The 54,832-nt window shown below is 64.1% G+C and carries 59 protein-coding genes (1 of these 59 cut by a window edge); 26 read left to right on the top strand and 33 right to left on the bottom strand.

The window, feature by feature from the left end:
- The 3 genes from icd to clpA form a co-directional block, all read left to right on the top strand.
- Positions 1 to 585, top strand: partial view of an NADP-dependent isocitrate dehydrogenase gene (gene icd / locus NH448_RS02940; RefSeq protein ID WP_045992911.1) — the 3' end only. 672 nt of this gene lie to the left of the window's left edge; 585 of the gene's 1,257 nt are visible here — the last part of the coding sequence; its start codon lies beyond the left edge, outside the window; the stop codon is at positions 583 to 585.
- A gap of 303 nt (positions 586 to 888) precedes the next feature.
- Positions 889 to 1,221: an ATP-dependent Clp protease adapter ClpS gene (gene clpS, locus NH448_RS02935; RefSeq protein WP_045992910.1), complete on the top strand. Its 333-nt coding sequence runs from the start codon at positions 889 to 891 to the stop codon at positions 1,219 to 1,221.
- Between the two features lie 204 nt (positions 1,222 to 1,425).
- On the top strand, positions 1,426 to 3,702 hold the full coding sequence (gene clpA, locus NH448_RS02930; RefSeq protein WP_045992909.1) for an ATP-dependent Clp protease ATP-binding subunit ClpA: 2,277 nt from the start codon (positions 1,426 to 1,428) through the stop codon (positions 3,700 to 3,702).
- 380 nt (positions 3,703 to 4,082) lie between these two features.
- Here the strand turns inward: clpA and infA are convergent, their stop codons facing one another.
- The 3 genes from infA to aat all read right to left on the bottom strand — a co-directional run bounded on the left by infA (position 4,083) and on the right by aat (position 6,064).
- A complete protein-coding gene (gene infA / locus NH448_RS02925; RefSeq protein WP_013332816.1) occupies positions 4,083 to 4,301 on the bottom strand; it encodes a translation initiation factor IF-1 in 219 nt (72 codons plus the stop codon).
- Between the two features lie 201 nt (positions 4,302 to 4,502).
- Positions 4,503 to 5,249 (bottom strand): arginyltransferase, encoded by a 747-nt coding sequence (locus NH448_RS02920; protein WP_045992908.1) that lies wholly within the window; start codon positions 5,247 to 5,249, stop codon positions 4,503 to 4,505.
- 98 nt (positions 5,250 to 5,347) lie between these two features.
- A complete protein-coding gene (gene aat, locus NH448_RS02915) occupies positions 5,348 to 6,064 on the bottom strand; it encodes a leucyl/phenylalanyl-tRNA--protein transferase (RefSeq protein WP_045992907.1) in 717 nt (238 codons plus the stop codon).
- 181 nt (positions 6,065 to 6,245) lie between these two features.
- Between aat and NH448_RS02910 the strand changes: the two genes are divergently transcribed.
- The 6 genes from NH448_RS02910 to NH448_RS02885 all read left to right on the top strand — a co-directional run bounded on the left by NH448_RS02910 (position 6,246) and on the right by NH448_RS02885 (position 16,182).
- Positions 6,246 to 9,692, top strand: coding sequence for a DNA translocase FtsK (locus tag NH448_RS02910; RefSeq protein ID WP_045992992.1), 3,447 nt, complete (start codon positions 6,246 to 6,248; stop codon positions 9,690 to 9,692).
- A gap of 188 nt (positions 9,693 to 9,880) precedes the next feature.
- Positions 9,881 to 10,519: an outer membrane lipoprotein chaperone LolA gene (gene lolA / locus NH448_RS02905; RefSeq protein WP_045992906.1), complete on the top strand. Its 639-nt coding sequence runs from the start codon at positions 9,881 to 9,883 to the stop codon at positions 10,517 to 10,519.
- A gap of 212 nt (positions 10,520 to 10,731) precedes the next feature.
- On the top strand, positions 10,732 to 12,519 hold the full coding sequence (locus NH448_RS02900; RefSeq protein ID WP_045992905.1) for an acyl-CoA dehydrogenase: 1,788 nt from the start codon (positions 10,732 to 10,734) through the stop codon (positions 12,517 to 12,519).
- 124 nt (positions 12,520 to 12,643) lie between these two features.
- A complete protein-coding gene (locus NH448_RS02895; RefSeq protein WP_045992904.1) occupies positions 12,644 to 14,272 on the top strand; it encodes an acyl-CoA synthetase in 1,629 nt (542 codons plus the stop codon).
- A gap of 143 nt (positions 14,273 to 14,415) precedes the next feature.
- Positions 14,416 to 15,267 (top strand): 3-hydroxybutyryl-CoA dehydrogenase, encoded by an 852-nt coding sequence (locus tag NH448_RS02890; protein ID WP_045992903.1) that lies wholly within the window; start codon positions 14,416 to 14,418, stop codon positions 15,265 to 15,267.
- A 141-nt stretch (positions 15,268 to 15,408) separates the two neighbouring features.
- Entirely contained in the window at positions 15,409 to 16,182 is a 774-nt protein-coding gene (locus tag NH448_RS02885; RefSeq protein ID WP_045992902.1) for an enoyl-CoA hydratase-related protein, read from the top strand.
- Between the two features lie 91 nt (positions 16,183 to 16,273).
- On the opposite strand, the gene NH448_RS02880 is transcribed toward NH448_RS02885, so the two are convergent.
- Positions 16,274 to 17,170 carry a DMT family transporter gene (locus NH448_RS02880; protein WP_045992901.1) on the bottom strand — a complete coding sequence of 299 codons (897 nt, stop codon included), beginning with the start codon at positions 17,168 to 17,170 and terminating at the stop codon, positions 16,274 to 16,276.
- Between the two features lie 189 nt (positions 17,171 to 17,359).
- On the opposite strand from NH448_RS02880, the gene NH448_RS02875 reads away from it, so the two are divergent.
- Positions 17,360 to 18,049, top strand: a complete 690-nt coding sequence (locus NH448_RS02875; protein WP_045992900.1) for an aspartate/glutamate racemase family protein — start codon at positions 17,360 to 17,362, stop codon at positions 18,047 to 18,049.
- A gap of 69 nt (positions 18,050 to 18,118) precedes the next feature.
- Positions 18,119 to 19,006: an MOSC N-terminal beta barrel domain-containing protein gene (locus NH448_RS02870; RefSeq protein ID WP_045992899.1), complete on the top strand. Its 888-nt coding sequence runs from the start codon at positions 18,119 to 18,121 to the stop codon at positions 19,004 to 19,006.
- Positions 19,007 to 19,085: 79 nt separating this feature from the next.
- Here the strand turns inward: NH448_RS02870 and NH448_RS02865 are convergent, their stop codons facing one another.
- Positions 19,086 to 19,559: a nucleoside deaminase gene (locus NH448_RS02865; protein ID WP_045992898.1), complete on the bottom strand. Its 474-nt coding sequence runs from the start codon at positions 19,557 to 19,559 to the stop codon at positions 19,086 to 19,088.
- Between the two features lie 269 nt (positions 19,560 to 19,828).
- On the opposite strand from NH448_RS02865, the gene NH448_RS02860 reads away from it, so the two are divergent.
- Entirely contained in the window at positions 19,829 to 20,386 is a 558-nt protein-coding gene (locus NH448_RS02860) for a DUF6624 domain-containing protein (protein WP_124804119.1), read from the top strand.
- An 83-nt stretch (positions 20,387 to 20,469) separates the two neighbouring features.
- Here the strand turns inward: NH448_RS02860 and NH448_RS02855 are convergent, their stop codons facing one another.
- The 4 genes from NH448_RS02855 to NH448_RS02840 form a co-directional block, all read right to left on the bottom strand.
- Positions 20,470 to 21,141, bottom strand: coding sequence for a response regulator (locus tag NH448_RS02855; RefSeq protein WP_045992896.1), 672 nt, complete (start codon positions 21,139 to 21,141; stop codon positions 20,470 to 20,472).
- 193 nt (positions 21,142 to 21,334) lie between these two features.
- Positions 21,335 to 22,969 carry a PAS domain S-box protein gene (locus NH448_RS02850; protein ID WP_157033053.1) on the bottom strand — a complete coding sequence of 545 codons (1,635 nt, stop codon included), beginning with the start codon at positions 22,967 to 22,969 and terminating at the stop codon, positions 21,335 to 21,337.
- Positions 22,970 to 22,981: 12 nt separating this feature from the next.
- Positions 22,982 to 23,641, bottom strand: coding sequence for a 2OG-Fe(II) oxygenase (locus tag NH448_RS02845; protein WP_045992895.1), 660 nt, complete (start codon positions 23,639 to 23,641; stop codon positions 22,982 to 22,984).
- Positions 23,642 to 23,681: 40 nt separating this feature from the next.
- Complete coding sequence (locus NH448_RS02840; RefSeq protein WP_052704359.1) at positions 23,682 to 24,314, bottom strand: CoA pyrophosphatase; 633 nt, start codon at positions 24,312 to 24,314, stop codon at positions 23,682 to 23,684.
- Positions 24,315 to 24,415: 101 nt separating this feature from the next.
- Here NH448_RS02840 and NH448_RS02835 point away from each other — a divergent pair, with 101 nt between their 5' ends.
- Positions 24,416 to 24,973, top strand: coding sequence for an NUDIX hydrolase (locus tag NH448_RS02835; RefSeq protein ID WP_045992893.1), 558 nt, complete (start codon positions 24,416 to 24,418; stop codon positions 24,971 to 24,973).
- Positions 24,974 to 25,075: 102 nt separating this feature from the next.
- Here NH448_RS02835 and NH448_RS02830 read toward each other — a convergent pair whose 3' ends face one another.
- Entirely contained in the window at positions 25,076 to 25,387 is a 312-nt protein-coding gene (locus tag NH448_RS02830; protein ID WP_045992892.1) for a YqfO family protein, read from the bottom strand.
- 122 nt (positions 25,388 to 25,509) lie between these two features.
- Here NH448_RS02830 and NH448_RS02825 point away from each other — a divergent pair, with 122 nt between their 5' ends.
- The gene (locus tag NH448_RS02825) at positions 25,510 to 26,355 is read left to right on the top strand and encodes a fructosamine kinase family protein (protein WP_045992891.1); all 846 of its coding nucleotides are present in this window, start codon (positions 25,510 to 25,512) and stop codon (positions 26,353 to 26,355) included.
- A 12-nt stretch (positions 26,356 to 26,367) separates the two neighbouring features.
- On the opposite strand, the gene NH448_RS02820 is transcribed toward NH448_RS02825, so the two are convergent.
- On the bottom strand, positions 26,368 to 27,282 hold the full coding sequence (locus NH448_RS02820; protein ID WP_045992890.1) for an alpha/beta hydrolase: 915 nt from the start codon (positions 27,280 to 27,282) through the stop codon (positions 26,368 to 26,370).
- Positions 27,283 to 27,630: 348 nt separating this feature from the next.
- On the opposite strand from NH448_RS02820, the gene NH448_RS02815 reads away from it, so the two are divergent.
- The 4 genes from NH448_RS02815 to NH448_RS02800 all read left to right on the top strand — a co-directional run bounded on the left by NH448_RS02815 (position 27,631) and on the right by NH448_RS02800 (position 34,821).
- Positions 27,631 to 29,094 carry a TolC family outer membrane protein gene (locus tag NH448_RS02815; protein WP_045992889.1) on the top strand — a complete coding sequence of 488 codons (1,464 nt, stop codon included), beginning with the start codon at positions 27,631 to 27,633 and terminating at the stop codon, positions 29,092 to 29,094.
- Positions 29,095 to 29,186: 92 nt separating this feature from the next.
- A complete protein-coding gene (locus NH448_RS02810) occupies positions 29,187 to 30,584 on the top strand; it encodes an efflux RND transporter periplasmic adaptor subunit (protein ID WP_071211120.1) in 1,398 nt (465 codons plus the stop codon).
- Positions 30,581 to 33,775 (top strand): efflux RND transporter permease subunit, encoded by a 3,195-nt coding sequence (locus NH448_RS02805; RefSeq protein ID WP_045992888.1) that lies wholly within the window; start codon positions 30,581 to 30,583, stop codon positions 33,773 to 33,775. The genes NH448_RS02810 and NH448_RS02805 overlap by 4 nt, the downstream gene beginning before the upstream one ends.
- A 305-nt stretch (positions 33,776 to 34,080) precedes the next feature.
- Entirely contained in the window at positions 34,081 to 34,821 is a 741-nt protein-coding gene (locus NH448_RS02800) for a hypothetical protein (protein WP_052704358.1), read from the top strand.
- 51 nt (positions 34,822 to 34,872) lie between these two features.
- On the opposite strand, the gene NH448_RS02795 is transcribed toward NH448_RS02800, so the two are convergent.
- Positions 34,873 to 35,487 (bottom strand): TetR family transcriptional regulator, encoded by a 615-nt coding sequence (locus NH448_RS02795; RefSeq protein ID WP_045992887.1) that lies wholly within the window; start codon positions 35,485 to 35,487, stop codon positions 34,873 to 34,875.
- A gap of 182 nt (positions 35,488 to 35,669) precedes the next feature.
- Between NH448_RS02795 and NH448_RS02790 the strand changes: the two genes are divergently transcribed.
- Complete coding sequence (locus NH448_RS02790; RefSeq protein ID WP_045992886.1) at positions 35,670 to 36,704, top strand: succinylglutamate desuccinylase/aspartoacylase family protein; 1,035 nt, start codon at positions 35,670 to 35,672, stop codon at positions 36,702 to 36,704.
- A 270-nt stretch (positions 36,705 to 36,974) separates the two neighbouring features.
- Here NH448_RS02790 and dusA read toward each other — a convergent pair whose 3' ends face one another.
- A complete protein-coding gene (dusA, locus tag NH448_RS02785) occupies positions 36,975 to 37,979 on the bottom strand; it encodes a tRNA dihydrouridine(20/20a) synthase DusA (RefSeq protein ID WP_290442671.1) in 1,005 nt (334 codons plus the stop codon).
- 261 nt (positions 37,980 to 38,240) lie between these two features.
- Here dusA and NH448_RS02780 point away from each other — a divergent pair, with 261 nt between their 5' ends.
- Positions 38,241 to 39,176 carry a site-specific integrase gene (locus tag NH448_RS02780; protein WP_253028410.1) on the top strand — a complete coding sequence of 312 codons (936 nt, stop codon included), beginning with the start codon at positions 38,241 to 38,243 and terminating at the stop codon, positions 39,174 to 39,176.
- A 50-nt stretch (positions 39,177 to 39,226) separates the two neighbouring features.
- On the opposite strand, the gene NH448_RS02775 is transcribed toward NH448_RS02780, so the two are convergent.
- The 14 genes from NH448_RS02775 to NH448_RS02710 are packed head-to-tail and all read right to left on the bottom strand — an operon-like array spanning position 39,227 to position 45,788.
- Positions 39,227 to 39,484: a pyocin activator PrtN family protein gene (locus NH448_RS02775; RefSeq protein ID WP_253028409.1), complete on the bottom strand. Its 258-nt coding sequence runs from the start codon at positions 39,482 to 39,484 to the stop codon at positions 39,227 to 39,229.
- A complete protein-coding gene (locus NH448_RS02770; RefSeq protein WP_253028408.1) occupies positions 39,481 to 39,774 on the bottom strand; it encodes a hypothetical protein in 294 nt (97 codons plus the stop codon). The genes NH448_RS02775 and NH448_RS02770 overlap by 4 nt, the downstream gene beginning before the upstream one ends.
- Positions 39,771 to 40,109: a hypothetical protein gene (locus tag NH448_RS02765; protein ID WP_253028407.1), complete on the bottom strand. Its 339-nt coding sequence runs from the start codon at positions 40,107 to 40,109 to the stop codon at positions 39,771 to 39,773. Before NH448_RS02765 ends, NH448_RS02770 begins: the two co-directional genes overlap by 4 nt.
- 9 nt (positions 40,110 to 40,118) lie before the next feature.
- A complete protein-coding gene (locus NH448_RS02760; RefSeq protein WP_253028406.1) occupies positions 40,119 to 40,298 on the bottom strand; it encodes a hypothetical protein in 180 nt (59 codons plus the stop codon).
- Positions 40,288 to 40,503, bottom strand: coding sequence for a TraR/DksA family transcriptional regulator (locus tag NH448_RS02755; protein ID WP_253028405.1), 216 nt, complete (start codon positions 40,501 to 40,503; stop codon positions 40,288 to 40,290). The genes NH448_RS02760 and NH448_RS02755 overlap by 11 nt, the downstream gene beginning before the upstream one ends.
- A 3-nt stretch (positions 40,504 to 40,506) precedes the next feature.
- A complete protein-coding gene (locus tag NH448_RS02750) occupies positions 40,507 to 40,896 on the bottom strand; it encodes a hypothetical protein (protein WP_253028404.1) in 390 nt (129 codons plus the stop codon).
- Positions 40,893 to 41,222 (bottom strand): phage antirepressor KilAC domain-containing protein, encoded by a 330-nt coding sequence (locus NH448_RS02745; protein WP_253028403.1) that lies wholly within the window; start codon positions 41,220 to 41,222, stop codon positions 40,893 to 40,895. The genes NH448_RS02750 and NH448_RS02745 overlap by 4 nt, the downstream gene beginning before the upstream one ends.
- A gap of 35 nt (positions 41,223 to 41,257) precedes the next feature.
- Positions 41,258 to 43,924 (bottom strand): toprim domain-containing protein, encoded by a 2,667-nt coding sequence (locus tag NH448_RS02740; protein WP_253028402.1) that lies wholly within the window; start codon positions 43,922 to 43,924, stop codon positions 41,258 to 41,260.
- Between the two features lie 57 nt (positions 43,925 to 43,981).
- Positions 43,982 to 44,371, bottom strand: a complete 390-nt coding sequence (locus NH448_RS02735) for a hypothetical protein (protein ID WP_253028401.1) — start codon at positions 44,369 to 44,371, stop codon at positions 43,982 to 43,984.
- 51 nt (positions 44,372 to 44,422) lie between these two features.
- On the bottom strand, positions 44,423 to 44,689 hold the full coding sequence (locus NH448_RS02730) for an ogr/Delta-like zinc finger family protein (RefSeq protein ID WP_253028400.1): 267 nt from the start codon (positions 44,687 to 44,689) through the stop codon (positions 44,423 to 44,425).
- Positions 44,686 to 44,880, bottom strand: a complete 195-nt coding sequence (locus NH448_RS02725; RefSeq protein ID WP_253028399.1) for a hypothetical protein — start codon at positions 44,878 to 44,880, stop codon at positions 44,686 to 44,688. The genes NH448_RS02730 and NH448_RS02725 overlap by 4 nt, the downstream gene beginning before the upstream one ends.
- Positions 44,881 to 44,917: 37 nt before the next feature.
- A complete protein-coding gene (locus NH448_RS02720; protein ID WP_253028398.1) occupies positions 44,918 to 45,121 on the bottom strand; it encodes a hypothetical protein in 204 nt (67 codons plus the stop codon).
- 40 nt (positions 45,122 to 45,161) lie between these two features.
- Positions 45,162 to 45,377 (bottom strand): hypothetical protein, encoded by a 216-nt coding sequence (locus tag NH448_RS02715; RefSeq protein WP_253028397.1) that lies wholly within the window; start codon positions 45,375 to 45,377, stop codon positions 45,162 to 45,164.
- Positions 45,378 to 45,434: 57 nt separating this feature from the next.
- Positions 45,435 to 45,788 (bottom strand): hypothetical protein, encoded by a 354-nt coding sequence (locus NH448_RS02710; RefSeq protein ID WP_253028396.1) that lies wholly within the window; start codon positions 45,786 to 45,788, stop codon positions 45,435 to 45,437.
- A gap of 94 nt (positions 45,789 to 45,882) precedes the next feature.
- Between NH448_RS02710 and NH448_RS02705 the strand changes: the two genes are divergently transcribed.
- The 4 genes from NH448_RS02705 (at position 45,883) to NH448_RS02690 (ending at position 49,100) form a co-directional block, all read left to right on the top strand.
- Positions 45,883 to 46,545 (top strand): S24 family peptidase, encoded by a 663-nt coding sequence (locus NH448_RS02705; RefSeq protein WP_253028395.1) that lies wholly within the window; start codon positions 45,883 to 45,885, stop codon positions 46,543 to 46,545.
- A 115-nt stretch (positions 46,546 to 46,660) separates the two neighbouring features.
- The gene (locus NH448_RS02700) at positions 46,661 to 47,011 is read left to right on the top strand and encodes a hypothetical protein (RefSeq protein WP_253028394.1); all 351 of its coding nucleotides are present in this window, start codon (positions 46,661 to 46,663) and stop codon (positions 47,009 to 47,011) included.
- Positions 47,012 to 47,097: 86 nt separating this feature from the next.
- Positions 47,098 to 48,084, top strand: coding sequence for a hypothetical protein (locus tag NH448_RS02695; protein ID WP_253028393.1), 987 nt, complete (start codon positions 47,098 to 47,100; stop codon positions 48,082 to 48,084).
- A gap of 41 nt (positions 48,085 to 48,125) precedes the next feature.
- Positions 48,126 to 49,100 carry an HNH endonuclease gene (locus tag NH448_RS02690; RefSeq protein WP_290442668.1) on the top strand — a complete coding sequence of 325 codons (975 nt, stop codon included), beginning with the start codon at positions 48,126 to 48,128 and terminating at the stop codon, positions 49,098 to 49,100.
- Between the two features lie 60 nt (positions 49,101 to 49,160).
- Here NH448_RS02690 and NH448_RS02685 read toward each other — a convergent pair whose 3' ends face one another.
- Entirely contained in the window at positions 49,161 to 50,438 is a 1,278-nt protein-coding gene (locus tag NH448_RS02685; RefSeq protein WP_253028391.1) for a Y-family DNA polymerase, read from the bottom strand.
- The gene (umuD, locus tag NH448_RS02680; protein ID WP_366077398.1) at positions 50,435 to 50,893 is read right to left on the bottom strand and encodes a translesion error-prone DNA polymerase V autoproteolytic subunit; all 459 of its coding nucleotides are present in this window, start codon (positions 50,891 to 50,893) and stop codon (positions 50,435 to 50,437) included. Before umuD ends, NH448_RS02685 begins: the two co-directional genes overlap by 4 nt.
- Before the next feature lie 136 nt (positions 50,894 to 51,029).
- On the opposite strand from umuD, the gene NH448_RS02675 reads away from it, so the two are divergent.
- Positions 51,030 to 51,383, top strand: coding sequence for a S24 family peptidase (locus tag NH448_RS02675; protein ID WP_253028390.1), 354 nt, complete (start codon positions 51,030 to 51,032; stop codon positions 51,381 to 51,383).
- 153 nt (positions 51,384 to 51,536) lie between these two features.
- Here NH448_RS02675 and NH448_RS02670 read toward each other — a convergent pair whose 3' ends face one another.
- The 3 genes from NH448_RS02670 to NH448_RS02660 all read right to left on the bottom strand — a co-directional run bounded on the left by NH448_RS02670 (position 51,537) and on the right by NH448_RS02660 (position 54,173).
- Complete coding sequence (locus NH448_RS02670) at positions 51,537 to 52,625, bottom strand: hypothetical protein (protein WP_253028389.1); 1,089 nt, start codon at positions 52,623 to 52,625, stop codon at positions 51,537 to 51,539.
- A 97-nt stretch (positions 52,626 to 52,722) separates the two neighbouring features.
- The gene (locus tag NH448_RS02665; protein ID WP_253028388.1) at positions 52,723 to 53,751 is read right to left on the bottom strand and encodes a phage late control D family protein; all 1,029 of its coding nucleotides are present in this window, start codon (positions 53,749 to 53,751) and stop codon (positions 52,723 to 52,725) included.
- Positions 53,748 to 54,173, bottom strand: coding sequence for a phage tail protein (locus tag NH448_RS02660; protein ID WP_253028387.1), 426 nt, complete (start codon positions 54,171 to 54,173; stop codon positions 53,748 to 53,750). The genes NH448_RS02665 and NH448_RS02660 overlap by 4 nt, the downstream gene beginning before the upstream one ends.
- A gap of 16 nt (positions 54,174 to 54,189) precedes the next feature.
- Between NH448_RS02660 and NH448_RS02655 the strand changes: the two genes are divergently transcribed.
- On the top strand, positions 54,190 to 54,585 hold the full coding sequence (locus NH448_RS02655) for a hypothetical protein (RefSeq protein WP_253028386.1): 396 nt from the start codon (positions 54,190 to 54,192) through the stop codon (positions 54,583 to 54,585).
- Here the strand turns inward: NH448_RS02655 and NH448_RS02650 are convergent.
- A partial coding sequence (locus NH448_RS02650; protein ID WP_253028385.1) for a hypothetical protein occupies positions 54,582 to 54,832 on the bottom strand: 251 nt, incomplete at its 5' end. The two genes, NH448_RS02655 and NH448_RS02650, sit on opposite strands and share 4 nt — an antisense overlap.

The following is a 54,832-nucleotide window of genomic DNA, read 5'->3' as shown; positions in this document are numbered from 1 at the left end:
GAGTCGCTGACCCTGGTGCACAAGGGCAACATCATGAAGTTCACCGAAGGCTCCTTCAAGGATTGGGGCTACGAGCTGGCCAAGGAAGAGTTCGGCGCCGAACTCCTCGATGGCGGCCCCTGGATGACCTTCAAGAACCCGAAGACCGGCAAGGACATCGTGGTCAAGGACGTCATCGCCGACGCCATGCTGCAGCAGATCCTGCTGCGTCCGGCCGAATACGACGTCATCGCCACCCTGAACCTGAACGGTGACTACCTGTCCGACGCCCTGGCGGCGGAAGTGGGCGGCATCGGCATCGCGCCGGGCGCCAACATCTCCGACACCACCGCCATGTTCGAGGCGACCCACGGCACCGCGCCGAAGTACGCCGGCCAGGACAAGGTCAACCCGGGCTCGCTGATCCTCTCCGCCGAGATGATGCTGCGCCACATGGGTTGGGTCGAGGCCGCCGATCTGGTGCTCAAGGGCGTGGAGAAGGCCATCAGCAAGGGCGAGGTCACCTACGACTTCCATCGCCTGATGGAAAACGCCACGCTGTTCAAGTGCTCCGAGTTCGGTCAGGCCGTCGCCGACAACATGTAAGCGACGTACCGATCGTCCGATGACAGCGTCTGGTGCCGGTGATCGCTATCGCCCGTACCGGCTGTTCATCGCGGCGCTCTGAAAAGGCCCTCGCCCGCTCGGGCGGGGGCTTTTTGCTTTGTACGTTTTTTGCGTGAAAGCGTCCGTCGGATTTCCGATAATGGGAGACGGAACGGAACCCTGCCGCGCCGCCGACGTCCAATGCTCGACGCGGGTGGGCGCAGGCACCCGATTGACAGTGTGAGGCCTATGTTCAACGCAAGAGAGGAGGATCCTGTCTGGATCCGCGCCCCCTTCGCCGGAATGACCCGTCCGCCCAGTGAGCCGGGCGAGCAGGATGACGGTGATCTGGCGACCCAGGAGGCTGACCCCGAGGTGGCCAGGCCACCCATGTATAAGGTTGTCTTGCATAACGACGACTTCACCCCCATGGAGTTTGTGGTGGAGGTGCTGCAGACCTTCTTCCATCTGGACAGCGAGACCGCCGTGCAGATCATGCTGACGGTCCACAGCCACGGAAAGGCAACCTGCGGTGTCTTTACCCATGACATCGCCGAGACCAAGAGCCATCAGGTCAACGAGTATGCGAGAGAGTGCCAGCATCCGCTGTTGAGCGATATCGAGGCAGCGGACTGAGACGGGTCGATATCGGATCGCCCTGACAGTGCTGCCGCTGGCGGCGACGAGTGGTCACAGATCCGCACAAGCCGGCCCCGCGTTAACGAGAGACGGCTGCTGCGTTGACGAAGAACTTGCAACGGCGCCATTTGTACCCGATGTTGATGGTGCCGGACCACAAAAGATCCGATGCAAGCCCTATGCGGCGAGAAGGGGACTGCCATGCTGAGCAAAGAACTTGAACTGACCCTGAACACGGCCTTCACCGTGGCGCGTTCCAAGCGCCATGAGTTCATGACCGTGGAGCACTTGTTGCTGGCGCTTCTGGATAATGCTTCAGCATCAGATGTGCTGCGTGCCTGTGGGGCCAATCTCGACAAGCTGCGGTCCGACCTGCAGGATTTCATCAATTCCACCACCCCGCTGATTCCGGAAGACCAGACCGAGCGCGAGACCCAGCCGACGCTGGGCTTCCAGCGAGTGCTTCAGCGGGCCGTGTTCCACGTGCAGTCTTCTGGCAAGAGCGAAGTGACCGGTGCCAACGTACTGGTTGCGATCTTCTCCGAGCAGGAGAGCCAGGCGGTCTACTTCCTCAAGCAGCAGAACGTGGCACGGGTCGATGCGGTCAACTACATCGCCCACGGGATCTCCAAGGTCACCGGCCACGGCCAGAGCCCGTCTTCGGCGGCTCCCGAGGCCGAGGACGCCGAGGAAGCCGGCAGCGAGGCCGGCGGCAATCCGTTGACCGGTTTTGCCACCAACCTCAACGAGCAGGCCCGCATGGGCAAGATCGACCCCCTGATCGGGCGTGATCATGAGCTCGAGCGGGTGGTGCAGATTCTGGCACGGCGGCGCAAGAACAACCCCTTGCTGGTCGGTGAGGCCGGCGTCGGCAAGACCGCCATCGCCGAGGGCCTGGCCAAGCGCATCGTCGAGGAAGACGTGCCCGATGTGATCGGCGACGCCGTGGTGTACTCGCTGGACATGGGCGCGCTGCTGGCGGGTACCAAGTATCGTGGTGACTTCGAGAAGCGCTTGAAGAGCCTGCTGGCGGAACTGCGCAAGCTGCCCAACGCCATCCTGTTCATCGATGAGATCCATACGGTGATCGGCGCCGGTGCGGCGTCCGGTGGAGTGATGGACGCATCGAACCTGCTCAAGCCGCTGCTGTCCTCCGGCGAGCTGCGCTGTATCGGCTCCACCACCTTCCAGGAATTCCGCGGTATCTTCGAGAAGGATCGTGCCCTGGCACGTCGTTTCCAGAAGGTCGATGTGATGGCCCCCTCGGTCGAGGACTCCATCAAGATCCTCAAGGGGCTGCGTTCACGCTTCGAGGAGCACCACCAGCTCAAGTACACCGACGCCGCGCTGGACAGCGCCGCGCGGCTGGCGGATCGCTACATCAACGACCGCTTCCTGCCGGACAAGGCCATCGATGTCATCGATGAGGCCGGTGCCCACCAGCGCCTGCTGCCGCCTGAGATGCGCGTGGACACCATCGACGTCGATCAGGTCGAGGCGGTGGTCGCTTCCATCGCGCGGATTCCGCCGAAGAGCGTGTCCAGCTCCGATCGCAAGCTGCTCGAGAACCTGGATCGCGATCTCAAGATGCTGGTGTTCGGTCAGGATGAGGCCATCGACAGCCTGGCGGCGGCGATCAAGCTGTCCCGCGCCGGGCTCAAGTCGCCGGACAAGCCGGTCGGCAGCTTCCTGTTCGCCGGCCCCACCGGCGTCGGCAAGACCGAGGTGGCGCGTCAGCTGGCCCATATCATGGGGGTCGAACTGCTGCGCTTCGACATGTCCGAGTACATGGAACGGCACACGGTATCGCGGCTGATCGGCGCACCTCCTGGCTATGTCGGCTATGACCAGGGTGGTCTGCTGACCGAGGCGGTCACCAAGCAGCCCCACTGCGTGCTGCTGCTCGACGAGATCGAGAAGGCGCACCCCGAGGTCTTCAACCTGCTGCTGCAGGTCATGGACCACGGTCGTCTGACCGACAACAACGGGCGCGAGGCGGATTTCCGTCACGTCATTCTGATCATGACCTCCAACGCCGGGGTCGAGATCGCGACGCGTCGCTCGATCGGTTTCCAGACCCAGGACCACTCCACCGATGCCATGGAGGCGATTCGCAAGACCTTCACGCCGGAGTTCCGCAACCGTCTGGATGGCATCATCCAGTTCGCGTCACTGGCCAAGCCTGTCGTACGCAATGTGGTCGACAAGTTCCTGGTGGAACTGCAGGCCCAGCTCGACGAGAAGCGGGTGCAGCTCGAGGTGGACGACGAGGCGCGCGACTGGCTGGCGACCATGGGTTACGACCCGGACATGGGCGCCCGCCCCATGGCTCGACTGATCCAGGAAAAGCTGAAGAAGCCCCTGGCCGAGATGATCCTGTTCGGCGATCTGGCCGAGCACGGTGGTCTGGTGCACGTCAGTCTGGAGGACGGAGAGCTTCACCTGTCCACCGACGTGGAGATGGCCGACGCGCCTTGAGCGTCGAGGCAGGCTTTGTGGGGTGTGGCCAAGCCTGAAGCCTGCCTGTTGGGCCTGCCTGCTGAGACTATCAGCAAGTTGGTTGCTTCGACTGGTCAGGAAGTGAAACTACGCGACGCCCCGTCAACGACGGGGCGTCGTCGTTTGTATCCAGCAGGGTCTGGACGGCAACAGCCGTGCGAGTCCCCGGTAGCGGGTCGTTGCCCGGCTTTTGGACGAGGCGGTGCCGCCCTGCTGCGTCAGGCAAAGCAGGGCTGGTGCTGCACCAGAGTCTTGCTGTCTTGCGAAAGGGGGCTGCGCTTGCCGGTGGGGTGGGGCGCGCCGCTAAGGCGCGTTACCGGCAAGTAGCGTCGGCGCTGAAGCGCTGACGCCGGCCGTTCTCAACGGGAACGGTAGACGATGCGACCCTTGGACAGGTCGTAGGGAGTCAGCTCGACCTTGACCTTGTCACCGGTCAGGATGCGGATGTAGTTCTTGCGCATCTTGCCCGAGATGTGGGCGGTCACCACGTGGCCGTTTTCCAGTTCGACCCGGAACATGGTGTTGGGAAGGGTGTCGACGACCACGCCTTCCATTTCGATATGGTCTTCGCGTGCCATATAGGCGAATCCTCGCTGGTGAAATCGAAAAGATGCCTGACCTTGAGGCGTCACTGCCGTTACTGTGGTCAGGATAGCGCGATATTCTGCCGGATGCAGAAGCAGATGGCAAAGGCAGATGGCTGATCGGCCCTCAAAGTGCGCGATATTCTGCCGCTCTCTAGAGAGCAGAGAACGTGCTTGAGCTATCAGGTTGGGCGGTTACTCGCTGTCGATCGGTACCAGGCGTCGCCAGAGCCGGCCATCCAGGCGCTCGAGGGGCGAGAAGCTGCTCTTGTAGCTCATCTTGCGGCACTCCTCGATCCAGTAGCCCAGATAGACGTGGGGAAGTCCCTTCAGGGATGCCATCTGGATCAGAGCCAGCACCGCCTGGGTGCCAAGAGAACGGCGCTCGAGGCTGTGGTCCGGGTCGAAGAAGGTGTAGATGGCGGACAAGCCGTGGCGCAGCTCGTCGAAGGCCGATACCGCTACCAGCTTTCCGTCCAGGCGCATTTCCAGCAGTCTCGCATAAGGCTGGTCGAGGCTCAGGAAGGTACGGTACTGCTCGTGGCTCGGTGGGAACATGTCGCCGTCATGGTGGCGCGTGCAGATATAGCGAGCGTAGAGGTCGTAGTGGCGGGAGTCGAACTGCGCCGGCACCACCTCGATGGTCAGGTCGGCATTGCGCCGCATCAGGCGTCGCTGGGTGCGATTGGGGCTAAAGTCCGCTACCGGGATTCGCACGGAGATGCAGGCGTGACAGCCTTCACAGTGAGGGCGGTAAAGATGCAGACCGCTGCGACGGAAGCCAAGTAGCGTAAGCGCGTCATATACGCCCTGTCCCGGGGATTCCTTGGGATCCAGGAACAGGGTGGTCGCTTCCTTGCCCGGCAGATAGCTGCAGGCGTGCGGCACAGTAAGAAAGAACCGCAGGTCGCGTACGGGTTGACGCGGTGTATTGCTGCTCAAGGCTGCCGTCTCCCTGTCGGATGGCATCGAGTGATGGATCAGGCGTTGGTATGGGTCGTGTCAATGGTGGTCGTCATACATGGCCTACTGATACCAGGTCATTCACCGATGCCGGTGAATGACCATGCCGGCGTCGTCAGGCTGTCTCGGTCCAGATCATCCAGCCACCTCTCAAGATAGCCGATGAAGGCTGATCGAGCGATACCTCGAGCGCCGAGGCTGGCCAGGTGGGGCGTGTGCATCTGGCAGTCGATCAGACGCCCGCCGCCGGCCGCCATGGCGCGGGCCAGATGCACCAGGGCGATCTTGGAGGCATCGGCCTCGCGGCTGAACATCGATTCGCCGAAAAACACCGGTCCCAGGGCGACACCATAGAGCCCGCCGACCAGCCGGTCGTCACGCCAGATTTCCACCGAGTGAGCGACCCCCTCCCGGTGCAGGTCGCAGTAGGCGTCACGCATTTCATCGGTGATCCAGGTGCCTGACGCATGACCATCGTTGCGCGGTGCAGCACAAGCGTCGATGACGGCGTCGAACGCCTGGTCGGCGGTGGCGCGAAAGCCCCCGTTGCGTAGCCGCTTGGCGAGGCTTCGGCGCACGCGTAGCTCTTCGGGGTGCAACACCATGCGCGGATCGGGGCTCCACCAGAGAATCGGCTGGTCGTCGCTGTACCAGGGGAAGATTCCGCGGCGGTAGGCCTCTATCAGCCATTCGGGAGATAGGCCGCCGCCAGCGGCCAGCAGGCCGTCCGGGTCGTCGAGGGCAATATCGACCGAAGGAAAGGTCACAGGATGTTCGTTGAGCCAGGGCAGCATGGGGCTCCCTTTGCAATACCGGGTGGAAGATGGGGCAGTGTGCCCCCAGCCCGCGCTTCGCTCAAGGTATGCTGGGCCTATTCGCTCACCGGCTGGCTCGGTATCATGACCTCCAGTCAGAAGGATGGAAGACGCCGTTATGGCGCAAGGGGAAGGCCGTTTGAGTGCCAACAAGAAGTCCATGTCGTCGCGCGCGACGGCGGCAGCCGCCAAGGAGACCGCCCGCAAGGTCGGGTTGCGTCTGCATGGCTCTGCCAGGGAAGGTGTGATCATCGTACTGCTGGCTGCCTGCGTATTCCTGCTGCTGGCACTGTTCAGCTTCGAGCCGGCAGACCCCGGCTGGTCGAGCAGTGGCCCCGAGACCGCGGTGGCCAACTGGATGGGCCCCATCGGGGCCTGGCTCGCCGACGTGCTGTATTCGTTGTTTGGCATCAGCGCCCTGTGGTGGCCAGGCATGCTGGCGTTTGCCGCCTGGTATCTGATCCGTTCCCGTCGAGTGGAGTTCGAGTGGGATGCTACCGCCCTGGCCGTGCGCTGCGGCGGGCTGATTCTGCTGCTGCTGGGCTGCACCACCCTGGGGGCGCTCTACTTCCATCAGCCCGACAGCGTGTTGCCATACTCCACCGGTGGCATCCTCGGAGTCGGGCTGGTCGGCGCCCTGCGGCCACTGGTGGGCGTCGGCGGAACAGGTCTGCTCGCCGTTGTCGCTATCCTGGGCGGAATGCCGCTGTTTACCGGGTTGTCCTGGCTCAATGTCATGGACGAGGCGGGCCACCGTTGTCTGTTGCTGGGACGCTGGCTCAAGTCCCGCTTCGCGTCGTCTAAAGACGAGGACGACGCAGGGCAGAGCGCCGACCAGCACAGTGCACCTGAGCCCAGGGCCAAGGCGTCATCGCCGATCGACAGCGAAGATGGCGAGGAAAGCGATACGACGCCCCGGCCGTCCTTGTGGCAGCGCCTGCGCGGCAAGGGGACACCGACCGACCTGGATGAGGCCGCGGGGTCGTCCATGGGCGACGACGGCAACACCGATATTCCCTGGGACGTGGCGGAATCCACGCCGTCGGCCAAGCAGCCTGGCGCTGCCTATACCGAACGCTTTGCCGAGGCCGCGCCTCGCCGCCGCCATGAAGGTAGCGTTCAGGACGGCACCACAACGCCGCGGGACACCCGTCCCACCGAACCTGAGGGCGGGCGGCGAGAGCCGACCCTGGCCCCGGAGCCCACGGCTTCCAGAGAGCGGCGAGAGCCGACCCTGGGCGGCAGTTTTGCGGCAGAGGCACCTTCGGCGGCAAGGGCAGAAGAGCCGATGTCGCTGCGTGCTGAGAGGGATGCGCCGGTGCCTTCGCCTGAACGTGCAAGCAAGCCGAGCACTCGCTCTTCACAGGCGCCCGGGGCCGCGCCAGCCGCGCAGGGCTCTCAACAGGAGCGCTCTCCACAGGCGCCCGGGGCCGCGCCAGCCGCGCCTTCTGCTCAGGCGCGCTCTCCGCAGGCGCCCGAAACTGCGTCCGAGGCCGCGCCAGCCGCGCCTAGCTCTTCTCAGGCGCCCGAATCTGCGCCTTCTGCTCAGGCGCCCGAATCTGCGCCGTCTGCGCCGGCGACTGGCGCTCCACAGGAGCCGCGTCGGGAAGAGCCCGCTCGCGGGGAGGAGCCGTCGAGCCACCAGACGCAGCCTCGTCGAGAGGAGCGTCGTGCCGAGGAAATCCCCGAGCCGGTGCTGCCTGATGATGGTGGCGCCCTGGCTGGCGGCGCCATCGCTGCAGGGGCGGGTGCCGGTCTGTTGGCGGCCACCCATGAGGCGCCGCGTAGTGTCTCGAGCCAGGCCCCCAGTTCTTCTCCCCGTCCGTCTTCTGCTGAGGACGCTGGTCAGGATGCTGGTCAGCGCGTGCAGCAGGAAGCGGAGCGCAGCGACGCCGGCACGCCGGCCGAGCCTCCCCGCGCTGAGCCAGGTCACGACGCCGCGGGCGGGAATGTTGCCGGAGGCCACGACAGCGTGGGCGAAGGACGTGTGGCTACCGCAGAGCAAGCCCGTGAGGCCGCCGACAATGACGGCCCGACGCTGTGGACGGTAGAGCACCTGCAAAGCCAGCGTCCCGGTTTCGATGACCTGCCGGAACCCGACGGCGAGCTGCCAAGCCTCAGGCTATTGACCCCGCCGGAGCCGCATCAGCCCAACTACACCGAGCAGCAACTGGCCGATATGGCGGAGTTGCTCGAGATGCGCCTGCGCGAATACGGCGTCAAGGCCGAGGTTGTCGATACCTGGCCGGGTCCGGTCATCACCCGCTTCGAGATCAAGCCGGCAGCGGGGGTGAAGGTCTCCAAGATCAGCAACCTGGCCAAGGACCTGGCGCGTTCGCTGATGGTCAAGAGCGTACGGGTGGTGGAGGTGATACCCGGGCGTCCCACCGTGGGTATCGAGATCCCCAACCCCAATCGCGCGATGATCCGCCTGCGCGAGGTGATCGACTCGGACCGCTACCAGCACGAGGCCTCTGGTCTCACCATGGCGCTGGGTCAGGACATCGGCGGTGCCGCCGTGGTGGCCAACCTGGGCAAGATGCCCCACGTGCTGGTCGCCGGTACCACCGGCTCGGGCAAGTCGGTCGGGGTCAACGCCATGCTGATCTCGATGCTGCTCAAGGCGACCCCCGACGAGCTTCGGCTGATCATGGTCGATCCCAAGATGCTGGAGCTGTCGGTCTATGACGGTATCCCGCACCTGCTGGCGCCGGTGGTCACCGACATGAAGGAGGCCGCCAACGCCCTGCGCTGGTGCGTGGCCGAGATGGAGCGTCGCTACAAGCTGATGGCCGCCATGGGTGTGCGCAACATCGCCGGCTTCAACAGCAAGCTCGATGAGGCCGAGCGGGCCGGTGCCCAGGTTGCCGATCCGTTATGGGAGCCCCAGCCTTGGGAGATGCACCAGACCCCGCCGGTGCTGGAAAAGCTGCCCTACATCGTGGTGGTGATCGACGAATTTGCCGACATGTTCATGATCGTCGGCAAGAAGGTCGAGGAGCTGATCGCCCGACTGGCGCAGAAGGCCCGCGCCGCCGGTATCCATCTGGTGTTGGCGACCCAGCGTCCCTCGGTGGACGTGGTCACCGGCCTGATCAAGGCCAACATCCCCACCCGCATGGCCTTCCAGGTGTCGTCGCGGGTCGACTCCCGCACCATCCTCGATCAGGGCGGCGCCGAGAACCTGCTGGGCCATGGTGACATGCTCTACTTGCCGGCGGGCTCCGGTCAGCCGACCCGCGTGCACGGCGCCTTCGTCGATGACGATGAGGTGCACCGGGTGGTGGAAGACTGGAAGCGGCGCGGCGAGCCCGAGTACATCGACGAGATCCTCTCCGGTGGTGTTTCCGCCGATGCCCTGACCGGGCTCGAGGCCGAGGGCACCGGCGACGACAGCGACGCCGAGCAGGACGCCCTCTATGACGAGGCCGTGGCCTTCGTCACCGAGACGCGCCGGGCCTCGATCTCGGCGGTCCAGCGGCGCTTCAAGATCGGCTACAACCGTGCCGCACGCCTGGTCGAGGCCATGGAAATGGCCGGGGTGGTATCGTCCATGGGCAGCAACGGCGGGCGAGAGGTGCTGGCACCGCCGCCCACCGCAGGCTAACCCGATCGGCACGACACTGTCTCCATTTGGGGACAGTGTCGCGTCAGGATGTAATCACCATGCAAGAGGGTGTCACGACCGGGTTCAGCGGCAACTTGCCAGGCATACTGGACTCAAACGGACATCCTCCCGGCGCCGGAGCCGCTCCGGCGCGACAAGGATTTCGACGATTTCGACGGAGAGACGCTATGCCCGCACGCCTTACCTTGAGTTCCGGTCTTGCCACGCTGGCCCTGGCGCTGGCGATCCCCGCCACCGCCCTGGCCGACGGCGCTGAGCGCCTGACCCGCATGCTGGAGCCGTTGAACACCTATTCCGCCGACTTCGAGCAGCAGATCCTCGACGGCAGTGGCCAGCGCCTGCAGCAGACCGAAGGGCACATGTGGCTGTCGCGCCCCGGCAAGTTCCGCTGGGAGGTCAAGGCACCTTACGAGCAGATCGTGGTGTCGGACGGCGATGAGGTCACCCTCTATGACCCCGATCTCGAGCAGGCCACCATCCAGCCGCTGGATGAGCGCATCACCCACACCCCGGCTCTGCTGCTGTCCGGCAGCGCCAACGAGCTCACCGACAGCTACGAGGTCAAGAGCTCGCAGCAAGGCACCGCCGAGACCTTCACCCTGGAGCCCAAGGCCTCGGACACCCTGTTCGAAAGCCTGCGCCTGACCTTCTACAGCGAGCAGCTGGCGGCGCTGGAGATGACCGACAGCACCGGTCAGCGTACCGCCATCGCCTTCGATAATGCCGAGCAGAACGGCAACATCGATGACCAGCGCTACCGCTTCGAGGTGCCCGAGGGTACCGACGTGATCCGCCAGACCCGCTGATCACACCGGCCGCCGCCGTTCCCGTTCGGCGGCGGCCTCCCTTCCGCACCTTTTCCACGGCCTCCCATTTTCTGTCCGTTCCCTCCTTACCGTGCGCTATCGAGCACGCCGCTTGTCCCCGATCAACCCTGAAGTCTACTGCGACCTTGGCCCAATAGTGTGAGCCGACTAGGGAAACTACTATCCCGGGTATCGTTTTCACGAGGTGCCCCATGTATCCCTACGCCGCTCCCCTGCGAGACCTGTCCTTCGTGCTGTCGGAAATGCTCGAGCACGAGTCCTTGAACCTGGCCCCCTTTGCCGAGGTTGGCCCCGAGCTGGTCGACGCTGTGCTCGAGGAGGCCGCCAAGCTCGCCTCTGATGTCTGGGCGCCGCTCAATGCCAGTGGTGATCGCCAGGGCTGCAGCCGGCTGGAAGACGGCAGCGTGACACTGCCCGACGGCTTCGCCGAGGCCTACCAGGCCTACGCCGAGGGCGGCTGGAACGGGATCGGTGTGTCCGAGGAGCGTGGCGGCCAGGGGCTGCCCGAGGTGGTGGCCAGCAGCGTGCAGGAGATGCTGCACGGCGCCAACATGGCGCTGGGCCTGTGTCCGATGTTGACCGCGGGTGCCATCGAGGCGCTGGCTCACCATGGCAGCGACGAACTCCAGCAGCGTTACCTGGCGCGTCTGGTGGAAGGCAGCTGGACCGGCACCATGAACCTGACCGAGCCTCAGGCCGGCTCGGACCTGTCCCGGGTGCGCACCCGCGCGGTGCCGGAAGGCGATCACTACCGGCTGTTCGGCCAGAAGATCTTCATCACCTGGGGCGAACACGAGGCCGCCGAGAACATCATCCACCTGGTGCTGGCGCGCACCCCCGACGCCCCCGAGGGCAACAAGGGCATCTCGCTGTTTCTGGTGCCCAAGTTCCTGGTCAATGAGGACGGCTCGCTTGGCGAGCGCAACGACGTGGTGTGCGCCTCCATCGAACACAAGATGGGCATCCACGGCAGTCCCACCTGCACCCTCAGCTTCGGCGAGAAGGACGGCGCCGTCGGCTATCTGGTGGGGGAGGCCGGGCGCGGCCTCAACCACATGTTCACGATGATGAACGAGGCTCGCCACAAGGTCGGTATCCAGGGTATCGGTGTCGCCGAGCGTGCCTGCCAGCACGCCCTGGCCTACGCCAACGATCGCTCCCAGGGACGCACACCTGCGTCCCGCGGAGGCGAGCCATGCACCATCGGCGAGCACCTGGACGTGCGCCGCATGCTGCTGTCGATGCGGGCGCGCACCGACGCCCTGAGGGCGCTGGCGCTGCTGTGCGCTCAGCAACTCGACGTGGCTCGTCACCATGAGGACGAACCGCGCCGTCGCGAGGCCCAGGCGCGGGCCGAGGTGCTGATCCCGGTGGTCAAGGGCTTCTCCACCGACCAGGCGGTGGACATCGCCTCGTTGGGTGTTCAGGTCCACGGCGGCATGGGCTTCATCGAGGAGACCGGCGCCGCGCAACTGTTGCGGGACGTGCGTATCGCACCGATCTACGAGGGCACCAACGGCATCCAGGCGCTCGATCTGGCGGGTCGCAAGCTCCAGCGCGATGGCGGCGCGGCCTTGTCACTGCTGATCGACGAAGTGCAGGCCACCGCCGAAGCGCTGTCAGCCCATTCTTCTCTTGCTCCGCTGGGGGCAGAGCTTGCCGCCGGTGCCGAGGATCTGCGTGCCTGTGCGGCCCTGGTGCTGGAGGCGGGGGCAGACGCCGAACGCGGCGCCGACGCCATCCAGGCCTACGCCACACCGCTTCTGTCGCTGACCGGCCACGTACTGTGCGCCTGGCAGATGGGGCGCGCGGCGATCATCGCCCGGGCCGCGCTGGACGCCGGCAGCGACGACGACTTCTACCGGCGCAAGCTGGCCTGTGCCGACTTCGCCGTGCGCCAGTGGCTCCCCGAGGGGTGCGCCCAGCGTCGCGTCATCGAGGCTGGCTTCGACGAACTGCTTGGCGTATCGCTTGGCTGAACCGATTGGCCGTCGGTGTCCACCGGCGGCTATCTTCTGTTCAGGATCGGCCATCGTCATTTCCCTCGTAGCGAGGCGCAGGCCGCCAGTGGCTACGCATGCGACCTTCAATCAGGAGTGTCTAATGAGCAACATCTACGACCAGGGCATGCCGCGCAACGCGGCCAACCACGTGGCGATCTCGCCGTTGACCTTCATCGAACGCGCGGCCAGCGTCTATCCGGACCTGCCGGCGGTGGTCCACGGCCAGACGCGCCGCGACTGGGCCACCACCTGGCAGCGCTGCCGGCGACTGGCCTCGGCGCTGGAGCGTCGTGGGCTCGGCAAGGGGGATACGGTGTCGGTGATGCTGCCCAATGTGCCGGCGATGTTCGAGGCTCACTTTGGCGTGCCCCTGGCCGGTTGCGTACTCAACACTCTGAATATCCGTCTCGATGCCTCGGCGATTGCCTACATGCTGGAACACGCCGAGACCCGGGCGATCCTGGTGGACCCGGAGTTTGTCGAGGTGGTACGTGAGGCGATCAAGGGCCTCGATAAACCGCCTCTGATCATCGACGTGCTGGATCCCGAGTTCGAGGGCCAGGCCGAGCGCCTGGGCGAGATCGAGTACGAGGACCTGCTGGCCGAAGGTGACGCCGACTACCCCTATCGCCTGCCCGAAGACGAGTGGGACGCCATCTCGCTGAACTACACCTCCGGTACCACCGGTAAGCCCAAGGGCGTGGTCTATCACCATCGCGGCGCCTACCTCAACGCCGTGAGCAACATCCTCGAGTGGGCGATGCCACATCACCCGGTGTACCTGTGGACGCTGCCGATGTTCCACTGCAACGGCTGGTGTTTCCCCTGGACCATCGCCGCCAACGCCGGGGTCAACGTCTGCCTGCGCAAGGTCGACCCGAAGAAGATCATGGAACTGATCGCCGACGAGAAGGTGACCCACTTCAGCGGTGCGCCGATCGTGCTCAACGGACTGGTCAATCTGGACGAGTCCCAGCGTCGCGCCATCGACCACCCGGTCAAGGCCACCACCGCAGGAGCAGCGCCGCCTGCTGCGGTGATCGCCGGGGTGGAGTCACTCGGTATCGATGTGACCCACGTCTATGGTCTGACCGAGGTCTATGGTCCGGTGACGGTGTGCGCCTGGCGCGAGGCCTGGGACGAGCTGCCGCTGGAGGAGCGTGCCCGCATCAAGGCCCGCCAGGGCGTGCGTGGGCACATGCTGGAGGCGCTTTGCGTGGCCGACCCGGTGACCCTGGAGCCATTGCCCAAGGACGGCGAGAGCATCGGCGAGATCATGATGCGTGGCAACAATGTGATGAAGGGCTACCTGAAGAACGAGGCCGCCACCCGGGAAGCGCTGGATGGTGGCTGGTACCACACCGGCGACCTGGCAGTGTGGCACGCCGATGGCTACATCGAGATCAAGGATCGCTCCAAGGACATCATCATCTCCGGCGGCGAGAACATCTCCACCATCGAACTCGAGGATGCGCTCTACGCCCACCCGGCGGTGGAAGAGGCCGCGGTGGTGGCGCAGCCTGACGAGAAGTGGGGCGAAAGCCCCTGCGCCTTCGTCAAGCTCAAGGCCACCAGCGGTGAGGTGACCGAAGAGGACATCATCGAGCACTGTCGGGGCAAGCTTGCGCGCTTCAAGGTGCCCAAGCGCGTCGTCTTCACCGAACTGCCGAAGACCTCGACCGGCAAGATCCAGAAGTTCGTGCTGCGTCAGCAGGCCAAGGAGAGCTGATCGCCGCCTGCCATCCGCTGATGGCAGGGTAAGCCCGCCCGAGACAGGGCGGGGAGCAGATCATCAGACGCCGCCGTCGGGGTGACCGGGGGCGGCGTGGTTGTGTCATGATCGAGGGAAATATCCATCAAGGGAGAAAGCTAGTGAGCGAGACGCGGATCGGTGTGGTCGGTGGTGGAACCATGGGGCAGGGCATCGCCCAGGTGCTGGTGCAAAGCGGCTTCGAGGTGAGCCTTTATGATGTTGCCGAGGCCGCCCTGGAGCGGGCCAGCGCGGCGATCGACAAGGGCCTTGCCAAGCTGGTGGAAAAGCAGCGGCTAAGTGCCGAACAGCGGGACGAGGCCCGCGCGCGCCTGACCACGGTCAACTCGCTTCAGGCCCTGGCCGACTGCGGGGTGATCATCGAGGCGGCGCCGGAAGCGCCGGAGCTCAAGGAACGCCTGTTCCGGGAGCTCGATGAGCTCAACCCCGAGGCGGTGCTGGCCTCCAACACCTCCTCGCTGTCGCTGACCCGTCTGGCGGCGGTGTGCCAGCGGCCAGAACGAGTCGTCGGCATGCACTTCTTCAACCCGGTGCCGGTGCTCAAGCTGGTCGAGGTCATCCGCGCCGAGCAGACCAGCGACGCGACCGTGGCCCGTGTCGAAGCCCTGGCCGAGTCCATGGGCAAGACCGCCGTGGCGATCGGCGACGCCCCAGGCTTCGCGGTCAACCGCCTGCTGGTGCCGATGATCAACGAGGCGGCTTTCCTGGTGCAGGAAGGGGTGGCCAGCGCTGAAGACATCGACACCGCCATGAAGCTTGGCGCCGCCCACCCGATGGGCCCGCTGGCGCTGGCCGACCTGATCGGCCTGGACGTCTGCCTGGCGATCATGAATGTGCTGGCCGATGGCTTCGGCGATCCCAAGTATCGTCCCTGCCCGCTGCTCAAGCGGATGGTCGACGCCGGCTATCTGGGACGCAAGAGTGGCCGCGGCTTTCACGACTACAGCGGTTGAGGCGGTGGCATGCGCCGAAAGGATGGCTTGTGAGCCTACCAAGCGTTCGCTAGGGTTGGGCCAAAGGTGACGAACGCGCCAGGCTCCGCCGACGCCAGGCGGGCCTCGCCGACAACTGACAACTCTGACAAGGAGCATTTCGTGAGCGAACAACTGGTCGAGATGGTCGACAACGATGGCGTGGTACGCCTCACCATCAACCGTCCCAAGGCGTTGAACGCCCTGAATCGCGAGGTCATCGAGGCGCTGGCCGAGATCCTTGATCGGCTCGAAGGTCGCGAGGGCCTGCGCGCGGTGCTGATCACCGGCGCCGGCGAGAAGTCCTTCGTGGCCGGTGCCGACATCACCGCGATGCGCGAGATGAACCCGCTCGAGGCGCGCGACTTCGCTGGTCAGGCGCTTAAGACCATCAAGCGCCTCGAGACGCTGCCGGTGCCGGTGGTGGCGCTGGTCAACGGCTTCTGCCTCGGCGGCGGCTGCGAGCTGGCGCTGGCCTGTGACTGGGCGGTGGCCAGCGACAACGCGGTGTTTGGCCAGCCCGAGGTACTGCTTGGGGTCATTCCCGGCTTCGGTGGCTCCCAGCGTCTGCCACGTCGGGTTGGCCCGGCCATGGCGCTTGACCTTTGCACCACCGGTCGCAAGATCGACGCCCAGGAGGCCCTGCGCATTGGCCTGGTCAACCAGGTGATGTCCCAGGCCGAGCTCGAGGACTACGCCGCCACCCTGACCAAGCAGTTGTCCGGCAATGGCCCCGGCGCGGTGCGCAGTGCCAAGCAGGTGATCCACGACGGCATGGACCAGGATCTGGACAGCGCCCTGGCGCTGGAGACCAGCCTGTTTGCCCTGTGCTTCGCCTCCGACGAGCAGCGCGAGGGCATGAGCGCCTTCGTCGAGAAGCGCAAGCCCAACTTCTGAGTCTCGTTCACAAGCCTTCAGCGAGCATTGAAGCGGCCATGGCGAATGCCATGGCCGCTTTGTCGTTCAGGCGCGAGGATTCTGGGGGCGCCTAGCGGGGCAATGGTCGCGTGGCCTTGTCCCGGCCCGGCGACAGCATGCCGGTGGCCACAGCGGTGCCTGCCAGGGTGATGGCCATGCCCACCAGGGTGCGCAGCCCCAGGGTCTCGTCGAGCAGCACATAGCCCCACAGCAGGGCGCTGACCGGTACCAGAAAGGTCACGGTAGAGGCGGCGGTAGCCCCGGCGCTGGCCAGCAGGCTGAAGAACAGCAGAAAGGCGACAGTGGTGGACAGCACCGCCATGGCCAGGGCGCTGCCCCAGGCCTCGATGCTGACGGCTTGCTGCGGCCACATCAGGAGCCCAGGTACCAGCAGCATCAGCCCGGACATCGAGCAGCTGCCGGCGGCCAGCACGCGTACCGGCAGATGGCCGAGGTGGGTCTTCGAATAGTTGCCGGCGATGCCATAGCAGAAGGTGGCCCCGAGAATCGCCAGGATGTACCAGCCATCGCCGCCCAGCTGGAAGTCCAGCCGATCGGCGGACAGCACGTAGACACCGACGAAGGCCAGCGCCAGACCCAGGTACTGACGTCGGCGAATCGGCGTGGCGAACCAGGCGGCGCCGATAAGCGCGGTGAAGATCGGAGTGGTGGCGTTGATCAGCGAGGTGAAGCCTGCCTCGAGCTGGGTGGTCGCCAGGGCCAGCAGTGAAAACGGCACCACGTGGTTGATGAAGCCGAGCAGCGCCAGGCGTCCGATATTGTCGCGCACCTGGCGCAGGTAGTGCAGTGATGCCAGCAGGGGCAGCAGCAGCAGGGCGCCGACCCCCATGCGGATCATCACCACCGGGACGGCGCCGAACTCCGGCGAGGCCACCCGCATGAAGATGAAGGACAGTCCCCACAGGCTCGACAGCAGGACCAGCTTGAGGGTGTCTGAGGCCGTCATCGAGATTCCTTGTCGTGGGACGGAGGAGGTAGTGGTAGCACTTTTGCTAGCCCGCTAAGAGTATGCGAGATGCGCGAAACAGGAAAGCCGTTGAGGGTGAGGGTGCTGTGAGCCACCGATGACTCTTGTATGCTGAAGTAGACGGTACCGCAACACTGACTGGGCCAGGGAAGTCCTCGGGAGGGCGCTATGAAGACCATCGGGCTGTTGGGCGGCATGAGTTGGGAGTCCACGGTGAGCTACTACCAGGTCATCAATCGGGATGTGAACCGCGCACTTGGTGGACATCATTCGGCCAGGATTGCCTTGATCAGTCTGGACTTCGCCGAGGTCGAGGCCTTTCAGCATCAGGGCCGCTGGGAGGATGCCGCCGGGCTGCTCGCCGACGCCGCCTGGCGCGTTCAGGAGGCGGGCGCGGACCTTATCGTGCTGTGTACCAATACCATGCACAAGGTGGCCCGAGACATCGAAAAGGCGGTGGATATCCCCCTGTTGCACATTGCCGACGCCACCGCCGATGCCCTGATCGCCGACGGGGTCAAGCGGGTGGGGCTGCTCGGCACCTGTTTTACCATGGAGCAGGGCTTCTACAAGGACCGGCTCGAGGCCTACGGTATCGAGGTACAGGTACCCGAGAAGGCTCAGCGCGATCAGGTTCACCGGATCATCTACGATGAACTTTGCCATGGTGAAATCGAGCAGGCGTCACGCCAAGTGATGCTGTCGATCATGGAAGAGCTCAAGGCCGGTGGTGCGGAAGCGGTGATACTGGGCTGCACCGAGATCGCCTTGCTGGTCGCTCAGGCCGACACCGAGATTCCGCTGTATGATACGACGGCCATTCACGCCCGCAGGGCCGTCGAACTGGCGTTAGGCTGACGCTGGCCCGGTACTGGTGCAGTGCCCGTGCCACCAACTTGAGACGATGCCCCTCTGGCAAGGATGCCCATGAAGCTTTCCACTCTCGCCTGTTACCCCGTCAAGTCGCTGCGCGGCATCGCGCTGTCCCGGGCTGAACTCACCGAGCGCGGGCTCGCCTTCGATCGGCGCTGGATGCTGGTCGACGACGACGGGCGTTTCGTCACCCAGCGTGAGATCCTCGCCCTGGCGACCATCGGTGTCGAACTGTCGTCCGACACGCTGCGCCTGGTCCACGACAGGATGGCGCCGCTCGTGCTGTCACTGGACGAACCCCAGGCGGCCATGCGCCAGGTGCGGGTCTGGCAGAGCGAATGCCAGGCGTTGGACGAAGGCGACGGTGCGGCGAATTGGCTGGCAGAAGCGCTGGCAAAGTCCTTGCCAAAGCCCTTGCCAAAGTCCTTGCCAGAACCCCAGCGCGAAGCGGGGCGGTTGCGGCTGGTGCGCCTGCCCCACGAGCAGCGCCGTTGGGTAGAGACCGAGTTTCTGCCGGCGGCGGAGCGCGGTGTGGTGCATACCGCCTTTGCCGATGGCTACCCCCTGCTGATCGCCTCCGAGGCCTCGCTGGCAGCGCTCAACCAGCGGCTGGAAGCCAAGGGGGAGGCGCCGGTGCCGATGGAGCGCTTCCGCCCCAACCTGGTGGTGTCGGGCGGTGATCCCTTCGCCGAACGGGATTGGGCCTCGTTGGCCGGGCCCGGCTATCGCCTCGGCCTGCGCAAGCCATGCAAGCGCTGCAAGATCATCACCCTGGATCAGCGCAGCGGTGAGGCGCCCTCGGCCAAGGAGCCGTTGAAGACCCTGGTGGAAATGGATACCCAGCCCGGTTGGAAGGGCGCCTTCTTTGGCCAGAATGCCGTCGTCGAGCAGGGCGTGGGGGCCATCCTGCGTGTGGGTGACGTGCTCGATAGCCTGAGCTGACGGTTGATCACCGGCGTCGCCGGCCAACGACTCGACGCCGCTGTCCGCCTTCTCGATACCCCAGCTCCCCCTTCCTCCGTCACTTCCGATAGAGCCGCCGGTGCAGCTCGCGAATCTCGTCGGCAAACTCCTCAACCGGCCCCTCCACCTCGGCACTCGGCACGATGGTCTGGATCGGCAGCGGGGCGATCGGGGCAGGTGCCACCTGCCACTCGCCGAGCCAGCCGCCGAGCTGTTCTGAGGAGCTGGCGTAGACGATGCGTCCGAGTCCGACCCAGCCATGCGCCGCGGCGCACATGGGGCAGTGTTCGCCGGAGGTATAGACGGTCGAGTGCGCGCGCTCTTCGACGCTGAGGTGCTCGGCCGCCCAGCGGGCGATGGCGAATTCGGGGTGGCGGGTCGCGTCACCGCCGGCGACGCGGTTGCGATCCTCGAAGCGAACCTGCCCTTGCGGGTCCACCAGCAGCGAGCCGAACGGCTCGTCACCAGCCTCGAGGGCCTCCCTGGCCAGGTCAACGCAGCGGCGCAGGTGCTGACGATCGGTCGAATTCATTCAGTATTCCTCATAAAGATGATCCGCGGGCGGCCTCCTGCCTGGGGAAGGATGCCTCCGGGGAGGGATATCTGTGGCCTTGGCTTGACTCTAGCATGGACCAAAGTTGTCCGATGACGGACAGCCAGATACGTGATTCTTCACTGAAATATGCTTCTGGCGTCGGCATTTTCCTACGCAGCGCCCGGCGGATCGACTATTGATGCCGAAGGGTAACCCTAGGACGCTGTAGGTTGTCGGCAAGCTGGCCTGCAAATGAGGTGCGTTGCATGAACACGAGGAATACCATGTTGGCCCAGCAGATGGTGGCGCTGGCCGAGCAAGATAGAGCGTTGCTGGATGAACTCGCGGCCTCGGGGGAGATCCCCTCCGCCGACTATCATCCGCGAGTGCGTGCGCTGCATCAGGCCAATGCCGAGCGTCTGTCTGCGGTCATCGATCGTCACGGCTGGCCGGGCAAGGACACCGTCGGGGAAGACGGCAGCGAAGCAGCCTGGTACATCGCGATGCACGCGGTTTTCGACGTGGATTTCATGCAACGTTGCTGTTCTGCACTGATTCAGGCGGTTGCCGCCGGCCAGGCGCCCGGGTGGCAGCTGGCCTTTCTCGAAGATCGCATAAGGGTCCTGACCGGTCGGCCCCAGCGCTATGGCACCCAATTCGAGATCGGCGACGACGGCTGGCCCGTACCCAGCGTCATCGAACGGCCGGATGACGTCGATCGGCGTCGTCAGGCGCTTGGGCTGGAGCCGCTGTCCAGTCGTCTGGCACGGCTGAGGGGACCGGGGTTAGCGGGTCCGGATGACTGGCTACGGCGTTCGGCCTGAACCGCTTTGCTTCACTTCCTGCTGCATGTCGAACTGAGCCGGCTGCCAGTTGGTGGCCTCTCACTCTGCCCTTATCACCAGACTCATGACGGCGCGCCGGCATCTCGGCCGACGTCGCTATCCTGCCCGGGCAGTGCTGCCACCAATCCCAGCGCCACGGCCAGCCTGACCAGATGCGCCAGGCTATCGGCGCCGAGTGTCTTCATGATGCGCTGACGGTAGACCTCCACGGTCTTGGCGCTCAGCGTCAGCTTCTCGGCGATCTCGCGACTGGTAAGCCCGCGGGCCACCTCGACCAGGATGGCCTGTTCGTTGGCCCTCAGCCCTTCATATCGCTGCCGCAGCTCTTCGAGATCGGCCTGGGCCCGCTGCCGGTGCTGGTGGTGGGCCAGCGCCTGCTGGATGACATCGATCAATTGCTGCTGATTGAAGGGCTTTTCGATGAAGTCGAAGGCTCCCGCCTTCAACGCGGCGACCGCCATGGGCACGTCACCGTGACCGGTCATCATGATCAGGGGAGGACAACGGTCTCGCTCGGCCAGCCGCTGCTGGACCTGCAGACCGCTGAGGCCGGGCATGCGCACGTCCAGCAACAGCACCTCATGGTGCCGCGACGAGGCGAGAAAGGCGTCGCCGCTGGCGTAGCCCTGACTGCCAAGTCCCACCGACTGCAATAGCCAGGCGAGCGACTCGCGCAGGTCATCGTCGTCGTCGATGATGGCGATGGTTGGCTGGTCAGCAGTGTCGACGGGCATGATGGTCACTTCGCTGGTTGGGCGAGTCTCGCGGGCAGGCCCCTATGCTAGCCGATCCCCCGGCCAAAGGGGACCGTGCCAGGCGATGCCTGGTCGCCGGGTTTTCGTACGAAGCCTGGTGCCTGATCTCCGCCTGGCTGGCGCTTGGCGCCTCAAGGCAGGGGGCGCGCCGAGGTATCAGCTGTTCAAGCGCTCAGGCGGAGGGCAGGGTAATGCGAAAGCGCGCACCCTGTGGCGCGTCAGGATCTTCTGGCCGCCTCGCACCGGGACCGGGGGCAAGAGCGTCTGCGCTCGGTGGGTCGCCGTCATCGATCAGCACCAGGTTGCCGCCCATGGCCTCGATCAACGACAGGCTGATCGATAGCCCCATGCCGAGACCGTCCTTGCGGCCGCTGACGAAGGGCGTAAACAGGCCCTGGCGTTGCTCTGGTGCCACGCCGGGGCCGTCGTCGACGATGTCCACGCAGCATTCACGGGAGCCAAGAGGGTAGGCTTCCAGGCGAATGCACGGAGGCCTGGGCGGAGTGGCGATGTCGCGACAGGCGTCGAGAGCGTTGCGGATCAGGTTGACCAGTACCTGTTCCAGGCCGATGGCGTCGGCCATGACGAGGTCGAGGCCAGGGGCCAGGCGTGACGCCAGATGCACGCCTTCGTGCCGACACTGGGGCTCGCACAGGTCGCAGGCCTGGCCAATGATCTCGGCGAGATCCTGGGGCGCGAGGTGAAGACTGCCGCGGCGAACGAAGCGACGGATATGCTTGAAGCGTTCGGATAGGCGCTGAATCTGATCGTTGATGCGGTTGAGGGGCAGCGCCAGTTGGTGGGCGGGTTGGTCGGGGTCGCGTTCGAGCTGCATCAGCGCGCCGCTGGCGTAGTTGCCCATGGCCGCCAGCGGCTGATTGCATTCGTGGGCGATATTGGTGGCCAGTTCACCCAGGCTCGCCAGGCGATTGGCGTGGGTGATCTGCTCCTGATGGCGGCGTGCCTGGGCCTCCGCCTCCAGGCGCAGACTGAGATCTCGATTGAGGATCGACAGTCGCGTCTGCCCTCCCTGTTCACGGTGCAGCTGGACCACGCTGAGCACCGGGATCTCGCCTGAGGGTGAGGCCAGGGCCAGCTCGCCACTCCAGCGCCCCTCCAGGGTGACGGCAGGCAGCACCTGTTCACGCCATCTTTGTGCCGACGTGGGCACCAACAGTTCGGCAATGGTCGTGCTTGCGCCTTCTTCGTCGAGCCTGAACAGGCTACGTGCGGCCTGATTGCAGTAGACCACGTGTTCGTCCTGGTCGCAGAACAGCACAAAATCGGTGGTCGATTCCACCACCCTTGCCAGACGCTCGCGGCGTGCCTCGGACTCGACCCGCCGACTGACGTCGCGGGAGACGCACAGCACGTCGGTGAGTTCGCCGGTAGCGGGGTCGCGACGGGTACGGCTGGTGGTCTCGAACCAGATGTAGTGGCCGCTGCGGGTGCGAAAACGGTAGGTCTGCTCGTAGAAGCCCTCGTGGTAGTAGATACGAGGGGACTTGGACAGCAGCGCCGCCAGATCGTCCGGGTGGAAGAGGTCGTAGGCCGATACACCGATCAAGTCGTCAGGATCATAGCCCAGCAGGGTCCTGGCGGCCTGGGAGGCGTAAAGGAAGACGCCGTTGTGGTCGTGGCGCGAGATCAGATCCGTGGTGCTCTCGGCCAGCCACTGATAGTGGCGCTTCTCCTGTTCGAGCTGCTGTACCCGTTCGCTGAGCGCCTCTACCTGCTGGCGCAAGCGTTCCTCTTCGGTTCGCGGTTCGGCGCTGGAGGCTTTAGCGTCGTTGCTGTCGTGGCGCATGGTCATCAGGCCCTAGCGAGCCGGGTCTACCACGCCACCCAGCGAGGCATTGCGTCTGAACCAGCCGGCGATGCTGGCGCGGGGCTGGCGGGTCGGCAGTACTTCATGCGGCACCTGCTCGGACAAGAAGCACACCAGGGTGCCGGCCCTGGGGGCGACCCTGGTGAGCTCCCTCTGCGGGTCCTGTTCAGCGTAGATGACCATCTCGCCACCGCCATCTTCCGGCCAGTCGGGATTGAGATAGCCTACCGTGGAGACCACGCGGTTGGCGCGGCCTCGGAAACTGTCGAGATGTCGACGGTAGAAGGCTCCGGCAGGATAGCGGGCCAGATGCGCCTCGTACTCGAACAGGCCGAGAAACAGGCTCTCGTTGAGTCTCTGCTGAAGTTCGCCCATGGCGTCGAGATAGCGGCGCTGGGCCAGGGTTTCCCGATCGAGCCAGTGGATGGCGTCGCCACGAATGTCTTCGCGGGTATCGAAGTCGGATCCGCGGCCGATGCCGGCCCGGGCCAGGGCCTGCTGGTGCGCTCGGCCCTCGACCTCGGCGTGCAACGCCTGGCACAGCTCGGCGTCGATCATCGCTTCACCAACATAGAAGCCGCGTTCCACCAGGGCGTCCACCAGCTCCTCCATCCGTTGCGGCGGCAGGGGGCAGGGATCGGGGTAGCTCATGAAATCGGTGCTCGTCTTGTCATCGCGGGGCCGTGCCTGGTCATCTTGGCGCTCTTCTCGGAGGCAGATGGCGTAGTCTACCCTCCGGGCGGCGAGAAAGGCTCATGTCCAGGTCGCATCCCTTGGCCAGCAGCTCCACCAGCATCATGGCGGACAGCCCCCAGATCACGTAGTCGTCGCCCTGATCGGCGGGGATCAGGTAGCTCGGCACATAGATGTCGTTGCCGTCCACAGGGATCACGTCGGTGTGGGTACGCTGGTCATCGATAAAGTGCGACAGCGGCACCTCGAAGATCGCGTCCAGCTCACCCTGGTCCGGGACCAGCGGCAGATCCGGCGGAATCAGCCCGACGAAAGGGGTGACCTTGAGACCATGCAGCGACAGCACATCCGAGAGCTGGCCGAGCACCTCTACCTGGCCGGGGGGCAGGCCTATCTCTTCTTCGGACTCGCGCAGGGCGGTGGCCAGCAGGTCGGCGTCATGAGGCTCCCGCTTGCCGCCCGGAAAGGCGACCTGGCCGCTGTGGGTCGACAGGTGGCTTGCGCGGCGGGTGAACAGCAGACCGGGCTCGGGCCGATCGACCAACGGGATGAGTACCGCTGCCTCGGGTAGCTTCAGCGTCAGGCGGCGGGGGGAATGCGCTTGCAGGCGTTTGCGAAGTTTCTCTAACATGGGGGATCCGCAGGGTTTCACTCCTTGTACCCAGCCCCGTGCAGTGGCGTCAAGCCCGTCCTCCATTCCCGAGCCGGGAGCGACATGAACGATTGCAGCCCATGAATTTTTGCAGCCATTGCGGGCAGACCGTCCGTTTCGTCATCCCCGAGGGGGACGACCGTCCGCGTTACCTGTGTGACGACTGCGGCACCATCCACTACCAGAACCCGCGCATCGTGGCCGGCACGCTGCCGGTTTGCGGGTCACGGGTGCTGCTGTGTCGTCGCGCCATCGCGCCGCGTGAAGGCTACTGGACGCTGCCGGCGGGATTCATGGAAAACGGCGAGACCACCCCGGACGCAGCACGGCGCGAGACCCGCGAGGAGGCCTGCGCCGAGGTAGCGCTGTCGGGGCTCTACACCATGATCGATCTGCCCCATATCAATCAGGTGTTCATGATCTTTCTCGCCGAGCTCGATGGAGGTTACGCCGCCGGTCCCGAGAGTCTCGAAGTCGCGCTGTTCGAGGAGCACGAGGTGCCCTGGGACGAACTGGCCTTTCCCACCATCGAGCGTACCCTGCGTCACTTCTTCGAGGACCGCGCAAGCGCGACCTTCCCGCTGCACATCAGCGATATCACACCGGATCAGCGCAGGCGCTTCTTCGGCAGCGCCTGACAGCACACGTCCAAGGCTTGCCGGGGGCGGGGCCAGGGTTGCCCCCGGTGGCCCACCGCAGATTCGAAAGGCCACCGGCCGGCTCGTTCGCTTTCGTTCGCGTCACAGATCTGCCAGCCGCCAGACGTCGTAGGCCACTTCCTCGTAGGGGTGGGCCAGCTTGAGCGCGGAGATGGCGGCGCCGATCAGCTCGTCCTCGCACACCAGCTCCACCTTGTATTCCTCTACCCGCTCAAGCTCACCCACCTGCCCGATGTGCGGGTCGGCGCCGTCCAGTGGGCGAAACTGGCCCTGACCGGCGGTCTGGAAGCAGCAGGCCTCGTACTCACCGATGCGTCCGGCACCGGTGGCAAACACGGCTTCCTTGACCGCCTCGGCGTCGTCTTTAGGCACGAAGAAGGCAAGCTTGTACATGGGGTCTCCTTGCGTAAGCTGGGGGATGGTCGAGCCGGGTGTACCACCCGAGGGTGGCGACGCGCAACCTGCGCCCGGTGAATCTGCCAGCAGCCAGCAGCCAGCAGCCAGCAGGAGCCAGCATGAAACTGAATGACGCCCTCGAGACGCTGGGGCTAGCCGCCACGGCACCGCCACGTGCCCTGTCGGGCGGTGATATGGCCGAGGTGTGGCGGATCGAGACAGCGCAGGGCGCGGTGGTGGCCAAGCGCGACGATCCTGAACGCCTGGCAGGAGAGGCCGAGGGCCTTGCTGCACTCGGCGATGCCGGTAGCTCGCTGGTGATACCCGCAGTGATGGGCCAGGTCGGCTCCTGGCTGGTGATGGAAGCACTGGAGCCGGGGCCCGCCGACTGGACGGCGCTGGGTCGAGGGCTGGCGGAGCTGCACGCGCCTTGCGAGGCCGCCCACGGCTGGGCGCACGACAACGCCTGCGGGGCAACGCCCCAGCCCAATGCGCCGCTTCACGACGGACGCGCCTTCCAGCGTGAGCGCCGATTGATGCCCCTGGGCGAGGCCTGCCACGGCCGCGGCTTGCTGTCGCGCAGCGAACTTGCCCGCCTCAGGCAGGTGGCCGACCAGCTCGAGGCGTGGCTGCCTGACCAGGCGCCGAGTCTGGTGCACGGGGACCTGTGGTCCGGCAACGTCATCCACAGTTCGCGCGGCCCGGCATTGATCGACCCGGCGGTCTATCGCCACTACCCGGAGGTGGATCTGGCCATGCTGACGCTGTTCGGCGCGCCGGGTGAGGCATTTTTCGAGGCCTACTGGCAGGCGCAGGGGCGGGAGCGCGCCCCCGCCGACTGGCCCCGGCGCGAAGCCGCCTTCCAGCTCTATCCGTTGCTCAATCACCTGCTGCTGTTCGGCCGTGGCTATCACGCGGCAGTGCTGCGAACGATCACGCGGCTGGAGCAGGACTCCAACGACTAGACAGAGCGGGCTTCAGGAGGCGCCGAGCCCCAGCAGGCGTCGCCACCAGGGACGCGCAACCGCCCTGGACGGCTCGTGAGGCTGCTCGGCGAGGCTTTTCTCGAGAAAGGCCTTTATTGGCGCGACCTGGCTCGGGCGATCGAGCATCGGGGCGTGGCCGCAGCCCGGGACCGTCAGCGTCTCGAGCTGTGGCTGAGCCTCGCCCATGCGGGTGACGATATCCTCGGACAGCAAAGGTGAGTCTTCGCCACGCACGACCATCAAGGGGCAGCGGATGGCCTTCCAGTCGGCCCAGGTGTCCCTGGGCGTGTCGTGGACGAATTGCTCGCCGATGCGCGGGTCGTAGTGGTAGGTCCAGCTACCGTCCGGCAGGCGGCGGGCGCTCTCCAGGGTGAGCTGGCGCCAGGCGTCCTCGTCATCGATGCCGAAGCCGGCGTAGTGGCGGCGAAGCTCCGCCTCCAGTTGGCTCAAGCGGGAAAAACGGTGGGGGACGGTGAAGTAGGTGGCCAGTTCGGCCAGGCCTTGTGGCACCAGTTCCGGACCGACATCGTTGAGCACCAGTCGTTCGATGCGGCCTGCACTGGATGGATCGGCGGCCAGCAGCATGCCGAGCAGCCCTCCCATGGAGGTACCCACCCAGGCTGCCCGGTCGAGTTCGAAGTGGTCCATGACCGCCAACGCGACTGTCATGTAGTGGGAGTACAAGTAGTCATTGGCAGGATACAGCGACCAGCTCGACAGTCCTCGCCCCGGTGTGTCGGGTGCCAGGACTCGCCATTCGGGGCCAAGTTCCCGGGCCAGGGCAGCGAAGTCACCGCCGTGGCGTGCCAGTCCGTGCCAGGCGATGACGGTTCTGGGGGCCTCGGGATGAAACACGCGTACCGCGATCTCGAGCTCTCGGAAGGTGACCAGTCTCAGAGTGTCCATGGTGGCTCCTGGTGATGGTCCTGCAGGGGAGGGCGATCTTGGCTATGTTGCAGCGCAGCATTGTGGTTTAGCCAGCAATATAGTGCGGAATTGCGAATTTTTCACCATCCTTGCATGAAGGGCGGTAGAATACGACGCCAAACATGCGACAATGTATGTATATCGAATACCCCTAGATTCGAACGCCACCCGGTGCTTTCCAGGAAGTCGAGGCGCCCAGGAAATGGCAAGGACAGTGTGTCAGGGAGGTCGTGCTCGCGTCGCGCGGCGTCCCTGGCGTGATGTCTCTGTGGCCTGGTCAAAGGGACTTGTGGACAACGCCGAGCAACAGATCCGAGGATGCTATCAATGACGCCTTCCCGACCAGTCCCCGTCACTCTGACCTCGCGGGTTCCTTCTCGCCGCCGCCTTCTGTGTGCCGCTGTCGCCGCCCTGATGATAGGCCAGGTCCAGGCCGCCGATCTGTTGACCATTACCCGCGACGCGCTGGACAACAACTCCGAGTTGGCCTCCGAGCGGTCCACCACCAGTAGTGCGGAAGAAGGCATCAACGTCGAACAGGCGGATCTCAATCCTCAGGTGACCGCCTCCGGCGAGGCGGCCTACAACCATATCTTCGAGACCCAGTCGCAGTCAGGCTTCAGCGGCACCGGCAGCGATGACGACTACCTCAGCTACGGTCTCAACCTGCAGGCGACCCAGAAGCTCTACGACGCCCTGAACAGCCGCGAAGTGAACGTGGCCGAGGCCCAGCTGGAGCAGCAGACCTACACCCTGGCAGCCACTGAACAGCAGGTGTTGATCGACACCTCGTCGGCCTACTTCGATATTCTGCGTGCCTACGAGATCCTCGAAGCACGTAGGGCCCAGGAGCGCGCCATCGGGCGTCAGCTCGAGCAGGCCCAGGAGCAGTTCGACGTCGGTTTGATCGCGATCACCGAGGTCGAGGAAGCGCGGGCGACCTTCGACCAGTCACGGGCCGACAGGATCGTCGCCGAGAGTGACCTCCAGGTGGCCTTCGAGGCGCTGGAGCGCTTGACCGGCAAGCGCTACGACAGCATCGAGATGCTCCAGGACGATCTGCCTATTGCGCTGCCCGAGCCGTCCAGTCGTGATGCCTGGATCGAGCTTGCCATCGAGCGCAATCCGGAACTGCTGGCGCAGCAGGCTGGCGTCGATGTGGCGCGTGAGCGGATCGATGTGGCCAGGGCCGCCGATCTGCCGGTGGTGGAGGCCTTTGCCAACTACGCCTACAGCGACGACGAGCGTGACAACTTCGAGGACTACAACTCCAACAGCCAGGTGGGCGTGAGCGCCAGCATGCCGCTGTACACCGGCGGTCGGACCAGCGCCTCGGTGCGCCAGACCACCTACGACCTGGAGTCCAGCCAGTACGACTTCGAGTCCCAGCGCCGCGAGACGGTGCTGCAGGTGCGCTCGCTGTACACCCAGGTCAGCAATGACGTCTCCACGGTGGCGGCGCGCAAGCAGTCCATCGTCTCCAACCAGAGTGCCCTCGATGCCACCCGCGCGGGCTACGAGGTGGGTACCCGCAACATCGTCGACGTGCTCAACGCCGAGCAGAACCTGTATAACGCCATCGCTGACTACGCCGATGCCCGTTTCAACTACGTGATCAACCTGCTCAGTCTGCACCGTCAGGCGGGGGTGCTCGACGCCCAGGATATCGCCGAGCTCAACGCCTTCCTGGTCGAGGAAGGGCAGGTGAACTTCACTCTGCCGGAGCAGGGCGAGGCCGACGAATACGACGCGGTTCTCGATATCGGCGCACCGCCGAGTCAGGACGGCTGACGCACGACTTGGCGTCCAGGCTGACCGCCTCCTCCCCCGAGGCGGTCAGCGCCCGGCATCTGACGATCCAATTACCCCGAAGGAATCAAGGGATGAAAACCACCATCTATCGCGGCCGCCTCTGGGCCGCACTGGCGGCGGCATTGCTGCTGGTCGGCTGTGGTCAGGAAGAAGACCCGTCCGCCGGTCAGGCCGGTGGTCAGCCACCCGCCAAGGCCATCGAGGTGGCCGAGCTGGCCTACCAGGACATTCCACTGGACAAGTCCTACCCCTCCAAGCTGATGAGCGAGCAGGAAGTCACCCTGGTCGCACGTGTCACCGGTGTGCTCGAGGAGCGCAAGTTCGAACCCGGCGATCAGGTCGAGCAGGGTGAGAGCCTCTACACCATCGAGCCGGACCTGTACGAGGCCACCGTGGCCCAGCGCGAGGCCGACCTGGCCAGCGCCCAGGCCGAGCTGTCGCGGGCCGAGCGTGACGCCAATCGTTTCCAGCAGCTGGCAGCCCAGAACTCGGTGAGCCGTCAGCAGGTCGACCAGGCCCTGGCCGACGCGCGCGTCGCGCGGGCCAGCGTGGCCCAGGCCGAGGCGGCGCTGAAGAGCGCCCAGCTCGATCTGGACTACGCCGAGGTCACGGCGCCGGTGTCTGGCGTGATCGGTCTCAGTGAGGTCAATGTCGGCAACCTGGTGTCACCCAATACCGAACTTGCCACCATTACTCCGCTGGACCCGCTGGAGGTCCGTTTCCAGATGCCTCAGAACGACGCCTTCGAGCTGCGTCGTCAGTTGAAGGACATGAGCATCGAGGACATCGCCGCCTCGCTCGAAGCGTTCTCTTCGCGTGGGGATGAGCCTGCCGTGCTCAGCGGTCACCTGGACTTCCTTGGCTCCCGTGTCGATCCCGAGACCAGCACCGTCCAGGCGGAGGCCACCTTTGCCAACCCGGACGGCGCGGTGCTGCCGGGTCAGTACGTGCGCGTGAAGATCGAGGGGCTGGCTCGCTTCGGCGTGCTGGCGGTGCCGGAGCTGGCGTTGACCCAGGGCCTGATGGGCCCGCAGGTCTACGTGCTCGATGACGACAACGTCGCCAGGGCGCGTCCGGTGCAGCTCGGCGAGCTGGCAGGCGCCTGGCAGATCATCCTCGACGGCGTCGAACCCGGCGAGCGTGTGGTGGTCGGTGATCCGGGCAGCCTGAAGCCGGGTACTCCGATCGATCCCCAGCCGTTTGACGGCGATGCCGAGGCGCTGATGCAAGAGGCCCAGTACGAGCAGCAGGGGCAGGGCGCCGGCCAGGCCGCGCCCGAGCAAGCTGAGCAGGAAGCGGCGGCGTCACCGGGCGAGCCTGCGGCCGATCAGAGCGGGCAGGGCACTGCCGAGAGCGATGGTCAGGGCGAGGACGCCGCGAGTGCCACCCAGGCCGCCCAGCAGGCGCCGATGAATGCGCCGCAGGGCGATCAGGAGGCCGAGGAGGCTCGAGGAGAGGGTAACGAATGAATTTCGCCAACTTCTTCATCAAGCGGCCGATCTTCGCCTCGGTCCTGGCGATCATCCTGACCATCATCGGGGCGATGAGCATGCGGGTACTGCCGATCGAGCAGTATCCCAGCGTGGTGCCGCCCACGGTGTCGGTCAGCGCCACCTTCCCGGGTGCCGATGCCGAGACCGTGGCGCAGACGGTGGCCGCGCCACTGGCGGAGGCGATCAACGGCGTCGAGAACATGCTCTATATGAACTCGACCAGCTCCGACAACGGCTCCATGAGCCTGAGCGTGGCCTTCGACATCGGGACCGACGGTGATATCAACACCATCAACGTCAACAACCGGGTCCAGGGCGCGCTGTCCCAGTTGCCCGAGGCGGTGCAGGAGCAGGGCGTCCAGGTCGAGCTGCGTTCCAGCTCGATCCTGATGCTGGTGTCGTTGATCTCGCCCCAGGACGACTACGACAACATCTACATGCAGAACTACGCCACCCTGAACATTCTCGACGAGCTGCGCCAGATTCCCGGCGTCGGTGAGGCCGAGGTGCTGGGCGGTGGCGAGTTCGCCATGCGCATCTGGATGGACCCCAACAAGCTGGCCGAGTACGACCTGACCCCCACCGAGGTGGCGGCGGCGATTCGTGCCCAGAACACCGAGGTACCGGCGGGTAGCCTGGCGTCCACGCCGATCGACAGCCCGCGAGCATTCACCTACACCATCACCGCCGGCGGACGTCTGTCCAGCGCCGACGACTTCCGCGACATCCTGCTGCGCACCAACGAGGACGGCTCTGCGCTGCGCCTGGATGATGTGGCGCGGATCGAGCTGGGCGCCTCCTTCTACGGCGTCGAGGCACGCCTCAACGGCGCCATCATGACGCCGATCATGATCCAGCAGCAGCCGGGCGCCAATGCCCTGCAGACGGCAGACATGGTCAAGGAAAAGATGAACGAGCTGGAGGTGCGCTTCCCGCCGGGCCTCGAGTACGTGGTGCCCTACGACACCACCCTGTTCATCGACGCCTCGGTGGAAACCGTCTTCCACACCTTTATCGAAGCCTTCCTGATCGTCGGCGTCATCCTGTTCATCTTCCTGCAGAACTGGCGCTTTACCGTGATCGCCATGTCGGTGGTGCCGGTATCGGTACTGGCCACCTTCGCAGGCTTCTACGTGTTCGGCTTCTCGATCAACCTTTTGACGCTGTTCGCTCTGGTGCTGTCCATCGGCATCGTGGTGGATGACGCCATCCTGGTGGTGGAGAACGTCGAAAGGGTGCTGTCGGAGGACGAGGAGATCACGGTTCGCCAGGCCACCATCCAGGCCATGAAGGAGGTCGGTGGGCCGGTCATCGCCACCTCGCTGATCATGGCGGCGGTGTTCGTGCCGGTGGCCTTCCTCGGCGGTTTTACCGGGCAGATCTATCAGCAGTTCGCCCTGACCATCGCCATCTCGGTGGCGTTCTCGGCGCTGATGGCGCTGACCTTCACCCCGGCGCTGTCGGCGATCTTCATCAAGCACGACCTGCACAAGAAGGAATCCTCCTTCATGCGGGCGGTGCGCACCCCGCTGCGCCTGTTCGACCGCTTCTTCGACGGCGTCACCAGGGTGTTCATGGTGGCGGTCAAGGCGCTGGTCAAGGCCTGGGTGCTGACCCTGCTGCTGGTGGGGCTGGTCGGGGCCGGTTCCTTCTGGCTCTACGAGAACACGCCCTCGACGCTGGTGCCGGAAACCGACCAGGGCATCGCCCTGGCGGCGGTCAGCCTGCCGGACTCGGCATCGCTCAGCCGCACCAAGGCCTACATGGCCGAGGTCAGCAAGCGCATCGAGGAAGTGCCCGGTGTGCGCTATTCCTCGGCCATCGCCGGCTACGACATGCTGACCAGCTCGGTCAACACCGCGCGCGGCATCATCTTCATCAACATGGACAACTGGGACGAGCGCGAGACCACGGTGGATGACCTGATTGGCCGGATTTTCCAGATCGGTGCCGAGGTCGATGGCGGCAACGTCATGGCCTTCAATATGCCGCCGATCATCGGCCTGTCCACCACCGGCGGCTTCACCGGCTACCTGCAGTCGTTCTCCGGTGCCACCCCAGAGGAGATCTACCAGGCCTCGCTCAAGGTGATGCAGGCGGCCAACCAGGACCCGGCGCTCAACCAGGTGTTCTCGACCTTCAGCGTCAACGTGCCGTCCTTCCGCGCCGAGATCGACCAGCAAAAGGCGCTGAGCTACGGCGTATCGCTGACCGACCTCAATGCCACCCTGTCGAACACCTTCGGCAACGGCTTCGTCAACTTCTTCAGCTACCAGAACCGCAACTTCCAGGTCTACCTGCAGAACGAGGCGGAGTACCGCGACACCCCGGACGATATCAACAATGTCTATGTGCGCGGCGGCAACGGTGAGCGCATCCCCTTGTCCGAGTTCGTGACCCTCGAGCGCACGGCCGCACCTGCAGTGGTGACGCGTTTCGGGGTCTACTCGGCGGCCCAGTTCCAGGGTGGCCCGGCGGAAGGCTACTCGTCGACCCAGGCGCTCCAGGCCATGGAGCGGATCGTCCAGGATACGCTGGGTAGCGACTGGGGCATGGGCTGGACCGGTACCGCCTACCAGGAGAGCGAAGCGGGTAACGCCGGCACCATCGCCATCATCTTCGGCATGGTCATGGTGTTCCTGATCCTGGCGGCGCAGTACGAGAGCTGGTCATTGCCGCTGGCGGTACTGACCGCCACGCCGTTCGCCTTCCTCGGGGGTATCGCCGGTATCGCCATGCGTGGCCTGGATACCAGCGTCTATGTCCAGATCGGGGTATTGGTGGTCATCGGCCTTGCGGCCAAGAACGCCATCCTGATCGTCGAGTTCGCCGAGCTCCAGCGCAAGGAGATGGGCAAGAGCATCCGCGAGGCGGCGATCACCGCGGCGGAGCTGCGTTTCCGGCCCATCGTGATGACCTCCATGGCGTTTATCTTCGGTACGCTACCGCTGGCCATGGCCACCGGCGCCAGTGACACCAGCAGCCACCACATCGGTACCACGGTGGCCATGGGCATGGCCTCGGTGGCGATACTGGGTAGCTGTTTCGTGCCGTCGTTCTACGCCATGATCGCGTCGCTCTCCCTGCGCTTGTTCGGGGAGCGTGGTTCCGACGACGATGAGGACGAGAACGCCTCAGAAGCCAAGGGCATTGCCACCGATCATTGAACGGGGTGAGCGGGTCAGCATGACCGCCCCTCATCTGTAGAATGGTTGATGCAGGTCAAAGCGCCGCCTTTCCAGGCGGCGCTTTTTTTTATGCTGCAGAGGCGGTGAGTCGCTGGTGGCAGGGGGCTTTTTATCGCCTATTACAAGCTTGTGGCGGGCCTGGGGGAAGTGTGCAGTGCAGCATATTGTGCATTGCAACATGCTGTCGCCAAAGGAAAAATTGGGATGTGCGGGTCGAGGTTTGTGGCCTATGGCGCTATGCTGCGGGTAGCAAGTACGCAAGTGGCAACGCCACGGGAGGTGGTATGGACATAACGCTGATCAGGGACATTGCCCTGAGTTTTCCGCTGATTCTGTTCACGGTGCTGCTTCCACTCGTCGCGCTCTACTGGATCCTGGTGGCATTGAAGCTGGTGCCGCTGCAGCTGTTCGAACGTGACAGCCTGCGTGACGATCATATGGCCAGCACGATGGTATCGCTGGGGTTTGCCGGGGTGCCGGTGACGGTGGCCTTGACCGCGCTGATCCTGTTCGCTGCTGTCTTCACGCTGGTGGCGGAACTGCTGATTCTGCAGTGGGTCAACTTGGCGATCGTGATCGTGCCGCTGGGCATCGTGGTGCTGTGGGGAGCCTTTGCGCTGTCGTCCCCGCTGGCATCCCGCTTCTGTCGGGTACTGTTGAAGCGCTATCGCGATCGGCCCTCGTTCAACCGCCGTTGCCTGCTGGGCGAGCGTGTTCAGGTGGTCGGCTTCATCGATGGCCAGGGGTGCTGCCGTGCGGTGCTCTGCTCGGACGGAACCCGGGAGATCTGCCTGAGGGGCAAGCCGGGGGCGATGCCGCGGGAAGGGGAAGTACGGGTGCTGGTCAAGTACCTGGAAGAGCACGACAGCTTCCGCTCGGTGGCCGAGCAGGAGTTTCTCGATGCGCGTACCCGGCTGGTAAGGCTCAAGCTGATCGAGCGCCATGAACCGGTACCACCCCATGAGGCGCCGACGCACGGGCACCACTACCACGGCCATCGTCACTCCCACGGCCATCAGCATTGAAGCGTGTCGAGCCCTTCTCGAGTCGATCGAGTAGCGGTTCGCGACGACGGGTCAGTCGCGACCGATCAGGCTGATCAGGTCATCGACCAGGGCAGGGCCTCGTTCACTGAGCGTGAAAGCCTGGGGCGCCCGCAGCCACTCCCAGAACAGCCCGCTCAGGGCATAGTGAAACAGGTCGGTGGCACGCTCCGGGCTAAGTCCGGGGCGTAGCTGCTGCTTGAGATCAGCCTGCTTGAACTGGCGCAGCAAGGCCTGGCAGGTTTCTCGGGCGATCTCGGCCTTGGCCTCCAGCGGGTCGAAATCGTCGGTACGCTCGCAGTGGTGCAGCAGGATACCGTGAACCCGGCGGTGGCGCGGAGTATCGGCCTGGCGCAGCCCGGCATGACAGCTCAAGCGAATGGCCTCAAGAGGGTGATGATCGACCGAGGAGTCGTCGAGCTCATTGAGCAGGTCCTCGAACGGCAGATGGACACGCTCCAGCATGGCCCTGAACAGATCGCCTTTGTTGCGAAAATGCCAGTAAAGGGCGCCCCGGGTAACGCCGGCCCGTCGCGAGATGACCTCGAGCGAGGCGCGCGAGACACCACGCTCGAGGAACACTTCCTCGGCGGCATCGAGCAATGCGGCTCGGGTGGCGGCGGCTTCTTGCTTGGTACGGCGGGCCATGGGGGCGGGGCGCTCCGGCGGTGGGTCAGTCCGCGTATTCTACCGGACTGGCCCCGCGAGATCAGCGGCATCGATACGCGCACTGAGGTAAATTGGACTCGTTTTGGCGACGTCACAAAGGTATAAGGACGACAGGTGCTGTCGTGTTTTCGACGGCGCGGCATGGCGACTAAGGAACTTTCATGGCAAGAGCCCCCTTCGAACTGGCCGGCATTACCGTCAAGCCGGGCACGCGTGCCCAGATCGACGTGCCGGTGGCCAAACTTTACACCCATGCACCGCTGGATATCCCGGTGGAGGTCGTTCACGGACGCCAGCCCGGCCCCACCTTGCTGGTGTGCAGCGCCATCCACGGCGACGAGATAAACGGCGTCGAGATCGTCAGGCGTCTGTTGCGTTCGCGCCAGATCAACCGTCTGCGCGGCACCCTGATCGCGGTGCCGATCGTCAATATCTTCGGCTTCGTTCAGCACTCTCGCTATCTGCCGGATCGGCGCGATCTCAATCGCTGCTTCCCCGGCAGTGAATCGGGCTCTCTCGGGGGGCGTATCGCGGCACTGTTTCGCGAGCAGATCGTCGATCACGCGACCCACATCATCGACCTTCACACCGGCGCCATCCACCGCACCAACCTGCCGCAGATCCGCGCCCAGCTGGGTGACGCCGGCGAGGAGACCCGGCGCATGGCCGACGCCTTCGGCGCCCCGGTGATTCTCAACGCCGAGCTTCGCGAAGGCAGCCTTCGCCACTACGCCCAGACGCGCGGTACGCCAGTGCTCACTTACGAGGCCGGCGAGGCGCTGCGCTTCGACGAGTGGGCGATCACCGCGGGTGTCCGAGGGGTGCTGCGGGTGATGCGCCGGCTCGACATGCTCACCGGCGAGCAACGCCGGCGCAAGCCGCCGGCGGCAGAGGTCGCCAATGGGTCGAGCTGGGCGCGTGCGCCCATCGACGGCATCCTGAGGCCCAAGGTGCGCCTGGGTGCCCGGGTCGCCAAGGGGCAGGTGCTGGGCAAGGTCGCCGATCCCTTCGGCGAGACCGAAGGCGAGATCCTGTCCATGGCCGACGGCATCGTCATCGGCATGAGCCGGCTGCCCCTGGCCAACGAAGGCGAGGCGCTGTTCCATATCGCCCGCTTCGACGCCATCGAAGAAGCCGAAAGCGCCATCGAGACCTTCCATTCGAGCCTGGAGCCGCCGCCCGATTCACTCTACTAGGCCTCAAGGCATGAAGCGGTTCACCCAGGAGCCAAGGTTGCACATGCAGGTGAGCACTCGCTTACCTTAAGGCATGAGGGTGGCGATAGGGGTAGCGGCAGAGGTAGCGGTAGCAGTAGCGGTAGGGCTAGCGAGACAGATGTCCGGAGGGCTTGATGAAGATCGAGTCCCCAACCCCGGACCCAATAAAGAACGGCCGAGCAGATCGCTCGGCCGTTGTCTTTTTTGCAGGCCGGTTTGCCCGTGCAGCGGAGTGTCGTGCAGCCGTTGTCAGGCGCTGACGGGCTCCGGCACCAGGCCCAGGGCATCGTCGAACACCGCCAGGCCCGCGCCGTCGCGATGAGCGTTCTCCGACAGATGTCGACGGAAGCGGCGCCCGCCGGGGCAGCCCTGGAACAGGCCAAGCAGATGGCGGGTGATATGGTTGAGCTTGGCGCCTTCTTCCAGGCGGCGCTGGATGTAAGGGCGTAGCGCCATAGCGGCGGCGTGGCGACTGTCAGTAGGCCCCGGCTCGCCGTAGATCGCCTGGTCCACCTGGGCCAGCAGCCAGGGATTCTGGTAGGCCTCGCGACCCACCATCACGCTGTCGACGTGATCAAGCTGCGTCTGGCACTCCTCGAGGCTCTTGATGCCGCCGTTGATGCCGATATGCAGATCGGGGCGACTGGCCTTCAAGCGATGTACCCGCGGATAATTCAGCGGCGGCACGTCGCGGTTTTCCTTGGGGGACAGCCCCTGCAGCCAGGCCTTGCGCGCGTGCACGATAAACACCTCGCAGCCGGCGTCGGCCACCTGGGTGATAAAGCGCTCGAGATCGGCGTCCTCGTCCTGATCGTCGATCCCGATACGGCACTTCACCGTCACCGGAATCGACACCGCCTCGCGCATCGTCGCCACCGCCAGCGCCACCTTGTCCGGATGCCCCATCAGGCAGGCCCCGATCAGGTTGTTCTGGACCCTGTCGCTGGGGCAACCCACGTTGAGATTGACCTCGTCATAGCCCCACTCCTCGGCGATCGCTGCGCACTCGGCGAGTTCCCCCGGATCGCTGCCACCTAACTGCAGCGCCAGCGGATGCTCCACCTCGTCGTAGCCGAGGAAGCGCTCGCGCGGACGCCCGTGAAGGATCGCACCAGTGGTCACCATCTCGGTGTACAAGAGCGTCCGGCGCGTCAGGGTGCGCGCGAAAACGCGGTAGTCGCGTGTCGTCCAGTCCATCATAGGCGCTACTGAGAACGTCCTATCCAGCGCAGGGCGCGCGGTGCCAGTATTCATGCCGGTTGTGGCATTTGCCATATCATTCATTGCTGTTCATATTTACAGTGGTTTTGCCCTGTTTTGCCCTGTTTTGCGCCATGTGTTGGTACAAATTTGGCACACGGGGCGTTGGCAATTTGGTACATCGAGGAGGTTCGCGTGGCGACGATCAGGAAGCGTCGGCGAAAGGACGGCAGTTTCTCATACCTGGCTCAGATCCGCATCGCCCGCCGTGGGCAACCTGACCACTCCGAGTCGAGGACGTTCCCCAGGAAGGCGATGGCCGAGGAGTGGGCCAAGCGTCGCGAGCTCGAGCTGAACAGCCCCGGCGGCGTTCTCTCGGCGAAGTGGAAAGGTGTGACCCTGGACGACGCCATTGAGCGCTACCTCCATGAGTTCGCCCAGGACGCCGGCCGATCGAAGCGGGCCACCATCGAGCAGCTGCAGCGCTTCCCGATCGCGCGGGTTCAGATCAACGATCTGACCAGCGAGCAGATCATCGGTCATGCCATCATGCGACGTGACAGCGGGATCAAGCCCTCGACGATCAATCAGGACATCACTTGGCTGGGCATCATCCTCAAGACGGCCGTGGCGGCCTGGAAGATGCCGGTGGAGCTCAACGAGTTCGAGTCGGCCAAGCTGCTGATGCGAAGCAAGGGGCTGGTATCGCGCCCCGGCGCCCGGGATCGTCGGCCGACGGAGAAGGAGGTCGAGCAGATACGGGCCTACTTCCGCCGCTCGCAGCGGATCCGGCCCAGCGCTATCATCCCCATGGAAGACATCATGGACTTCGCCATCGCCTCCTCGAGGCGCCAGGAAGAGATCACCCGGCTCACTTGGTCAGATCTCGACGAGCACGCCATGACCTGCTGGGTGCGTGATGCCAAGCACCCGCGGCAGAAGTGGGGCAACCACAAGCGGTTCAAGCTGAGCCACGAGGCCATGGCCATCATCCAGCGACAGCCGCGCGCACAGGGCGAGGAGAGGATCTTCCCCTACAACGGCAAGTCGATCGGCACTCGCTGGCGGGCGGCGACGGCGGCTTGTGGCATCGAGGATCTGCGCTTTCATGATCTGCGACATGAGGCGACGTCGCGGTTGTTCGAGGCGGGGTACGAGATCGTGGAAGTGCAGCAGTTCACCTTGCATGAGAGCTGGGATGTGTTGAAGCGATACACCCACCTGAGGCCGGAGAATCTGCAGCTTCGCTAGACTTATACCGTTATCTACTTCTCTGCGAAGCCGCCCCGTAGGGCGGCAGTTCACTCGTTCACTCGCTTCCACATCTCGTGTGCCTCAGCGCGTCGCCTGTCCAGGTAGTCGGCCAAGTCCACCGCGCTGACCAGCCAGGGAGCCTTCTGGGAGTCGCCGGCGCGATAGGCGGGAATCGGCAGGGCCTGTGCCCCAGCACGCATGCCGGCGGTGCGAGCGCTGATGCCGAAGTAGCGTGGGGCTACCTCCTCGAGGGGCAATTCGGCCCGGCCGTTGAACTCGGCGAGAAGACCGAAGTAGGTGTTCATGGGCGACCTCCTTGTTGAAGCTTCCAGCGCCCGAAGCGCTGGCCGATGGAGCGAAATGTGTCGGCAGCCTGTCGATCGTGATCCAGCTCCGCGCGGCTCTCGATGCTGCAAGCGGCACAAAGCCACTCGCGTGCATCCTGCTCGTTGTGGGTGCCGTCGGGCAGCTGGCTCTCGCTCAGGCCGAACTTGTGGCGTCGGCGGCGATCCAGGTAAAGCCGGAAACGCTCATCTCTGCACAGCATGGCTGCTTGGCGGGCCAGCTGCCCACCCTTGGTGGTGGCCTGATTCATGACGCCACTCCCTCCCGATGAGCGCCATGTTGCTCAGTTTGAGGCGCCTGCACCCGGGCCTGTGCAGTATTTTGCCCATCCTCCGCTATCTGCGCTCTTTGAATCGCGCTGTCGCGCTGGCACTGCACATGCAGCAGTTCTTCCTCGGCTTCCCGTGCCCGCACCGCCAGCTTGTCGCGTTCGGCATCGTTCTCCACGATCCAGGCGCTCAGCTGGCTGTTCTGGTTCTCGAGTTCGGCGAGCTGGGCACGAAGTCCCAGCACCTCGCGGGCCAGGCTATGAGTGGTGCGGCTGGCCGCCATGTTGGCGGCTTCGTCGACTGGGATGATGCTCATGGCGGTCTCCTAGAAGCCCATCCGATCGGGCGCCGCGGCGGCACCCTGGTGAGTGGTGTGGATCTCGATCTTCTTCACGATCGGGGTGGCGATGCTGGTGAGCCCGACTCCCAGCTGAAACGCCACGCCCAGGGCAAACACGAAGGCGATTAGCTTGGCGGCCTCGCGTGGCGTGGTTTTAGCGGACATGGCGTTGCTTCCCTTCGCGGATGGACTGGCACTCGATGCAGGTGGTCGCCCAGGGCGCGGCCTGGCGGCGTGCCGCGGGGATCTCGTCGCCGCATTCCTCGCACTCGTCGTCGACCGCAGGGGCGCTTGGCAGGCGATGGTGGGCGAGGGCGCCTTCCATGCGGCGTTCCATCATCTCGGTGGCGATGTCGGCGTTGTCGGCCATGGGTCAGTCCTCGTCCTCGTGGGTTTCGATCAGCCAGAAGCGCTGCATCAGGCGGTCGCCGTCGTCCAAGTACTCGTGCAGCTCGCGGCCGGTGTAGGTAGCCCATTCGATGACGACCAGGGCGGCGTCCTGGAGGTCCCGGTCGATCACGCGCAGGCGCGTGAGCTCGAGCGGCCATTCGGGGCCGTTGTAGACGGCGAGCAGCAGGCGCCGGCAGTGATGGCTCTGGCCGCTGTCGCCCTGGGCGACCTGGGCCAGTCGGTTCAGCGCCGTGGGGCCGAGCTTCTCGACCCTGGCCAGGCGCTTTTTGGCGTCGGCCTCGGCGGCGTGCATGGCTTCCAGGGCCTGGCGGTTTCGTTTGCTCAGGCGCTGGGTGAGGTTGGGCATGGTCATGAGGCGCTCCTTGCGTGGTGGGGTTGTGTCACTGTCCGGCGGGTGTGGTGCGCGGGCAGGTGGTCGATGGCGATGCCGAGCCGGTCGGCGATGTGATCGAGGCCGGCATCGGTGAGTTCGGTGCGGCCGTAGTGGGTCCAGCCGCAGACGGGGTGCCAGTAGACGCCGGTGGCCACCAGCACCAGGCGTGTGTTGCCGCGGTAGCGATCGACCGGCAGGTTGTCGTCGCCCAGCACACCGGCCTGGCGCAGCCGGCGGGCCAGGGTGTTGCGCCCCAGGTTGAGCAGCGGGGCGGCCTGGTCGAGGGTGTAGGTGCGGTGTGGCATGGCGGTCTCCTTTCCTCTCTCGGTCAGGCCTGTTCTCAGGCTTGAAAGACCCAGCACTTCACGCTGGCGTTACCCAGGCGGATCTGGCTGCGGACGGTGCGGTTGGCGTCGACGAACTTCCGGGTCTTGCTGGACTTGAGGTAGCGCTTAAGCTCGCGTACCTCGGGGATGCGCAGCTTGTAGTCGGCGCAGCGGCGCTCGAAGTCCTTGAGGTTGATGGCCACCAGGTCGCTGTTCTTGCCGTAGTGGTTGAGCAGCGGCTCCTCGGAGAGCCCCTCGAGGTACTCGACGGCCTCCCAGAACTCGGCGACCAGCGGGTGATCGGCATTGATGGACTGCTGACGCTCGCGGCCCATCTCCCGCACGTGGCCGCAGGCCATGTCGATCGTTTGGGCGTCGAACAGGCCCAGCCCCCCGGGACCGAGGCACTCCACCAGGGCCATCAGCTGGCCGTGGCACTTGGCGATGCGCAGCACCTTGATGTCGGGGTCTTCGGCGAGGCGCTCGGCGTATTCCCTGGCCCGCTGGGTGATCAGTTCGAGCAGCTCGGCCTCGCGCTTGGCCACGTCCAGGGCGAACTGGCTGACATGCTCGAGCTCGGTCTTCTCCAGGGCCTCGGCCAGTTCCTTGGTCTGGCGGGTCTGGCCCTCGCGGGTGAAGTGCAGGTGGCAGATGCGCGTCTGGATTGCCTCGCCGGCCTGCACGGCGGCGTTCTGGCTGATCACGATGCTGCCGCGGAAGGGCGGCTCGTAGGTGTCGTTGCCGCCGTTCTTCACGCCGCGGGCGCGGATCGAGCGGCCGTTGAAGGCGGTCTTGAGCTCGTCCCAGTCGAACTGCTTCTGCTTGGCACCGCCTTCCTGCTCGCGGTCGGACTCGATCAGCACCACCGGCAGGTTGGCCACCTGAGCGAAGTTGCGGGCGCGCGCTGGCATGGTGGCCTTGCTGGGGTCGAAGCCCTCGTAGTCGCGGCGGCCGACCAGCTTCCAAAGGAACTCGATGAGAGTGGACTTGCCGGCGCCGGCCTCACCGACGATCTCCAGGAATGGGAAGCTGCCCATGGCGCCGCGGATCTGCTCGGCCAGCAGGCTGCCCAGCCAGTAGGCGGTGGCCACCACGCCCTTGGCGCCGAAGGCGCCGAGCAGCTGGCGGGTCCAGTCGGTACGGTAGGCCTCACGGTCGGGGTTCAGGTGCAGGGTGACCGACTGACTCAGCGTCTTGAGGTGCTTGCTCGGCGAGAGCGGGAAGTAGTCCTCGGCGTTGATCGGCACGACCTTGCCACCGGCCACGGCGAGATCGCCGAACACATAGGCCCCGTGCTCCTTGCTGTAGCCGATGTAGTCGATCGTCTCTACCGTCTTGATGTTGCCGATCTGGTCCTGGAGCAGGGTGTCGAGCTGCTGGCTGGTGCCGGTCCACACCGCGCCCGGGGCCACGCCGAGCAGGCGCTTCTTGTACTCGCTGGCACTGGCCAGCTGCCCGCCGCTGAAGGTGTTCTTCACCGCCGGCCGGCCGTCGGGGAACTCGATGCGGTAGTAGTACCAGCTCTCGTCGGTGACGGCGTTGGCCTGGTAGTAGAGTGCCGAGGGGAAGCAGGTGCAGATGCGCTTCACGCTGCCGGCCTGCTCCAGGGCGGCGTCGCGCAAGGCCGGGTCCAAACTCTGCTGGTCGTCGCCGTCGGCGCCCTCGGCGCGCACCGCGCGGTCGAAGGCATCCATGTCCAGCTTCCACCACCAGATCTGGCGCTTGAACTCGAACCAGCACTCGCGGCGTTCGGTGCGCCTGTAGAGGATCATCGCCTTGGCCATAGCCGTTGGGGCCAGCAGCAGGTCGCCGTGGTAGCGGTAGGTGGCGTAGTGTTCGACTGTCAGCTCGCCGCGCTGGTGGGCGTCGTTCCAGTCATGCTTGCCGCCGCCGGGGATCTGCGCGGCGCGGCACTCCCAGCCCTCGGCGCGGGCGCGCTTCACGTGCTTGAGGGTGGCGTTCTGGCCGGCGCGGTTGCTGTCCAGCGCCCACACCAGGGTGGGGCGGGCGCCGCCTTCGGCGTGGGCGGCATCGGCCAGGGCCTTGAGCGCGTGCTCGGGGTAGTTGGCGCAACTCATCGCCGACACGGCGGCCTTGCCGTGGTGGTAGTGGGCGATGGCGTCGAAGATGCCCTCGACGATCCACACCTCGTCGCCGGTGGCTAGGTCGGCGGTGGTCAGCGCCGGCGGCTGCCACCAATAGCCCTTGTAGGCGCCGTTAAAGTTGGCCTTCTGCTTGCCGAAGCGCTCGGGCCGGTCGAGTAGGCGCTCCCAGTAGGCGCCACCGGGCAGGGTGAAGCGCACCGTGGTGGTGCCGCCGATGCCCGGCTTCCAGTAGCTCTCCTGGGTGTACCAGCCGCGGATGCGCTCCAGCTCGAAGCCGCGGCCGTCGCGCAGGTAGCCGTCGGCCACCGGCGTGGCGCTCTCGGCCCGGCGTTCGGGCAGGTCGTAGCGTTCCGTCCAGCTGGAGAACAGCTCCGGGAACAGCGCCTTCACGTGCACCTGGCTGCCGCAGTGGTTCTCGCGCCCGCACTTGAGCATCCACGGCTGCTCGGCCTGGATGAAGGCCTCGCGCTTGCCGCACTCCGGGCACTGCACTTTCTGCAGGTAGTCGCCCCGGTCTTCGGCGCGAAAGTCGCGTTTCAAGCGCGCAACGATGTCCTGGCGCAGCGATGGATTCACGCTGGGCCTCCTTTTACTCGTGAACGGGGAGGGTGTTGCAGGGCGCCGGGCGCCGGGTCAGTGCTCGAGGACGACGGGGCGGCGCCGATCGCGATCGACGACCACAGCGCGATCGTCCTGGCGGGCCTGCTCGAGAACGCGCATCAGGTCGGTGACGGTGAACACCACCGGGCGGCCGCCCTCGGTGCGCAGCACCACCACATACGAGGTGCAGGCATCGATGTCGATGCGGGCGGTCTGGTTGGTGGCTTCCAGATCGGCGTAGGCCTGAATGGCCACCAGCTCGGCGTTTACCTCGGTCATCTCGTGGTCGACGACCAGGTGCTCGATGCAGTTGGCCAGGGCGTTGACGCGGTTCTCCCAGCGGTCGCGGAACAGGCGCGCGGCAGCGATGTTGTGCGGGTCCTGGTGCTGGGCGATGGCGGTGACGTTGCTCATGGCATCCATGTGGCGTTCCTTCCGTAATGGGCTTGTCTCGTGGTGTTCGGTGGCGGCGTGTTACGCGCTAGCGGTGGACGGCTGCGACATGACCAGCTTCCGCAGGCGCGGCACGAACGGCAGCGTCACCGACGGGTTGGGGATGTCGCTGGGCGCGATGGTATGGGTAATCTCGATCGACGCCTTGCCACGCCAGCCGCAGGCCTCGTTGCGGCATTCGAAGACCGCCTCGCGGTACACCGGCGTGAGGCCCTGGCTCTTACGGATGCGCAGGTTCTGGCCGCAGTGCGGGCACGGGATGCGTGGGCGGATCGGGGCTTCGCTCATTGATGACCTCCTTGTGAGTTCACGGGGTAGAGGGCTCGGCCGCGTCCGGTAAGCCCCTGGGCGCCTCGGCGGATGCGCCGGCGCAGCAGCCACTCAGCGGCTTGCTCTCGGGTTTCCAGGCCCTGCTGCTCGCGAATGGCGTCGAGCACGGCCGTCATGTCCTGGTCGAGCTCCGTGGGTTGTTCCGGCATGGGGAACCTCGAATGCACGGTGGATGTGGTGCTGGGTTTATCCCGCGCTGGCGGCGATAGTGTTGGTGAGCGCGGCAAGATCGACACCCAGCACCTCTTGGGCTTCTTTCATCATCATCTGGCGCATCACCTCGGCTTTGGGTACGCCCAGGTAGTTGGCCAGCGCGGTGATCACGTCGGCTTCGTACTGGTCGAGGTAAACGGTGGCCTTGGTGCGAACGCGTTTCGGGTCCTGGTACATGGCGGAATTCCTTATGCGGCAATACAGGACAGGGGATGGGTCAGGTGCGCGAGGCTTGTTCGGTCTCGGCTTCGTACTGCTCGAGGCCCTTGAGCAGCAGCAGGCGAGAGGTGGCGGAGAGCGAGCGCATTTCCAGCTCGGCGATGCCTTCCAGGCGCTGCCGCTCGGTTTCCGTGAGGTGGGTCATCACCGGGCGATTACAGCCTTTGGGCGCCCGGCTCACGGTGGGGGGAACGATGGTTTCGGGATGGCTCATCGGTTAGGCTTCCTTAATGGAGTGAAAGACAGTTCTGCACTGTTTCTGGACGCGGCATCAGCGCTCATAGAGCGCGGCGTACTTGCGCTGGGTGAAGTGCTCTTCCAGGTGGCCGCGAAGGCTGGCGAGTGCGTCCTCGATGGCGTCGTCGTCCCAGCGGGCGGCGATCGGCTCGCAGGACAGCCGGGCAGTGGCGTCAGCCAGGGTGCGCTCCTCGAACGTCTCGAGGTCGGCCAGAGGGTCGCCGTCGCTGAACTTCGGTGAGGTGTAGCGCAGCAGTGCCATGCGCATGCTAGGCGAGCACTTGGCGAGCTCGACGCGCAGGCCGCGGACGTACAGCTCGGGCGGGGCGTTCTCGTGCAGCTCGCGGGCAGCGCGCGCTGCGGGAGTAATCATTTCGGGGTGGGCCATGGCAGTGGCTCCCTTCGCCGATGAACGTATGTGCATTTAGGAGTGAAAGCTAATGCACGAATGTGCATTTGTCAAAGGGACTGAAGGAGTCCGTGTGACGATCCATGAGCGTCTGAAGGAAGAGAGGCTGCGTTTGGGCCTATCTCAAGATGAGTTCGCTGCTCTTGCAGGCGTGTCAAAGCGTGCACAGGCGAACTATGAGAAGGACCGGAGCCCTCAGGCGGACTACCTCGCAGCCCTAGACAGCGAGGGGGTCGACACCCACTACGTGCTGACGGGGCGTCGGAGTGATGATCCAGCTCAGCCCGAGTTCGAGATGTCCGAGCTCACGGTCAGTTCAGGGCTATCACCCGTGGCCATGTACGACATCGAGGCCGCGGCCGGCGATGGCCGCTCGCTCGAGCGGGAGGAAGTCGAGTCCACGCTGTATTTCCCCACAGAGCAGCTCGCCGCCCAGGGGCTCGACCCGGCTCAGGTGGTCGGGGTGAAGGTCCGCGGCGACTCGATGGACGGCACGCTGGCCGACGGCGACTGGGTGCTGGTAGACCGCAGCAGTCGCGATCCGCACCCGGAAGGGGTGTTCCTGCTGCTCGTACACGGCGAGCGGCGCATCAAGCGCGTGCAGCGCGTCGCCGGCGGCGCCTGGCTGCTGATCAGCGACAATCCGCGCTACGAGAAGGAAATGATCAAGCCGCAGGACATGAAGGACGTGGAGATCCTGGGGCGGTGTGAGATTCGGATTGGGCGGATCTCTTAACGATAGAACGGCATTCCTCAAAGATGGGAAGGCACAGGCGCGGCGGGAGGTCGCCGCGTTCAATAAGAAGTCGCCCGAAAAGGGCGGAGCAACGCAGGCGCAAGGAGGCGTAGGGATGGAGACCGCTGTTACGTGGATCTACTTTGTAGGTGTTGCTGCATTCTTGTTCTGGATCTGGGGGTTGCTTTCGGGTCCTTCCGCAACACAGATGGAAATCGCTCCTGATGATCTAAGTGGTGCATGGCCACTGACTGTCGATGAAGTCCAAGCTTACTGCCCAGGTGGTGTCATGGCAGCGGTTGAGGTCAATGGTAAACGCTATGGGATTAATGGACCGGCGTCTACTTACGGTGAACAGCATGGGTGGCCCCCTATTGAAGACATTTGGAAGCAGGGCGATCTGGTCCCACGGGTAAGTATCTCCGAGCTGATAAGCGTCGTCCGTGACCGTTGCGTCGACGCTTGAATGGTGAGTTGCGCATGAGAAGGTCGCTGAGGGGGCAATCCTCCAATGCTGGGCCATGTCGCACTGTTGAAAGGGGGATCTTCTAGATGGATAAGCCCTATACCTTCAAGGATAGATCTGAGGTGATGAGCCTAGAAGGAGTTCAAGACTCCCCTGGAGTTGGACCGAAGAATTTTTCAGCGCTGCTAGGTGATTATCACTTCCCCGATGACACTCTGCCTCTCAAATGCTGTTGTTTTAAGCCAGGTGGCCGCCTTTGTGGGCAAGACCATCGAAATGGCTATGTAGTAGAGCTCACTGATGGTAGGAAGTCCCTGCTTGGAAGTACTTGTGTAAATGAATTTGGAGATGGCGGTAATCTAAGTCGGTTGATCAGTCAACACAATAACCAGAAGCGGTATGAAGAGCGCATCACGTTTGTTAACAATTGTTATTACTCTAAGGAGTTGATGGCTGGCAGGTTAAGTACAGCGCTTTCAGAGATGAAAGAAGTCGTTGAGTATTTTAGGGGGTTTAAGCGGTCGGTTCCTGAAAGCGTAATGAGAAAGCTGGAAGGCATGGCAAGGCAGGGTTCTGGGAAGGTCTTAGTTGAGCTTATCTCTTTCAAAGAGAGTGTGGATGAGAGAACCGGAGAGGTTGAGCGTGAACCATACGTAACTCCCCACACTGTCGGCCAGCTGCCAGGATTGAAGTTTTTCCATTCAGGTTTTTGGCAAAGTTTAATGGGTAAGCTTGAGGATATGTTGCATCTTGTCAAAAGTCTGGAATATATGGAAAGGGGGAAGACTGGCTACAAAAAAGTAGCGACGCTGTATAAGAAGCTGGAAGAAGAATCTGCGCTTCTTTCTGAGGTTAGTAGCTATGTTGGAGAAAAGCACCTGTTTGAAAAGTCAGAAAAGAAGCCGCTTTGCTTTCTTGTGCCAAAGCAAGAAGAAAGGGTCAAGATGGTTAGGATGTGGTGGATGGAGTCCCAAGGAGAGCCGCTTTCGACTGCTGCTGCAAAACAAAAGCTCAGAGAGTTGGATGATGATTTGAAAGCCTCCTTCGGTGCCGAAGAGCTTAGAATCCCTTAAAGCAGCATAATTGATTGTTCTGTTCTTCCTTAGAGGTCAAGATGAGTAAATGCATTATTTGCAACAAAACTCCCCAAGGTGATAATTGCTTGACTGAGGAGCATGTTGTTCCTGAGTTTTTAGGTGGAAGTATAAAGAGGAAGAACACCTGTAAGTCTTGTAATAGTAAGATGGGTAATGGTTTTGAGTCTGTGGTAGAAAAAAGCTTTATATTTCAGCTTTTTTCGTACAGATATGGAGTGGTGAAGAAATCTGGAGCTTCGAAGAACCCCTTGGCCGGTGATTACGATGTAGATGGGAGAAAAATCGAGTTTGGCGAGGATGGAGAGGTTAAGGTTAAGTTTACAGGGTTTGAAGAGGTTGAAAATGAAGACGGAGTGACGGTTTATTCAGCCATTTTAGATGAATCTGATATCGATATGGCAAAGGCGGCGCTTGCTAAAAAAATATTCAGGAAAGGTGGTGGTGACGGTGAGACGATAAGCAGGGGGCAAGCCAAAAAGATAGCTGAAAAATTCATTAGTGAAAATGAGTTTAAAAAAGAGAGCTATCGTCCTCATTTAAGTAAAAGAGTTGAGATGGATCAGAAGTTTTTTGATTCCTTGGTTTTGCTTTTTGTTAAAGTTTGCTATGAGTCTCTTTGCTTGTTAGATCCTGGTTTTCTCTCTGAAAGGGTTCCGCAGCAGATGAGAAAGTCTTTGGACAAGCATATGTTGAGCAAGAAAATTGAAAGTAATGTGCGGTTTATGAGTGATTTTCCGGCGGTGGATGATTACTTATTGGATGGGCAGAATTATGTGATTTTTCTTGGGCAGTATTGTGTCATGCGGTTGGGGCCGTTTAATGCGATTGTGATTCTCGAGTCTTCTTTGGAAGAGCCGAGTTTTTTGGCAAGCCCAGGGGTTAAGAAGTCAAGGCATGGTGATTTCACACAATTTATCGCTTTCTTGGAAGAGAATGTGGTTAAGAACAAGCATAAATCTTTTGCCTTTCCTCCCCCTCCGTTCTTATCATAATGTTTTTGGCTCAGTTCCGGCGGGCTTCAGAAGAAGCCCGCTGCTAAGGACGGCCGACCTTCATGCTTTCACTTTCCTCAGCTCTCGCCACTGCGTCGTCCATCGCGGCGTGCGGTGCGCGCAGCGCAGTTGCCAGGCGGCGTTCTGGCGCGGCACGCCCAGGCGCACGGTTCCCTTGCCCATCTTTCCGTTGAGCTCGTCCAGGGTGGCCATCAGCTTGTGGTCGCGCTCGCGTTGGGCTTCCCGCTCGGGCGTATCGAGCAGCGATAGCTGCTCGCGGTTGGCGTCCACCAGGTCGAGCAGCATCACGCCGGCCTTCATGAAGCGATACCCGCGGCGATAGATCGCCTCGAGCCCCTGCTGGGCGGCGGCCAGGATCGGCCGGCTGTCGTCGGTGGGCTCGGGCAGTTCGACGACGACGCTGGGCGAATACTGGGGCAGGTCGGGCCGGTGTCGGTTGGTCTTGAGGAAGACGAGCACGGCGCGGGCGTGGCTGTCCTGCTGGCGGAGCTTCTCGGCGCCGCGCTGGGCGTGCTGGCGGATGGCGTCCTGCAGGTCGCCTAGCTCGCCGGTGAGGCGGCCGAAGGAGCGTGAGGTCATGATGCGATGACGGGGCTCGCTGGCGTCGTTGAGCTCGATGCAGGGCGTGCCCTGGAGCTCGCGCACGGTGCGCTCGAGGGTGACGGAGTAGCGCCGGCGGATGGCCTTGGGGTCGGCCTGGCGAAGATCCCAAGCGGTCTCGATGTCCTGCAGGGCCAGCCGCTCGACCAGCCGCCGTCCGACGCCCCACACGTCGCCCAGGGCGGTGCGCTCGAGCAGGCGGTGGGTGTGGTCGCCGTCGGCGTGCATCACGCACACGCCCTGGTATTCCGGCAGCTTCTTGGCGGCACGGTTGGCCAGTTTGGCCAGGGTACGGGTGGGCGCCACGCCGACGCAGACGGGGATGCCGGTGAATTGGCGCACGTTGCGGTAGAGCGTGCGCGCCAGGGCCTGGGTGGTGGCGGCGTCGAAACCGTCGAAGCGTACGAACATCTCGTCGATGGAGTAGGGCTCGACGCCGGCGGAGAACTCCTCGAGGACCTCGCGCACCCGGGCGCTCATGTCGCCGTAGAGCTCGTAGTTGGACGAGAGCAGGTGGATGCGGCTTTGGTTGACCCACTGTTGCAGCTCGAAGGCCGGGGTGCCCATCTCGACGCCCAGGGCCTTGAGCTCGTTGGAGCGGGCGATCACGCAGCCGTCGTTGTTGGACATCACGCCCACCGGCAGGCCCTCGAGCCGCGGCTGGAACACGCGCTCGCAGCTCACGTAGACGTTGTTGCAGTCCACCAGCCCGATCATACGGCGTACTCGTGGATGACCGAGCGCACCACGCCCCACACCTGGCAGTCGAGGTCGGTGACCGGGATCGGCGCGTACTGGCTGTTGCCGGAGCACAGGTAGGGCCGCTTCCCGATCATCTCGTAGCGCTTCACGATCACCTCGCCGTCGACCAGTGCGACGACGATGTGCCCGGGGCGGGCGTCGATCGAGCGGTCTACCACCAGGGTATCGCCGTCCTGGATGCCGAACTCGACCATGCTGTCGCCGGTGACGGTCATGAAGAACGTGGCCGCGGGGCGCTTCACCAGCCGCTCGTTGAGGTCGAGCGTGCGGCCGACGTAGTCCTCCGCCGGCGAGGGGAAGCCGGAGATGCCGGCGCGGATGGTGGCCAGCGGATGGGGCAGGGCGCGGTACGGCGGTGCCGGGTGCAGATGATGGACCTCGGGATCGCGCATGGCGGTGCCTCTTGTCAAAGACTGTTTATTTATACAGTATTAGACAACAGCACACCCTTAGGCAAACGCTAATATGAACAACACGCCGGGGTCGCAGGCGGCCGGGCCCGGTATGGCGCGGCTGGTGGCAGGATCACGAATTGGCAGGGACGACATGCGAGTGAACTACCTGGGCCCGGCTTGTCTGGGCATCGACCACCCCGCACTGGAAGGCTACGACCTCTCGCGCTTCCGCCCGAGCTGCTACCTGGTGGAGGTGAGCGAGGACGCCGGCGTGGGCGGCCCGCTGATGGAAGGCGACCTGCTGGTGGTCGACGAGCAGAAGCCCGCCCAGCACGCTGACCTGGTGGTGGTGGAGTTGGACGGCGAGCAGCGGCTGTTCAGCAGCCATCGGATCGGCGGGCGGATGCGGCTGATGCCCACCGCCGGACCCACGGAGTCGATCTGGGCCCGGCAGTCGGATCTGCGGGGCGTGGTGGTGAGTCAGGCGCGGCGGTATGGGCTGTAATCGGTTGTTCATTGCACAAAAAAAGCCCTGGCATAGCCAGGGCTTTTAATACTTTCAGGTTATCGCATGAATTGCTTTGATAGTGTGGAGCTATTTGACGCATTCATATCTCGAATGTGAGAGGCTGCGCTTTGATGCACTTCCTTTACCAAGTCACGAGTCTTTTGACTGCTGTTCAGCGTCCTCGGCTTGTGGCTGTCCTGATTCGGCTGCTTCAGTAAGGTGTCCATCATCGTCGTCCTCCTCCCTCTCTGCAGTATCGTCTGCAGAGGCAATGTCGCTGGCTTGTTGCTCCAGCAGATCGTAGATATCAAAGAACGCTTTGGCGTCATGGATCATGGGATCAGTGCCAACGCTCTTGAAAAGGTGTTTCTCACAGGCTTCCTTGATGACCCCTACTAGACACTCTAGCGCACCACCAGGTTGCTCGACTGATGAAAAAAGTTGATTTTCTGCTTCTTCTTTATCAATCGCGAACCCATGCGACGGATATCCGTTGGTAAGCTTCTGAACTGCATGGGGTTTTAGGTTATCGCCACCATGGTGCTTGCTGAGGCGATCACCGTATTCACGCGCGATGCGCATGGCACGGATGAACTCACCGTACTTCATGATGTCGAGCTGGCCTGTGATGGGGCTCATAAGCTGGCCGGTGAGGTTAGTCGCTACCTCTAGGGCTTGTCTAGTGCTCAGGCCACCGTTGAAGCGAAATTCGAGGAAGTGCGAGCGCAGCAGCTCGAGCGATTGCTGGCCGATAGCGTTCAGGGCCTCCGATGGGTTGAGCCCTGAGAGGCGCTCGCCAAGCTCCTCGTTGTTGGCAACCTGTATGTCCAACGGGCCAAGCTCAGCTGTTGCCGTCATGAACAGCTTTTCGGCACCTAGGCATATCAGGGTCCCAGAGCTCTTGCAGTAGCTGGTGACGAGTACATAGAAGTTGTCATAGCTGCGCTGGAAGGCTCTGGCCATGGTGTAGGCTGCATCCGGGGAGCCGCCCCAGGTGGTGAGCCATAGAATCGCAGTGCTTTTCTTGTGCTGCGCCGGGACCTGGTCAATGACTTCTATCAGCTTCCGATCATGGGGAGCCATGATGCTGCCGGAGTAGATAAAGAGGTCCGCATCGAGTGCCAGCAAGGCTCTGCGCACGACGTCCACAGGGGATGGCGGGGCCTCACCGCTGGGAGAATTGGAATCACCTTGTGCGTTTTCACCGTCCGAAAGGAGAAATGTTTCGTAGCTCCCCATGATTGCCTCACGCTCTATGTAACAGGGCTGATACATTCTCACATCACTGATAAAGATGTATAGGGCGAGTGGAGAATTTTAAACACACCCTTTTTTATCAAATAGTTACGTTGTTTGGGCGGTTGGAAATGCTGATTTCACACTGCACACGCGTGCCAAAGCCGCTGTCGCCTAGGGAGTGCTCTACCTCGGTGACCAGCCAAGGCGTGGCGTCGATCTCGGGCTTGAAGCCGCTGACCCGCAGCGGTGACTCGGGCAGCACGTCGGCGCGGCCGTGTGCCATTGTCAGCTCGAACTCGGCCAGGCCGCGCTGGATGCGTCGCCATTCGGCCCGGGCGGCGTCCAGGGCGTCGGCTTCGCCGGCGTGGGTGGGGCGCAGCTGCTTGGCATTGTCGTCGCTGCCGGCGAGCACGCTCTGGCGCTCGGCACCGTCGGTGTCGTTCCAGAAGGCCTTCACGCCGGTGTAGGCGTCGCGGTCGGTGGTGCTGTAGCGGTGTTGGTCGCCGTCGCGGCGCGCCAGGGTGACGCCGGGCATGGCCAGGCCGTTGGCGGTCTGCGCCTCGCCGGCCTGAGTGAACAGCAGGCGCCCGCTCTTGATGGCGGCGATGGCGTCGAAGCGTTCGCCGAGCCGGGTCAGGAAGTTCAGGTCGCTCTCGTCGGTCTGGTCGATGTGCTCGAGCCGCGTGTCGGCGAGGGAGCCGCCGACGACCGGTGCCAGGCCATGGCGCTGGGCGATGGTATCGACGATCTCGGCCAGGGTGTGGCGGTGCCAGCTCTGGGTGCGCTTGCCGGGCAGCTCACCCCGGAGATCCGCCGAGCGGGCGCGGATGGTCAGCCGATCCGGCGTGCCGCTGTGCTGCACCTCGTCGACCGTGAACAGCCCCTTGTCGATCAGCCCCTCGTCCTGCCAGCCGAAGGCCACCGCCAGCCCGGCGCCGCGCCGGGGCAGGGCGAGGGCCCCGTCGTGGTCGGCCAGCACTATGTCGAGCTGGTCGGCCTCGAGGCCGCGCTGTTCGCGCAGCGTCAGGCGGATGAGGCGGCCGTTCACGCGCGGGGTGATGTCGGTGCCGCCCAGGGTGATGCGGTAGCCCGGGCGCCGGTAGCGGCGGTCGGTGGCGTCGATCATGCGTAGGCTCCCGCCAGGCGGGCGACCGCGGAGGTGGTGAGGCTGCCGATCAGGTCGGTGCGGGCGTCGTCGACGTGCTCGAGCTGCAGGGTGAACTCGATCTTCGCCGCGGCGCCGTCGCGGAAGAAGGTGCTCGAGGTTTCGTCGACGCGGGTGATGACCCACAGCCCGTATTGCTTGCCGGTGCCCTCGACCAGCGGCCAGGCCTGGCCCTGATCGGCCATGTCGCGGATCTCGTCCAGGTCGACACGCCCGCCGGTAAATTCCGGCAGCAGCTTGCCGATAAGGGTGATTCTGTCCTCGCCAGGCCCTACGTATTGATAGGCAGGCCGGTCATCAACCCGAGATTGGCTGGCGTGTCGCCAACTCGTGGAGCGCTTCAGCTGCTGGTAGGGGACAGTGTGAGTCTGGAACACAAACATACCGAGAGCCATTAGCATGACTAGACCTCTTACCCTTGGACACTACTGTGGATTGGCCGCAGTAGGGATCACTTTTTTCGTACTGCTTGCGTCCTTTCTGAATGAAAGTAAGACGCTGGCGATGGATATCATTATCGAGTCGGATCTCGATGGACTTTTCTTGTTTGTCGGTGCCGTGATCGGTGTCACAAGCAGGGGGCAGCCGTTTAAGCACCGCTATGCCCAAATGTCACTACTGGCTGGCTTGGGAATGGCCATGATCGATTTTTTCCTCACTGGGATGAACGATGCACTGAAGAGCAGCGAGGCTCTCATATGGGTTGGGCGCACTGTTGCTTTGGGGTTTTACGGACTGATGGTGCTGCTTGTATGTGGTACATACCTGGCGTTTAGTCTCCCCGATCAGGATTAATCGATATCTCGCAGCGACGAGCGCTGGCGTGCGGCGGCGCTGTGCTGGGCCTCGGCCAGCGCGCGCTGCACTTCCTGGGCGACGAGCTGGCCGATCTGGCGTTCGTCCATGCCGGGAGAGGCGGTCACCTCGATGTTGATATCGCCCACGCTGAGGCCGCCCTGGGCCTGTGGCTCGGCCCTGGACAGCGGCGGCCGGGTGTCGAAGCGAATTGGCTCCTGCGGGGCGATCGCCGGCATGGCGGCGG

Source organism: Halomonas sp. OfavH-34-E (assembly GCF_024124525.1).
In the GTDB taxonomy this organism is placed as follows: Bacteria; Pseudomonadota; Gammaproteobacteria; order Pseudomonadales; family Halomonadaceae; genus Halomonas; species Halomonas litopenaei.
This window is presented reverse-complemented; position numbering and strand designations above follow the sequence as displayed.

Coding starts and splice junctions, on each gene's coding strand:
- NH448_RS02690 (WP_290442668.1), top strand. CDS start 48,126: ATGAGTAAATGCATTATTTGCAACAAAACTCCCCAAGGTGATAATTGC.
- NH448_RS02815 (WP_045992889.1), top strand. CDS start 27,631: ATGACGCCTTCCCGACCAGTCCCCGTCACTCTGACCTCGCGGGTTCCT.
- NH448_RS02825 (WP_045992891.1), top strand. CDS start 25,510: ATGAAACTGAATGACGCCCTCGAGACGCTGGGGCTAGCCGCCACGGCA.
- NH448_RS02860 (WP_124804119.1), top strand. CDS start 19,829: ATGAACACGAGGAATACCATGTTGGCCCAGCAGATGGTGGCGCTGGCC.
- NH448_RS02675 (WP_253028390.1), top strand. CDS start 51,030: ATGCGAGTGAACTACCTGGGCCCGGCTTGTCTGGGCATCGACCACCCC.
- NH448_RS02745 (WP_253028403.1), bottom strand. CDS start 41,222: ATGCCACACCGCACCTACACCCTCGACCAGGCCGCCCCGCTGCTCAAC.
- infA (WP_013332816.1), bottom strand. CDS start 4,301: ATGGCACGCGAAGACCATATCGAAATGGAAGGCGTGGTCGTCGACACC.
- lolA (WP_045992906.1), top strand. CDS start 9,881: ATGCCCGCACGCCTTACCTTGAGTTCCGGTCTTGCCACGCTGGCCCTG.
- NH448_RS02795 (WP_045992887.1), bottom strand. CDS start 35,487: ATGGCCCGCCGTACCAAGCAAGAAGCCGCCGCCACCCGAGCCGCATTG.
- NH448_RS02735 (WP_253028401.1), bottom strand. CDS start 44,371: ATGGATGCCATGAGCAACGTCACCGCCATCGCCCAGCACCAGGACCCG.
- NH448_RS02810 (WP_071211120.1), top strand. CDS start 29,187: ATGAAAACCACCATCTATCGCGGCCGCCTCTGGGCCGCACTGGCGGCG.
- NH448_RS02840 (WP_052704359.1), bottom strand. CDS start 24,314: ATGTTAGAGAAACTTCGCAAACGCCTGCAAGCGCATTCCCCCCGCCGC.
- NH448_RS02805 (WP_045992888.1), top strand. CDS start 30,581: ATGAATTTCGCCAACTTCTTCATCAAGCGGCCGATCTTCGCCTCGGTC.
- NH448_RS02700 (WP_253028394.1), top strand. CDS start 46,661: ATGGAGACCGCTGTTACGTGGATCTACTTTGTAGGTGTTGCTGCATTC.
- NH448_RS02850 (WP_157033053.1), bottom strand. CDS start 22,969: ATGCGCCACGACAGCAACGACGCTAAAGCCTCCAGCGCCGAACCGCGA.
- NH448_RS02750 (WP_253028404.1), bottom strand. CDS start 40,896: ATGACCATGCCCAACCTCACCCAGCGCCTGAGCAAACGAAACCGCCAG.
- NH448_RS02775 (WP_253028409.1), bottom strand. CDS start 39,484: ATGAACACCTACTTCGGTCTTCTCGCCGAGTTCAACGGCCGGGCCGAA.
- NH448_RS02900 (WP_045992905.1), top strand. CDS start 10,732: ATGTATCCCTACGCCGCTCCCCTGCGAGACCTGTCCTTCGTGCTGTCG.
- NH448_RS02710 (WP_253028396.1), bottom strand. CDS start 45,788: ATGGCCCACCCCGAAATGATTACTCCCGCAGCGCGCGCTGCCCGCGAG.
- NH448_RS02765 (WP_253028407.1), bottom strand. CDS start 40,109: ATGAGCATCATCCCAGTCGACGAAGCCGCCAACATGGCGGCCAGCCGC.
- clpA (WP_045992909.1), top strand. CDS start 1,426: ATGCTGAGCAAAGAACTTGAACTGACCCTGAACACGGCCTTCACCGTG.
- NH448_RS02870 (WP_045992899.1), top strand. CDS start 18,119: ATGAAGCTTTCCACTCTCGCCTGTTACCCCGTCAAGTCGCTGCGCGGC.
- clpS (WP_045992910.1), top strand. CDS start 889: ATGACCCGTCCGCCCAGTGAGCCGGGCGAGCAGGATGACGGTGATCTG.
- NH448_RS02880 (WP_045992901.1), bottom strand. CDS start 17,170: ATGACGGCCTCAGACACCCTCAAGCTGGTCCTGCTGTCGAGCCTGTGG.
- NH448_RS02910 (WP_045992992.1), top strand. CDS start 6,246: ATGTCGTCGCGCGCGACGGCGGCAGCCGCCAAGGAGACCGCCCGCAAG.
- NH448_RS02800 (WP_052704358.1), top strand. CDS start 34,081: ATGGACATAACGCTGATCAGGGACATTGCCCTGAGTTTTCCGCTGATT.
- NH448_RS02760 (WP_253028406.1), bottom strand. CDS start 40,298: ATGTCCGCTAAAACCACGCCACGCGAGGCCGCCAAGCTAATCGCCTTC.
- NH448_RS02845 (WP_045992895.1), bottom strand. CDS start 23,641: ATGAGCTACCCCGATCCCTGCCCCCTGCCGCCGCAACGGATGGAGGAG.
- NH448_RS02835 (WP_045992893.1), top strand. CDS start 24,416: ATGAATTTTTGCAGCCATTGCGGGCAGACCGTCCGTTTCGTCATCCCC.
- NH448_RS02780 (WP_253028410.1), top strand. CDS start 38,241: ATGGCCGAGGAGTGGGCCAAGCGTCGCGAGCTCGAGCTGAACAGCCCC.
- NH448_RS02755 (WP_253028405.1), bottom strand. CDS start 40,503: ATGGCCGACAACGCCGACATCGCCACCGAGATGATGGAACGCCGCATG.
- NH448_RS02715 (WP_253028397.1), bottom strand. CDS start 45,377: ATGAGCCATCCCGAAACCATCGTTCCCCCCACCGTGAGCCGGGCGCCC.
- NH448_RS02685 (WP_253028391.1), bottom strand. CDS start 50,438: ATGATCGGGCTGGTGGACTGCAACAACGTCTACGTGAGCTGCGAGCGC.
- NH448_RS02665 (WP_253028388.1), bottom strand. CDS start 53,751: ATGATCGACGCCACCGACCGCCGCTACCGGCGCCCGGGCTACCGCATC.
- NH448_RS02720 (WP_253028398.1), bottom strand. CDS start 45,121: ATGTACCAGGACCCGAAACGCGTTCGCACCAAGGCCACCGTTTACCTC.
- aat (WP_045992907.1), bottom strand. CDS start 6,064: ATGCTGCCCTGGCTCAACGAACATCCTGTGACCTTTCCTTCGGTCGAT.
- NH448_RS02875 (WP_045992900.1), top strand. CDS start 17,360: ATGAAGACCATCGGGCTGTTGGGCGGCATGAGTTGGGAGTCCACGGTG.
- dusA (WP_290442671.1), bottom strand. CDS start 37,979: ATGAATACTGGCACCGCGCGCCCTGCGCTGGATAGGACGTTCTCAGTA.
- NH448_RS02655 (WP_253028386.1), top strand. CDS start 54,190: ATGACTAGACCTCTTACCCTTGGACACTACTGTGGATTGGCCGCAGTA.
- NH448_RS02670 (WP_253028389.1), bottom strand. CDS start 52,625: ATGGGGAGCTACGAAACATTTCTCCTTTCGGACGGTGAAAACGCACAA.
- NH448_RS02820 (WP_045992890.1), bottom strand. CDS start 27,282: ATGGACACTCTGAGACTGGTCACCTTCCGAGAGCTCGAGATCGCGGTA.
- NH448_RS02695 (WP_253028393.1), top strand. CDS start 47,098: ATGGATAAGCCCTATACCTTCAAGGATAGATCTGAGGTGATGAGCCTA.
- NH448_RS02790 (WP_045992886.1), top strand. CDS start 35,670: ATGGCAAGAGCCCCCTTCGAACTGGCCGGCATTACCGTCAAGCCGGGC.
- NH448_RS02730 (WP_253028400.1), bottom strand. CDS start 44,689: ATGAGCGAAGCCCCGATCCGCCCACGCATCCCGTGCCCGCACTGCGGC.
- NH448_RS02855 (WP_045992896.1), bottom strand. CDS start 21,141: ATGCCCGTCGACACTGCTGACCAGCCAACCATCGCCATCATCGACGAC.
- NH448_RS02895 (WP_045992904.1), top strand. CDS start 12,644: ATGAGCAACATCTACGACCAGGGCATGCCGCGCAACGCGGCCAACCAC.
- NH448_RS02660 (WP_253028387.1), bottom strand. CDS start 54,173: ATGTTTGTGTTCCAGACTCACACTGTCCCCTACCAGCAGCTGAAGCGC.
- NH448_RS02865 (WP_045992898.1), bottom strand. CDS start 19,559: ATGAATTCGACCGATCGTCAGCACCTGCGCCGCTGCGTTGACCTGGCC.
- NH448_RS02770 (WP_253028408.1), bottom strand. CDS start 39,774: ATGAATCAGGCCACCACCAAGGGTGGGCAGCTGGCCCGCCAAGCAGCC.
- NH448_RS02725 (WP_253028399.1), bottom strand. CDS start 44,880: ATGCCGGAACAACCCACGGAGCTCGACCAGGACATGACGGCCGTGCTC.
- NH448_RS02830 (WP_045992892.1), bottom strand. CDS start 25,387: ATGTACAAGCTTGCCTTCTTCGTGCCTAAAGACGACGCCGAGGCGGTC.